The sequence below is a fragment of the Nocardia amikacinitolerans NBRC 108937 genome (assembly GCF_001612615.1).
GTDB lineage: Bacteria > Actinomycetota > Actinomycetes > Mycobacteriales > Mycobacteriaceae > Nocardia > Nocardia amikacinitolerans.
In genome coordinates this window covers 286,216-341,123 of sequence record NZ_BDAU01000011.1, presented here as the reverse complement: position 1 = coordinate 341,123, position 54,908 = coordinate 286,216, and the positions used below count along the sequence as shown (strand labels likewise).

Annotated in this window: 58 protein-coding genes and 4 pseudogenes (2 of these 62 only partly in view); 25 read left to right on the top strand and 37 right to left on the bottom strand. The window is 66.9% G+C overall.

Going from position 1 to position 54,908, the window contains the following annotated elements; genetic code table 11:
- The 5 genes from NAM01S_RS11830 to NAM01S_RS11810 form a co-directional block, all read left to right on the top strand.
- Positions 1-356: the end of an ABC transporter ATP-binding protein gene (locus NAM01S_RS11830; protein ID WP_067783989.1), read on the top strand. 454 nt of this gene lie to the left of the window's left edge; the window shows 356 of its 810 coding nt (coding positions 455-810); its start codon lies off the left edge, out of view; its stop codon occupies positions 354-356.
- A complete protein-coding gene (locus NAM01S_RS11825; protein WP_067783755.1) occupies positions 353-1,435 on the top strand; it encodes a FecCD family ABC transporter permease in 1,083 nt (360 codons plus the stop codon). The genes NAM01S_RS11830 and NAM01S_RS11825 overlap by 4 nt, the downstream gene beginning before the upstream one ends.
- A gap of 32 nt (positions 1,436-1,467) precedes the next feature.
- Positions 1,468-2,445 carry an ABC transporter substrate-binding protein gene (locus NAM01S_RS11820; protein ID WP_157107709.1) on the top strand — a complete coding sequence of 326 codons (978 nt, stop codon included), beginning with the start codon at positions 1,468-1,470 and terminating at the stop codon, positions 2,443-2,445.
- Entirely contained in the window at positions 2,442-3,032 is a 591-nt protein-coding gene (locus tag NAM01S_RS11815) for a GNAT family N-acetyltransferase (protein ID WP_067783749.1), read from the top strand. Before NAM01S_RS11820 ends, NAM01S_RS11815 begins: the two co-directional genes overlap by 4 nt.
- Before the next feature lie 601 nt (positions 3,033-3,633).
- Positions 3,634-4,719, top strand: a complete 1,086-nt coding sequence (locus tag NAM01S_RS11810) for a protein kinase family protein (protein ID WP_067783987.1) — start codon at positions 3,634-3,636, stop codon at positions 4,717-4,719.
- On the opposite strand, the gene NAM01S_RS11805 is transcribed toward NAM01S_RS11810, so the two are convergent.
- Complete coding sequence (locus NAM01S_RS11805) at positions 4,689-5,327, bottom strand: DUF3841 domain-containing protein (protein ID WP_174554796.1); 639 nt, start codon at positions 5,325-5,327, stop codon at positions 4,689-4,691. The two genes, NAM01S_RS11810 and NAM01S_RS11805, sit on opposite strands and share 31 nt — an antisense overlap.
- Positions 5,328-5,384: 57 nt before the next feature.
- On the opposite strand from NAM01S_RS11805, the pseudogene NAM01S_RS37275 reads away from it, so the two are divergent.
- Positions 5,385-5,555, top strand: a pseudogene (locus NAM01S_RS37275) (serine hydrolase); the annotation flags it as partial.
- 277 nt (positions 5,556-5,832) lie between these two features.
- On the opposite strand, the pseudogene NAM01S_RS33955 reads toward NAM01S_RS37275, so the two are convergent.
- Positions 5,833-6,180, bottom strand: a pseudogene (locus tag NAM01S_RS33955) (aldo/keto reductase); the annotation flags it as partial.
- A 79-nt stretch (positions 6,181-6,259) separates the two neighbouring features.
- Positions 6,260-6,727: a VOC family protein gene (locus NAM01S_RS11795; protein ID WP_067783745.1), complete on the bottom strand. Its 468-nt coding sequence runs from the start codon at positions 6,725-6,727 to the stop codon at positions 6,260-6,262.
- Positions 6,728-6,840: 113 nt separating this feature from the next.
- Between NAM01S_RS11795 and NAM01S_RS11790 the strand changes: the two genes are divergently transcribed.
- A complete protein-coding gene (locus tag NAM01S_RS11790) occupies positions 6,841-7,839 on the top strand; it encodes a helix-turn-helix transcriptional regulator (protein WP_067783742.1) in 999 nt (332 codons plus the stop codon).
- A gap of 305 nt (positions 7,840-8,144) precedes the next feature.
- On the opposite strand, the gene NAM01S_RS11785 is transcribed toward NAM01S_RS11790, so the two are convergent.
- Both NAM01S_RS11785 and NAM01S_RS11780 read right to left on the bottom strand, forming a co-directional pair.
- Positions 8,145-8,612: a hypothetical protein gene (locus NAM01S_RS11785; protein WP_067783739.1), complete on the bottom strand. Its 468-nt coding sequence runs from the start codon at positions 8,610-8,612 to the stop codon at positions 8,145-8,147.
- 334 nt (positions 8,613-8,946) lie between these two features.
- Entirely contained in the window at positions 8,947-9,303 is a 357-nt protein-coding gene (locus tag NAM01S_RS11780; RefSeq protein WP_067783736.1) for a MerR family transcriptional regulator, read from the bottom strand.
- Positions 9,304-10,079: 776 nt separating this feature from the next.
- On the opposite strand from NAM01S_RS11780, the gene NAM01S_RS11770 reads away from it, so the two are divergent.
- Positions 10,080-10,478, top strand: coding sequence for a DUF4870 domain-containing protein (locus NAM01S_RS11770; RefSeq protein ID WP_067783730.1), 399 nt, complete (start codon positions 10,080-10,082; stop codon positions 10,476-10,478).
- A gap of 181 nt (positions 10,479-10,659) precedes the next feature.
- Here the strand turns inward: NAM01S_RS11770 and NAM01S_RS11765 are convergent, their stop codons facing one another.
- The 8 genes from NAM01S_RS11765 to NAM01S_RS37545 all read right to left on the bottom strand — a co-directional run bounded on the left by NAM01S_RS11765 (position 10,660) and on the right by NAM01S_RS37545 (position 19,046).
- Positions 10,660-11,373 (bottom strand): cutinase family protein, encoded by a 714-nt coding sequence (locus NAM01S_RS11765; RefSeq protein ID WP_067783727.1) that lies wholly within the window; start codon positions 11,371-11,373, stop codon positions 10,660-10,662.
- A 77-nt stretch (positions 11,374-11,450) separates the two neighbouring features.
- Positions 11,451-12,338, bottom strand: coding sequence for an ethanolamine ammonia-lyase subunit EutC (gene eutC / locus NAM01S_RS11760; RefSeq protein WP_084482863.1), 888 nt, complete (start codon positions 12,336-12,338; stop codon positions 11,451-11,453).
- Entirely contained in the window at positions 12,335-13,747 is a 1,413-nt protein-coding gene (locus tag NAM01S_RS11755) for an ethanolamine ammonia-lyase subunit EutB (RefSeq protein ID WP_067783724.1), read from the bottom strand. Before NAM01S_RS11755 ends, eutC begins: the two co-directional genes overlap by 4 nt.
- Positions 13,748-13,781: 34 nt before the next feature.
- On the bottom strand, positions 13,782-15,209 hold the full coding sequence (eat, locus tag NAM01S_RS11750) for an ethanolamine permease (protein WP_067783720.1): 1,428 nt from the start codon (positions 15,207-15,209) through the stop codon (positions 13,782-13,784).
- A gap of 163 nt (positions 15,210-15,372) precedes the next feature.
- Positions 15,373-15,765: a DUF779 domain-containing protein gene (locus NAM01S_RS11745; RefSeq protein ID WP_067783717.1), complete on the bottom strand. Its 393-nt coding sequence runs from the start codon at positions 15,763-15,765 to the stop codon at positions 15,373-15,375.
- Positions 15,765-17,282, bottom strand: coding sequence for an aldehyde dehydrogenase (gene adh / locus NAM01S_RS11740; protein WP_067783714.1), 1,518 nt, complete (start codon positions 17,280-17,282; stop codon positions 15,765-15,767). The genes NAM01S_RS11745 and adh overlap by 1 nt, the downstream gene beginning before the upstream one ends.
- A gap of 88 nt (positions 17,283-17,370) precedes the next feature.
- Complete coding sequence (locus NAM01S_RS11735) at positions 17,371-18,582, bottom strand: transcriptional regulator (RefSeq protein ID WP_067783711.1); 1,212 nt, start codon at positions 18,580-18,582, stop codon at positions 17,371-17,373.
- Between the two features lie 161 nt (positions 18,583-18,743).
- Positions 18,744-19,046 carry a membrane dipeptidase gene (locus NAM01S_RS37545; RefSeq protein ID WP_505248910.1) on the bottom strand — a complete coding sequence of 101 codons (303 nt, stop codon included), beginning with the start codon at positions 19,044-19,046 and terminating at the stop codon, positions 18,744-18,746.
- Between the two features lie 481 nt (positions 19,047-19,527).
- Here NAM01S_RS37545 and NAM01S_RS11730 point away from each other — a divergent pair, with 481 nt between their 5' ends.
- Entirely contained in the window at positions 19,528-20,034 is a 507-nt protein-coding gene (locus NAM01S_RS11730; protein ID WP_067783708.1) for an allene oxide cyclase barrel-like domain-containing protein, read from the top strand.
- 39 nt (positions 20,035-20,073) lie between these two features.
- Here the strand turns inward: NAM01S_RS11730 and NAM01S_RS11725 are convergent.
- Positions 20,074-20,563, bottom strand: a pseudogene (locus NAM01S_RS11725) (TetR/AcrR family transcriptional regulator); the annotation flags it as partial.
- Between the two features lie 89 nt (positions 20,564-20,652).
- Between NAM01S_RS11725 and NAM01S_RS11720 the strand changes: the two are divergent.
- Complete coding sequence (locus tag NAM01S_RS11720) at positions 20,653-21,138, top strand: hypothetical protein (RefSeq protein WP_067783704.1); 486 nt, start codon at positions 20,653-20,655, stop codon at positions 21,136-21,138.
- 50 nt (positions 21,139-21,188) lie between these two features.
- On the opposite strand, the gene NAM01S_RS37265 is transcribed toward NAM01S_RS11720, so the two are convergent.
- From NAM01S_RS37265 to NAM01S_RS11710, 3 genes and pseudogenes are all read right to left on the bottom strand, one after another.
- A complete protein-coding gene (locus tag NAM01S_RS37265; protein WP_373862663.1) occupies positions 21,189-21,461 on the bottom strand; it encodes a sensor histidine kinase in 273 nt (90 codons plus the stop codon).
- A 257-nt stretch (positions 21,462-21,718) separates the two neighbouring features.
- A pseudogene (locus NAM01S_RS37260) lies at positions 21,719-21,931 on the bottom strand (histidine kinase dimerization/phospho-acceptor domain-containing protein); the annotation flags it as partial.
- A 528-nt stretch (positions 21,932-22,459) separates the two neighbouring features.
- Positions 22,460-23,026: a hypothetical protein gene (locus tag NAM01S_RS11710; RefSeq protein ID WP_157107706.1), complete on the bottom strand. Its 567-nt coding sequence runs from the start codon at positions 23,024-23,026 to the stop codon at positions 22,460-22,462.
- 340 nt (positions 23,027-23,366) lie between these two features.
- On the opposite strand from NAM01S_RS11710, the gene NAM01S_RS11705 reads away from it, so the two are divergent.
- The gene (locus NAM01S_RS11705; RefSeq protein WP_067783695.1) at positions 23,367-24,062 is read left to right on the top strand and encodes a TetR/AcrR family transcriptional regulator; all 696 of its coding nucleotides are present in this window, start codon (positions 23,367-23,369) and stop codon (positions 24,060-24,062) included.
- Positions 24,063-24,119: 57 nt separating this feature from the next.
- Here NAM01S_RS11705 and NAM01S_RS11700 read toward each other — a convergent pair whose 3' ends face one another.
- From NAM01S_RS11700 to NAM01S_RS34965, 8 genes are all read right to left on the bottom strand, one after another.
- Positions 24,120-24,539 carry a pyridoxamine 5'-phosphate oxidase family protein gene (locus NAM01S_RS11700; RefSeq protein WP_067783692.1) on the bottom strand — a complete coding sequence of 140 codons (420 nt, stop codon included), beginning with the start codon at positions 24,537-24,539 and terminating at the stop codon, positions 24,120-24,122.
- An 87-nt stretch (positions 24,540-24,626) separates the two neighbouring features.
- On the bottom strand, positions 24,627-24,836 hold the full coding sequence (locus NAM01S_RS11695; protein WP_067783689.1) for a TOBE domain-containing protein: 210 nt from the start codon (positions 24,834-24,836) through the stop codon (positions 24,627-24,629).
- Positions 24,837-24,969: 133 nt separating this feature from the next.
- The gene (locus NAM01S_RS11690) at positions 24,970-26,019 is read right to left on the bottom strand and encodes an ABC transporter ATP-binding protein (RefSeq protein ID WP_067783686.1); all 1,050 of its coding nucleotides are present in this window, start codon (positions 26,017-26,019) and stop codon (positions 24,970-24,972) included.
- A complete protein-coding gene (gene modB, locus NAM01S_RS11685; protein ID WP_169810838.1) occupies positions 26,016-26,828 on the bottom strand; it encodes a molybdate ABC transporter permease subunit in 813 nt (270 codons plus the stop codon). Before modB ends, NAM01S_RS11690 begins: the two co-directional genes overlap by 4 nt.
- Complete coding sequence (gene modA / locus NAM01S_RS11680) at positions 26,825-27,604, bottom strand: molybdate ABC transporter substrate-binding protein (protein ID WP_067783683.1); 780 nt, start codon at positions 27,602-27,604, stop codon at positions 26,825-26,827. Before modA ends, modB begins: the two co-directional genes overlap by 4 nt.
- A gap of 11 nt (positions 27,605-27,615) precedes the next feature.
- Positions 27,616-28,014 (bottom strand): TOBE domain-containing protein, encoded by a 399-nt coding sequence (locus NAM01S_RS11675; protein ID WP_067783981.1) that lies wholly within the window; start codon positions 28,012-28,014, stop codon positions 27,616-27,618.
- Positions 28,015-28,377: 363 nt separating this feature from the next.
- The gene (locus NAM01S_RS11670; protein ID WP_067783680.1) at positions 28,378-29,115 is read right to left on the bottom strand and encodes an AfsR/SARP family transcriptional regulator; all 738 of its coding nucleotides are present in this window, start codon (positions 29,113-29,115) and stop codon (positions 28,378-28,380) included.
- A gap of 117 nt (positions 29,116-29,232) precedes the next feature.
- Positions 29,233-29,463: a hypothetical protein gene (locus NAM01S_RS34965; protein ID WP_157107705.1), complete on the bottom strand. Its 231-nt coding sequence runs from the start codon at positions 29,461-29,463 to the stop codon at positions 29,233-29,235.
- A gap of 266 nt (positions 29,464-29,729) precedes the next feature.
- On the opposite strand from NAM01S_RS34965, the gene NAM01S_RS11665 reads away from it, so the two are divergent.
- The 5 genes from NAM01S_RS11665 to NAM01S_RS11645 are packed head-to-tail and all read left to right on the top strand — an operon-like array spanning position 29,730 to position 36,846.
- Positions 29,730-31,988 (top strand): coiled-coil domain-containing protein, encoded by a 2,259-nt coding sequence (locus NAM01S_RS11665; protein ID WP_067783677.1) that lies wholly within the window; start codon positions 29,730-29,732, stop codon positions 31,986-31,988.
- Positions 31,989-31,992: 4 nt separating this feature from the next.
- Positions 31,993-33,249: a hypothetical protein gene (locus NAM01S_RS11660; protein ID WP_253798760.1), complete on the top strand. Its 1,257-nt coding sequence runs from the start codon at positions 31,993-31,995 to the stop codon at positions 33,247-33,249.
- 41 nt (positions 33,250-33,290) lie between these two features.
- On the top strand, positions 33,291-33,812 hold the full coding sequence (locus NAM01S_RS11655) for a hypothetical protein (RefSeq protein ID WP_067783671.1): 522 nt from the start codon (positions 33,291-33,293) through the stop codon (positions 33,810-33,812).
- Between the two features lie 6 nt (positions 33,813-33,818).
- The gene (locus NAM01S_RS11650; RefSeq protein ID WP_157107704.1) at positions 33,819-35,165 is read left to right on the top strand and encodes a hypothetical protein; all 1,347 of its coding nucleotides are present in this window, start codon (positions 33,819-33,821) and stop codon (positions 35,163-35,165) included.
- The gene (locus tag NAM01S_RS11645) at positions 35,152-36,846 is read left to right on the top strand and encodes a phage tail tip lysozyme (protein ID WP_084482853.1); all 1,695 of its coding nucleotides are present in this window, start codon (positions 35,152-35,154) and stop codon (positions 36,844-36,846) included. Before NAM01S_RS11650 ends, NAM01S_RS11645 begins: the two co-directional genes overlap by 14 nt.
- 169 nt (positions 36,847-37,015) lie before the next feature.
- Here the strand turns inward: NAM01S_RS11645 and NAM01S_RS11640 are convergent, their stop codons facing one another.
- Genes NAM01S_RS11640 through NAM01S_RS11630 form a run of 3 tightly spaced genes read right to left on the bottom strand, consistent with a single transcriptional unit; the run spans position 37,016 to position 38,894 of the window.
- Positions 37,016-37,426 (bottom strand): arsenate reductase ArsC, encoded by a 411-nt coding sequence (locus tag NAM01S_RS11640; RefSeq protein ID WP_067783661.1) that lies wholly within the window; start codon positions 37,424-37,426, stop codon positions 37,016-37,018.
- Positions 37,423-38,520 carry an ACR3 family arsenite efflux transporter gene (gene arsB / locus NAM01S_RS11635; protein WP_067783658.1) on the bottom strand — a complete coding sequence of 366 codons (1,098 nt, stop codon included), beginning with the start codon at positions 38,518-38,520 and terminating at the stop codon, positions 37,423-37,425. Before arsB ends, NAM01S_RS11640 begins: the two co-directional genes overlap by 4 nt.
- Positions 38,517-38,894, bottom strand: coding sequence for an ArsR/SmtB family transcription factor (locus tag NAM01S_RS11630; RefSeq protein ID WP_067783656.1), 378 nt, complete (start codon positions 38,892-38,894; stop codon positions 38,517-38,519). The genes arsB and NAM01S_RS11630 overlap by 4 nt, the downstream gene beginning before the upstream one ends.
- A gap of 261 nt (positions 38,895-39,155) precedes the next feature.
- Between NAM01S_RS11630 and NAM01S_RS11625 the strand changes: the two genes are divergently transcribed.
- Positions 39,156-39,878, top strand: a complete 723-nt coding sequence (locus tag NAM01S_RS11625) for an alpha/beta fold hydrolase (RefSeq protein WP_067783653.1) — start codon at positions 39,156-39,158, stop codon at positions 39,876-39,878.
- 18 nt (positions 39,879-39,896) lie between these two features.
- Here NAM01S_RS11625 and NAM01S_RS11620 read toward each other — a convergent pair whose 3' ends face one another.
- Both NAM01S_RS11620 and NAM01S_RS11615 read right to left on the bottom strand, forming a co-directional pair.
- Positions 39,897-40,232, bottom strand: coding sequence for a YnfA family protein (locus NAM01S_RS11620; RefSeq protein ID WP_067783650.1), 336 nt, complete (start codon positions 40,230-40,232; stop codon positions 39,897-39,899).
- 61 nt (positions 40,233-40,293) lie between these two features.
- Positions 40,294-40,638 (bottom strand): hypothetical protein, encoded by a 345-nt coding sequence (locus NAM01S_RS11615; protein WP_067783647.1) that lies wholly within the window; start codon positions 40,636-40,638, stop codon positions 40,294-40,296.
- Positions 40,639-40,731: 93 nt separating this feature from the next.
- On the opposite strand from NAM01S_RS11615, the gene NAM01S_RS11610 reads away from it, so the two are divergent.
- Complete coding sequence (locus NAM01S_RS11610) at positions 40,732-41,067, top strand: ArsR/SmtB family transcription factor (RefSeq protein ID WP_067783644.1); 336 nt, start codon at positions 40,732-40,734, stop codon at positions 41,065-41,067.
- Positions 41,064-41,798 (top strand): cation efflux transmembrane domain-containing protein, encoded by a 735-nt coding sequence (locus NAM01S_RS11605; protein WP_067783979.1) that lies wholly within the window; start codon positions 41,064-41,066, stop codon positions 41,796-41,798. Before NAM01S_RS11610 ends, NAM01S_RS11605 begins: the two co-directional genes overlap by 4 nt.
- A 103-nt stretch (positions 41,799-41,901) precedes the next feature.
- Here NAM01S_RS11605 and NAM01S_RS11600 read toward each other — a convergent pair whose 3' ends face one another.
- The 4 genes from NAM01S_RS11600 to NAM01S_RS11585 are packed head-to-tail and all read right to left on the bottom strand — an operon-like array spanning position 41,902 to position 46,723.
- A complete protein-coding gene (locus tag NAM01S_RS11600; protein WP_218018385.1) occupies positions 41,902-42,405 on the bottom strand; it encodes a gluconokinase in 504 nt (167 codons plus the stop codon).
- Positions 42,406-42,440: 35 nt separating this feature from the next.
- The gene (locus tag NAM01S_RS11595) at positions 42,441-43,811 is read right to left on the bottom strand and encodes a glucose-6-phosphate dehydrogenase (RefSeq protein ID WP_067783636.1); all 1,371 of its coding nucleotides are present in this window, start codon (positions 43,809-43,811) and stop codon (positions 42,441-42,443) included.
- Positions 43,808-45,634, bottom strand: a complete 1,827-nt coding sequence (locus tag NAM01S_RS11590; RefSeq protein WP_067783633.1) for a glycoside hydrolase family 15 protein — start codon at positions 45,632-45,634, stop codon at positions 43,808-43,810. Before NAM01S_RS11590 ends, NAM01S_RS11595 begins: the two co-directional genes overlap by 4 nt.
- 36 nt (positions 45,635-45,670) lie before the next feature.
- Positions 45,671-46,723: an NAD(P)-dependent alcohol dehydrogenase gene (locus NAM01S_RS11585; protein ID WP_067783631.1), complete on the bottom strand. Its 1,053-nt coding sequence runs from the start codon at positions 46,721-46,723 to the stop codon at positions 45,671-45,673.
- A gap of 389 nt (positions 46,724-47,112) precedes the next feature.
- Between NAM01S_RS11585 and NAM01S_RS11580 the strand changes: the two genes are divergently transcribed.
- From NAM01S_RS11580 to NAM01S_RS11570, 3 genes are all read left to right on the top strand, one after another.
- A complete protein-coding gene (locus tag NAM01S_RS11580) occupies positions 47,113-47,577 on the top strand; it encodes a hypothetical protein (protein WP_067783628.1) in 465 nt (154 codons plus the stop codon).
- A 112-nt stretch (positions 47,578-47,689) separates the two neighbouring features.
- Complete coding sequence (locus NAM01S_RS11575; protein WP_067783625.1) at positions 47,690-48,331, top strand: hypothetical protein; 642 nt, start codon at positions 47,690-47,692, stop codon at positions 48,329-48,331.
- A 44-nt stretch (positions 48,332-48,375) separates the two neighbouring features.
- Complete coding sequence (locus NAM01S_RS11570; RefSeq protein WP_067783974.1) at positions 48,376-49,155, top strand: enoyl-CoA hydratase-related protein; 780 nt, start codon at positions 48,376-48,378, stop codon at positions 49,153-49,155.
- Here NAM01S_RS11570 and NAM01S_RS11565 read toward each other — a convergent pair whose 3' ends face one another.
- Entirely contained in the window at positions 49,156-49,545 is a 390-nt protein-coding gene (locus tag NAM01S_RS11565) for a nuclear transport factor 2 family protein (RefSeq protein ID WP_067783622.1), read from the bottom strand.
- A gap of 197 nt (positions 49,546-49,742) precedes the next feature.
- Between NAM01S_RS11565 and NAM01S_RS11560 the strand changes: the two genes are divergently transcribed.
- Positions 49,743-50,864, top strand: a complete 1,122-nt coding sequence (locus NAM01S_RS11560; protein WP_067783619.1) for a PucR family transcriptional regulator — start codon at positions 49,743-49,745, stop codon at positions 50,862-50,864.
- 206 nt (positions 50,865-51,070) lie between these two features.
- Positions 51,071-53,521, top strand: a complete 2,451-nt coding sequence (locus NAM01S_RS11555) for an FHA domain-containing protein (protein ID WP_067783616.1) — start codon at positions 51,071-51,073, stop codon at positions 53,519-53,521.
- A 6-nt stretch (positions 53,522-53,527) separates the two neighbouring features.
- Here NAM01S_RS11555 and NAM01S_RS11550 read toward each other — a convergent pair whose 3' ends face one another.
- A complete protein-coding gene (locus tag NAM01S_RS11550; protein WP_067783614.1) occupies positions 53,528-54,202 on the bottom strand; it encodes a TetR/AcrR family transcriptional regulator in 675 nt (224 codons plus the stop codon).
- 143 nt (positions 54,203-54,345) lie between these two features.
- Here NAM01S_RS11550 and NAM01S_RS11545 point away from each other — a divergent pair, with 143 nt between their 5' ends.
- On the top strand, positions 54,346-54,720 hold the full coding sequence (locus NAM01S_RS11545) for a nitroreductase family deazaflavin-dependent oxidoreductase (protein WP_067783610.1): 375 nt from the start codon (positions 54,346-54,348) through the stop codon (positions 54,718-54,720).
- Here NAM01S_RS11545 and NAM01S_RS11540 read toward each other — a convergent pair.
- Positions 54,710-54,908: the end of a vWA domain-containing protein gene (locus NAM01S_RS11540; protein WP_067783607.1), read on the bottom strand. It continues 1,010 nt past the right edge of the window; the window shows 199 of its 1,209 coding nt (coding positions 1,011-1,209); its start codon lies off the right edge, out of view — the gene reads right to left on this strand; its stop codon occupies positions 54,710-54,712. The two genes, NAM01S_RS11545 and NAM01S_RS11540, sit on opposite strands and share 11 nt — an antisense overlap.

Sequence of the window (54,908 nt, the reverse complement as noted above, 5' to 3'; positions counted from 1 at the left end):
TGGCACAACAGGCCGACCACCTGTTGCTCGACGAACCGACAAACCATCTCGACATCGGTTACCAGCACGAATTGCTCGGCCTCATCCGGGAACTGACAACCACGACCACCCTGGTGGTGTTGCACGATCTGAATCTGGCCGCCCGCTACTGCGACCGTTTGGTGCTGCTGAACCAAGGCCGGGTAGCCGCCTCGGGACCCGTCGAGGACGTGCTCACACCCGGCATCCTCGAACCCGTCTACGGGGTCTCAGTCCACATGTCGGCCGCCTTCGGCGCGCTTCAACTGCTGTTCGGCCCCCGCGACCCAGGAGCGCACGCCGAGATGCTCGATTCCGGAAAGGCGGCCGTGCGATGACCGCGACCGTGGCCAGCAGCGAAGACACCGACGATCTCGACCACGCTCGGCACCGCGCGACCACCGTGCTGTGGCTCGGCGGCCTCGGTGCGGCCCTTACTGTGACGCTGATCGTTGCCATCGGGCTCGGCCCGGTGTGGGTGCCGCCCGGCACCGTCGCACGCATCGTCGGCCACCACATCTTCGGGACGCCCGCGGTAGCGGACTGGACTCCGGCGCAGGACTCCATCGTCTGGCTGGTACGCGTGCCGCGGGTGCTGCTCGGCGCCATGGTCGGCGCTGCGCTGGCCGTCGCGGGCGCGGTGCTGCAAACGTTGGTGCGCAACGTGCTCGCCGACCCGCACATCCTCGGCGTCACCTCCGGCGCGTCGACGGGCGCCGCGGTGTCGCTGCTGTTCGGCGTCACCGCCGCCACCACGGCCGCGCTGGCGGCGAGTGCGTTCGCCGGTGCGCTGGCCGCGACGGTGCTGTTGTTCGCCATCGCCAGGATCAATGGGCAGATGACCTCCCTGCGGCTGCTGCTGGGCGGGGTCACGATCGGTTACCTGTTCTCCGCGGCCACCAGCTTCCTGATCTTCGCCTCCGACAACCAGGAGGGCGCCCGGACGGTGTTGTTCTGGCTGCTGGGTTCGCTCAGTTCGGCCGGTTGGTCGTCGGTGGCGACCACGGCGCTGGTCACCGCGGCCGCGGTCGGCGCCTTGCTGCTGCTCGCGGCGCGATTGGACGTGCTCGCCGCGGGTGACGACACCGCCCGCGCGCTTGGCCTGTCCCCGGTCCGGCTCCGAATGATCGCGTTGGGCGTTGTCGCGCTCGCCATCGGCGCGGTCGTCGCGGTGGCGGGCGCGATCGGCTTCGTCGGCCTGATCGTGCCGCATGTCGCGCGCCTGTGCGGTGGCGGGACGCATCGTCGGCTGATCCCGCTCTCGGCGGTGCTCGGCGCACTGTTCCTCGTCGTCGCCGACGTCGCGGCGCGCGTGGTTTTCGCGCCACGCGAGCTTCCGCTCGGGATCGTCACCGCGGTCGTCGGTGCGCCGCTGCTGCTGGTACTGATCCGCCGGTTTCGGCACTCACCCACCTGAAACTCACCTTGCAGGAAAGGAACCCCGATATCGTGTCCACAAGTTTCACCCGGGCCGCCCGGCTCGCGCCGTTACCCGCCGCGTTGCTCACCGCAGCGCTGCTGACCGGCTGCGGCAGCCCTGCTCCCGCCACCGTCGAAGCGTCGGAGGGCTTTCCGATGACGATCTCCAGCTGCGGCCGCGACGTCACCTTCACCGCCCCGCCTCGGCGGGTGGTGACGGTCGGCTCCGTCGCGGCTCCACTCATCGCGGCCGCGGGCGCCGCCGACCGCATCGTCACCCGCACCTTCGAAACCGCGCCGTTCCCCGGCCAATACGCCGACGCGCTCGAGAACATCGAAGTCACCGCTCCCACCGGTGAACTCGCACGCGAGGAGATCATCAACCGCACGCCCGACCTGGTGGTGAGTTACGAGGGCGCCGCGGTCACTCCCGACGACCTGGCGCGGGTGAACATTCCCCTGCTGGTGACCCGCGGCTACTGCCGCGACGCGGCGGGAAGCTATGACGACATCTTCGCCGACATCGAGCTGTACGGTCGGCTGTTCGGCACGTCCGCGGCCGCGAGCGCCGAGGTCACCGCTTTGAAACAGCGCGTAGCCGCGGTCGCCGACCGACACCCCGCCGACCAGACGACCCGACCCGCCGCGGCGCTGATCATCTCCCGCGACGGTGCCAAACTCAGCGCCTACGGCAGCACCAGCACCGTCGCAACCCAGATGCGTCTGCTCGGCCTGGACAACGTCTTCGGCGACGTCGCCAAACGCAGCTTCGACGCCAACACCGAGACACTCATTCAGCGCGACCCGGAGGTGATCATCCTGCTCACCCAAGGAACCCAGACCCCGGAATCGGCACGCAACGCCCTGCGCGAGCGCCCCGAACTGGCCGGGCTCCGCGCGATCCGCGACAACCGGATCATCGCCATCCCGTTCGGCTACACCGGCCCAGGGCCGGTCGCCGTCGAGGGCCTCGAAGTACTCGACCGCGAGCTCGGAGGACAACGATGAGCGCGCCCGCCGCCACCGGCTACCGACTGCGCGTGGCCGGACCCGACGATCTTCCCGGCGCCCGCAGCGTCATGCTGGACACCTTCTACGAAGTCTTCGGCATCGGTTACCTGCCCGAACACCACCATGACGTGATCGACCCGGAAACGACGTATCTGCGTCACCCGCTCAACCAGCTCTGGGTCGCCGAGCACGAGGGCCACATAGTCGCCACCACGGCGATCCGCGCCCAAGGCCCACGCCACCCACCGCACCCAGCCTGGCTGGCGGAAGAATTCCCCGACCGGAGCACCGCACAACTTTTCCGGGTCTACGTCCGCCCCGAACACCACCGCCGCGGCCTGGCAACCCGATTGGTCCGCGAGGCGATCGACCACGTCTCCGCCACACCGGCGTTCGACCGGCTGTACCTCCACACCGACGCGCGAACACCAGGCGCCCTGGACTTCTGGCTCACCTTCGGCCGAATCATCCACGACGCCCGCGGACCGCACACCGGATTCCAGACGGTGCACCTGGAGATCCCCCTTCCTCGCGCGTGGCCCAACCCACGCAAGAACAACGAGGGCGTGGTGGAACACAGCTGAACAACAGGCTGGGTTCGGTGGTCATCGTGCGAATGTCCGCTCCAGTCCATGGGGATCGGGTTCGGCGAGCACGTCGTGGACGCCGTTCGCGTTCTCGATCCCCTCGCGGATAGACCGGATCACGAGGTCGTCGATTCCGGCGTCGTCGCGGTTCCATTCAGCGAACGCGCTCGGTCGGATCGTGTCCTCGCGGCGAGGACGGCTGAGATGTCGCCGAGGGACAGGTTTGCGCCGGGGTCGGCGGCGCGGTGTTTGGCGAGTTCGCGGTCGCATTCGGTGATCGAGCGCTGGCCAGTTCGCGCTCTCCGGGGCGGCGACAAGCCGAATACCAGCGGCCTCGTAGCCTCAGGCGGACGCCGGGCGCCTCGTCTCTCGGTACGTGGAGTCGTCGCGTGAAGGTCGTGACATAGAGTGCGGTTCCGGGGGACAAGCCGGGAACGCCGTCGAGTGCGGCCCCAGACCGACCTCCTGCCCGCTCCGGAGGCCGCCGGCACGACCGCGTGGCCATGGCCGAATCGAGGTCGACGCCCGCATGAAGGCCGCGGCGAATTCCCTTGACGCAGTGACGTCCTCGTCATCTGACGCGGCGACGACCCGCGACATGTCGCGCCCGGCGCGCCTGCACGTCCACAGCGCCGTCTCCACCGTCCTGGCGCTGCACAGCGATCACGCGTTGCGCGAGCTCGTGAACGCGGCCGCACCGCTCGGCGCCGGTATCGGCGGGAAGTCGGCGCTGCTGCAGGTCGCCGGAACCCCGGTCTTCGTGAAACGAGTGCCCCTCACCGACCTGGAACGGCAGCCGCAGCACGTCCGGTCCACGGCGAACCTGTTCGACCTGCCGCAATTCCACCACTACGGCGTCGGGCTCATCGGCGGGGCAGGCTTCGGGGCCTGGCGCGAGCTCGCCGTGCACACAATGACGACGAACTGGGTGCTCGCCGCCGAACACGAGGGCTTCCCGCTGATGTACCACTGGCGGGTGCTGCCGGACACGACACCGCTGCCGCCCGAACTCGCCGACATCGACCGCGCCGTCGCCTACTGGGACAACCGACCCCAGATACGCCACCGGATCGAGGCCCTGCGGGACTCTTCGGCGAGTATCACGCTGTTCCTGGAGTACATCCCACAGACCCTGCACCAGTGGCTGAACAACCAGATCGAAGCGGGCGAGGAGGCCGCCAACCGGGCCTGCGCCATGGTGGAGCGCGAACTGACCACCGGCACCGCGTTCATGAACAGCCGTGGGCTGCTGCACCTCGACGCGCACTTCGAGAACATCCTCACCGACGGTCAACGCCTCTACTTCGGCGACTACGGCCTCGCGCTCTCCTCCGGATTCGACCTCTCACCGACCGAGGCCGCGTTCTTCGACCAGAACCAGAGCTACGACCGCGGCTACACCACCACCTACCTGGTCAACTGGTTGCTCGTCGCCCTGTACGGGCTCCGGCGGGAGGACCGGGAGGCGCGCGCCGCGTTGGTGCGTGCCTTCGCCGAAGGCAAGCCGCCCGAGGGCATCCCCGAGGGCGCCGCCGCGCTCCTCGCCCGGCACGCGCCGATCGCCGCGGCGATGTCCGTGTTCATGCGTTCGTTCCAACAGGCGAGCCGGAGCACTCCGTATCCGGACCAGGAGATCCGCCGCCTGCTGGGTGGTCAGACCTCTGTGCTCGTTCCGCCCGTGTGACATCCCCAGAAGCCGGTGGACTCGGCGGAATCCCGGTCGGCGACAGGGACGGGCGGCCATGCCCATGTAGGTGCCTCGATCTGCGATCGGTGGGGGACAAGCAGTGGATCGGCGGCGATGCGGGCGGCGGTTTCGGCGTCGGGTGGGTAGGGCTTCGCGCGTACCACCCACGCCCGGCGCAATTCGGGGATGGTCACCTGGAGTCTGTCTCGTTCCCACACCAGGGTGCCGGACCAATCCATGTGTTCGGGGCCGTCGTCGAAACCCATGGTGTAGCCGAGGTAGTCGTTCCACACGGCGTAGGAGGTCGGCATGGTCAGCGCTTCCGGGACACGGAGTTCGACCAGCCAGCGGCCGTGTGCCCACTCGTGGTCGCCGAGTAGCAGATTCGCGGTCGAGCGTACCGCGGACCGGCGCCACGCCCTGCCCGGCCAACACCAGATCGGTGGCGCGCCATGACATTCGATGCCGCGGCGCCGCATCTCGGCGGCCATGTAACGGAAGGCAGGGCGCCAATTCGGGGTGACCAGATCCCAATCAGCTCGGTAGACACCACGGGACTGGAGGGCGCTGATCACCTCCGGTGCCTGCAACGTCCACAATCGCATCGAGCCATCATCGGGTAGCCGATTGTTGCCGGGCAACTGGATTAGTGCTCCCCCCGGATCGCTTCGATCACGAAAACGTTCACCGCGATCGCTGTGATACAGCTGCGGGAACGCGGGCTGGTGGATCTCGACGCGCCAATCGGTGACTACCTGCGCGCCTATCGTCTGGTCCCCACCGACCCCGAATTCGGCTCGGTGACGGTTCGCCACTTGCTGGCCCACACCTCCGGCATCGGGGAGATCGCCTACCCGCTGCGGGTGCTCGGCCCGGATTTCGGCGGAGAGGGTCCCCCGGGCGCCCCGATCCCGCGGCTGAGCCAGTGCTACCGGCGTGGCCTGACTGTCGGCGCACGGCTTCGCCACCCTGGGCCAGCTCGTCACCGACGTCACCGGCGCCGCGCTGGCGGACTGTCTGCGCGCGCAGGTTCTGCTGCCGGCTGGTCAGCCAGCGGTGCGGTCGTTGCTGGCGCGGCGGCGCAGTCTTGGCTGCTGGAGGTGGGGCGGTTGCGCTCAGAGTCTCCTCGATATCGGTGCCAGGATCGGGGTGGTGGACCTGGTAGAGGTCGATGTGGTCGACGCCAAGACGCCGCAGGGACGCTTCGACGGCGGAGACGATCCAGCGGCGAGAATTGCCGCGCCGGTTGGGGTCTGGCCCCATCGGGCCGCTGAACTTGGTGGCCAGGACGACGTCGTCGCGGCGGCCGCGCAATGCCTTCCCGATGATCTGCTCGGATTCGCCATCGCCGCCGTATACGTCGGCGGTGTCGATGGTGTTGATCCCGTTGTCGAGCGCACGGTGGACGATGCGCACGCACTCGTCGTGGTCGGGGTTGCCGAAACGCCCGAACTTCATGGTGCCCAAGGTGTAAGGGCTGACGGCGGACCCCGTGGGTGCGACCGGAATCCGGTCGCACCCAGGGCAATGTGGAGGCTCAGGCCGGGGTGTACTCGGCCGCGACGTCGAGGATCCAGGTGATGCCGAAGCGATCGCGCAGCATCCCGAAGGCGGGCGCCCACTGCGCCGGGCCGAATTCCTCGATGACCGTCGCACCGTCCGCGAGGCGTTCCCACAGCGCGCCGACCTCGTCGGTGGTCTCGCCGCGGACCGAAAGGAAGAACGGCTCCTCGGTGTGGGTGGTGCCGTTCTCGCGGCGGGTCGTGGGAGCGACCGGTGTGGCGATCGCGTTCTCGCCGGGTACGTCGTAGGCCATGACCCGGAACCCGTTGTCCGCGACGACCTCCCCGAACACCACCTTGACGGTATCGGGCAACCCGGCGGGCATCCCGAAGTCGCCATAGGTGGCGACGGTGATCCGACCGCCGAACACCGACTGGTAGAACTCCAGGGCCGCACGGGCCTGTCCGTGGAAATTCAGGTGGGCGACAGCATTGACCGACATAATGATCCGAGTCCCTTCGGAGATGATTCGCGCCAGAGGATTCCGGCGACGAGAGCCACTCTGGCATCGGTAGCGGCCAGGGAATGTCCGCTTCTTGTGGCAGTCTGGCCGACATGCCGACCGCTTCTTCGACGGCGGCCTCCCGCCGCCTGCTCTCTCTGCTGTCGATGCTCCAGGTCCGCCGCGATTGGCCAGGAGTTCTCCTCGCCCGGCGCCTCGGTGTCAGCGAACGCACGGTGCGCCGCGACGTCGACCGCCTCCGCGAGCTCGGCTACCCCGTCCGGGCGATCAAGGGACCGGAGGGTGGTTACCGACTCGAGGCAGGCAACGAACTGCCACCCCTGCTGTTCGACGACGACCAGGCGGTCGCCCTCGCCGTGGCGTTGCGCGCCGCGGCCGGGACGGGTGCGGGCATCGAAGAGTCCGCAACGCGGGCCCTCGCTACCGTCCGTCAGCTCCTGCCGTCCCATCTGCGGCAGCGCGTCGACTCCCTCGAGCTCAGCGCCGTCGAATCCGCTGCGCGAGAGACCGATCCTCGAGCTGACACCCACGTGCTACTCGCCCTCAGCGCGGCCATCCGATCCGGCGAGGAGGTGCGGTTCGACTACGAGTCTCCAGCGCCGCAGGACGATGCCGCTCTCCGGCCACCGCGGCGGGTCCAGCCACACCACCTCGTCGTCCGCAACGGACGCTGGTACCTCATCGGCTGGAATCCCGAACGCGGGGACTGGCGGATCTACCGTGCCGACCGCATGACCCTACGTATCCCCAACGGACCGCGCTTCGCACCCCGGCCGGTGCCCGGCGGTGACGTCGCCGCCTTCCTCGCGGCTCGCTTCAAAGGCTCGGAAACCGTGAACGTCTGGCCGTGCCTCGGGGAGGTGATCCTGGATATCCCTGCCGCACAGGTGATCCCGTTCGCCAGCGACGGCATCGTCACCGAACTCACGCCCACCCGAACCAGACTGCTGGCCGGCTCCTGGTCCTGGGCGGCCCTCGCCGCGACATTGGCACGGTTCGACACCGAGATCGAGGTCATCGGCCCGCAGTCGTTGCGCGACGCGTTCGCAGACCTCGCCGGTCGCGCAGGCCGCGCCGCCGGAATCGACTGATTCCAGGTAGATCGAACAACAACCGACTCGGTCCGCCGTCCCATCTCTTCCGCAAGCGCGTGGCCGCAGGTCGGTGGGCTGAACGAGACCGTCGATCCATGAGCCGGGGCAGGTCGGTTCAGTGGGCTCCGCTGGGTGTGGTGCGGGTGCATTGCATGACGTCGATGTGGCCGCGGCGGGCGTGGTCGGCGTATCCGGTCAGGTATCGCGGAAGATGAATCGGTCGATACGCGGTTGGCCGTCTACCACTGTCGAAGGAAGGGGCCGCAGTCGGGTCGATAGAGTCATCGGCACGGGAAGGCTCGTCACGAACGTTCCGTCCTCCCCATGCCGTTGTCGCGGGCTTCGATTGCCTTGACCGTCTTGCCAAGGGCCTGTCGCAAGAGGGGCCTGCCGACGGTCCCGACGACGACTCCCAGGACCCGTCCCTTGAGGTTCTTGCCCTCGCGCACGATGACAACGTCCACATCGGTCGTCCCGTCCGGCTGGCGAGTGAAGGTATACGTGTGGCCCGAGTGGCCGCCCCAAACGTTCGAGTCGGTGGTCGTCAAAACGACACGATCGGGGTCTGACCAGTCGTAGTGCAGGCGCTCCCAGATGCCGTGCGAGCCCTCGGTGACGTCGGCCTGACTTCGCCCCTGGTCGTGCACCTCGAGATATTCGTCGGTGCTGTTGCCGAACAGCTGCGAGCGACCCGGCCCGAAATCGGTCAGCGCCGCCACGAACTGCTCCGGTGTCGACCTCGTCTTTTCCTTGAAATGGATGGTGGACATTGTTTGCTCCTTCGCTTCAGACGGTAAAGCTGATGTCGTCGGAGTCGCTGTGCCCGACCTCTGCGATCGTGAGGTCGTGTCCTTCGAGCATGCATAGGTCGATCCCCAATTATGCCGCGTGGACGTAACCCTCCGACGCGAGAAGCATTGAAACGATGCGGGTGAAGAGACATCAGGACTTTCGGCCGGGTCGCTCGAAGGTGTTCGGCAACAGCGCCGACGACGCCCCGAGGGTGACGGGCCTGACGCACCAAGTATCCGATCGCGCGTTGCTGGAGAGCGGGCCGATGCGGTCTGCGGCGCCGGCTACGACGAACGCAGCGACGAGCGGGTCTCAGTCGGGGTCGGCGCGTTGGTCGATGGTGCGCTGCAGGTCGGTGTTGAGGCGCTGGGCTTCGGCGAGTTGGTCTTCGAGGATGACGATGCGGCAGGCGGCCTCGAGGGGGTTGCCTGCATCGATGAGCTCGCGCACGCGAGCGGCCAAACGGAGCTGGTAGCGCGAGTAGCGGCGGTGCCCGCCCGCCGAACGCTGGGGTGTCAGTAGTTCGGCAGCGTCGAGGCCGCGCAAGAACGCGGGCGTGACACCGAGGATCGCCGCGGCCCGGCCCATGCTGTAGGCGGGGTAGTCGTCGTCATCGAGCCTCTCGGCCGCAGTGGAGGCGTCGGTGGGATTCGAGTTCGATTGCTGCACAATACCTCTGGGTCAACGCAGACGTGGGCCCCGGCGCGTTGCGCGCCGGGGCCCAGGATTGAGGAGGGACTTCAAATCAGTTCCATCGCTCGGCCGCTAGGGGCCGATGTCGAACACCGCACTCGAGACACCCCGAGCGCGGAAACTGCGGAAAAACTGTTCAGTGACCACCTCCTGCGGCGCCGGTCGGATCGTGCGATATTTCCGCCTCCCCTCCGGCGGTCCGCTACGAGCGCAGCGGATTGTCTCTCACCGGAGGGGAGGCCGTCTCTTGCTTCCGGGCAGTTCACCTGCCCGGCCTCTCGACTCTGTTCATCACCAACGTCAGTTACCCTAGACCGAACCTTGCAGAATGTCTACATCCGCTGGTGCAGATTTTCGCTATCCGGTGCAGGTGGCCAATTCGAGGCGGCAGTGCAGTTCGGGAGCATTCCGACTGGGGGTACGTCGACGTGCTCACCCTGCCTGAATTCGTCGACCGGTGATCGGGCTCCGACGAACTCGAGCAGCACGAGGACCACCGCGCAGTAGACGCTGGTGGCCAGCCCGGTGTGTGACGGCAGTGGCGTGCGGGGTGCGGCGGTGATGGTGAGCGGGCGGCCAGCGCGGTGGCCTGCCGCAGCGGTCTGCGGCAGTGTCGCGGCCATGCCCGCGTCGGGCCTTACTTATCAGCCTGGTCGCGGACGGCTCGTCGGGAGCCCAGCTCTGGCCCGCGACCTGGGGTTCGTGCTGAAAGTTGGGATCGGTAGGTGGCGTGCGCGGCGTCTACTTCCCCCATGACATCTTCTCAACCTCCCGCGAACCAACCGCAATCCGCCGGCTTGGACAAAAAGACCAGCGCGATCCTGTCGTACGCGCTGGGATGGCTCACCGGAATCATCTTCCTCTTTGTGGGAAAGAACGATCCCGATGTGAAATTCCATGCCTCGCAATCGATCGTCTTCTTCGGGGCGGTCTCGGTGGTCAATATTGTTCTGAGCATTGTCGGCTCGCTCCTCGGGATCCTGGGGATCATCTTCAGCCTCGCCGGCCTCGCAGTCGCGGTCTTCGCGGTCGTCGTCTGGATCATGGCCATGGTGCAGACGAACAACACCGGCGGTGTCCGCGCGGGGCTTCCCATTGTCGGAAAATTCACTGCCCGTTATGCCGATCAGTTGGCCAACTCGATCAAGTAGCGGCGTATTCGAAGTCCCCAGCTGGATTTCGCAATCGAGGATGCTGTCGGCAGCCCTGCCGGAGACCAGATGCGACAGCCCGAAGATCAACGGCCCGAGGTCATCTCGGGCCGTTGGCGTCCGCGCGGACGAGATACCCCGCGGTCGGACGCGTACCAGCCCGGGCCGCAGGAGGGGGCGACTATGTGCCGAGCTGCTCGCGGACGAATGCCGCCGCCTGGTCCCGGTAGTCGTTGACGAAGTATGCGAAATGCCCAGGACTCAACGCATTTCCGAACCCGGCGGCCGGATCGCCGCCCTGGCAGACGCGGTCGGCGGCAGCGCAGTAGGAGCGCACGCGGTCGGTGAAATCTCCGAGGGCGCCGACGGGCAGCGCGGCGACACCCGACAGGGCGGGATCGTAGTTGCCGCGGTTGAAGGGGTCGGCGCCGTTGAACAGCGGACTGCCGAACAGGGCGATTGCGTCGATCTGCGCGGCGGCCTGGTCTGTCAACGCGGTTCGCGTGCGAAGGGTGTTGCCGATGACGCGGGTGCCCTGTGAGTATCCGAGGAGGACGAGCTGCTGATTCGGGCATTCGGCTGCGGTCTCGTTCACCAGTGCCGTCAGGTTCTCGACGCCGCGCACGGGGCTGTCCGGGGCCATCGAAGCGGGATACTCGAGCTCGGTCACTGTGGTGCTGCGGCCGGATTCCTGGGCGATCCGCCCGGCCAGCGGGGTCAGCAGCAGACTGCCGATCTGCGGTTCGAGCGTGCCACGCACGGTGACGACACGGACCTCCGCGCAGCCCTTAGGCCCGGGGGAGGGCTCAGCGGACGCGATCGGGAGGACCGGCAGCGCCAGCGCCGCGGCGACGGTCGTGGTAGCGCACAGCAGGATTCGAGAACGTTCACGCATGCGCCCCAATGTATTGCGCCCAGGCCCGGTCATGCGGCGCAACTCGGCGCGGTCCTGCACATACAGCGCGGTAGTCCTCAGTTCTCCAGCGCCGGGGCGATGGTCGAGATGTCCGCGCCGAGGCTGTCGACACGGGACGTGTCTTTGAGGTCGACGCCGGATCGACCGAGCCTGCGGGCACCCGCGACCAGACCCGACACCACCCGGGCGGCGTCGGCGTAGGTGAGGCCGTCGGGCGGGTGGATATTGGAGACGCAGTTGCGTTCGGCGTCGGCGCGGCCGGGGCGGGGGAGGTGGGTGAGGTAGATGCCCAGGCTGTCGGCCACCGAGAGGCCGGGGCGTTCGCCGATGATCACCAGCACCGTCCGCACGCCCATGGCCGCTGCGATGTGGTCGCCGAGGGCGACGCGCGCCTGGGTGGCGATCACCGGCGGGGCGAGGCTGTAGCGGTCGCCGAGTTCGCAGGCCAGCGCGGTCAGCAGGCCGGCGCCGTGATCGGTGAGCGCGCGCGGGGACAGCCCATCGGCGAGCACGAAACCGATATCGGCGCCGCTGTTCTCGATACCGGACAGGTCGGCGGGCAGCCTGCCCAGATCGGGCCTGCGCAGATATTCCGAGCGATCGGCGGCGCGGCTGGTCACCGCGACCGGGTGGCCCAGTCCTATGCTCGCGATCTGTTCGGTGAAGACTTCGACTGCCAGCGGGACGTGCACCGCGTCCCTTGCGGCGGCGTGGGCCGCGCGCAGGGCGAGCACCTCGGTGGTCGGCAGGGCGTCGCCCGAGCGCCCCAGCCCGATCCTGGCCTGGGTGTTGCGCCGCAGCTCGCGCCAGAACTCCTGGGCCACCGCCGAGTCGGCGTTCGCGGTAGCGCGCCCATCCGCTGTCGGTTCGCCAACTGCGTGCCCGCTCGGTTCGGTGTTCGATCGCACGATGTGCAGAACTGGTTTCGTCGCAGCGGGTTTCATCGGTTCGCCGCCAAGGCTCGCAGCGGTGACGACAACGGTTCCACCTGGCGGATCCGGCCGTTGGCGTCCAGCATGCCCAGCCCGGACAGCCACGCCTCGAATTCCGGTGCGGGACGCAGGTTCAGCACCTGACGGGCATAGAGGGCGTCGTGGAAAGCCAGACTCTGATATCCGAGCATCACGTCGTCGGCGCCGGGCACCGCGATGACAAAGGCGCAGCCCGCCGCGCCGAGCAGGGTGAGCAGGGTGTCCATGTCGTCCTGGTCGGCCTCGGCGTGGTTGGTGTAGCAGACGTCGACGCCCATGGGCAGGCCGAGCAGCTTGCCGCAGAAGTGGTCTTCGAGCCCGGCGCGGATGATCTGCTTGCCGTCGTAGAGGTATTCGGGCCCGATGAACCCGACAACCGTATTGACAAGCAGCGGTTGCAGATCCCGGGCGACGGCGTAGGCGCGCGTCTCCAGGGTCTGCTGATCGACCGGCCGATCACCAACGCCCACATGGGCATTCGCGCTCAGCGCCGAGCCCTGGCCGGTCTCGAGGTACATCACGTTGTCGCCGACAGTACCGCGCCCGAGCGAGCGCCCCGCCTCGTTCCCCTCACGCAGCAGCGAGAGGTTCACGCCGAAGCCGGCATTCGCGCCCTCGGTGCCTGCGATCGACTGGAACACCAGGTCCACCGGCGCGCCCGCCTCGATCAGGCCGATGGTGGTGGTGACGTGGGAGAGCACGCACGACTGGGTCGGGATGTCGAAGCGCAGCCGGACCTCGTCGAGCAGGTGCAGCAGATCGGCGGTGGCCTGGGGTGAGTCGGTGGCCGGATTGATGCCGATCACCGCGTCACCGCAGCCGAGGAGCAGTCCATCGAGGGTGGCGGCCGCGATGCCGCGCGGATCGTCGGTGGGGTGGTTGGGTTGCAGCCGGGTGCTCAACCGGCCGGGCAGGCCGATGGTGGTGCGGAAACCCGCGGTCACCACGGTGGCCTTGGCGACCGCGATCAGATCCTGATTGCGCATGATCTTGCTGACCGCCGCCACCATCTCCGGCGTCAGCCCGGGTGACACCGCGGCCAGCGTCACCGCCGCGGTGTCGGTGGCGGCGACCGCGAGCAACCAGTCCCGCAGTCCGCCGACGGTGAGATGCGCGATCGGGGCGAACGCGGTCCGGTCGTGGCTGTCGATGATCAGCCGGGTGACCTCGTCGGTCTCGTACGGAACGACCACCTCGTTCAGGAAAGTGGTCAGCGGCACGTCGGCAAGGGCCCACTGCGCGGCCGCCCGTTCAGCGTCGGTCGCGGCGGCGCAGCCGGCCAGCTGATCGCCGCTGCGTTCGGGTGTGGCCTTGGCCAGCAGATCGACAAGGCCGTCGAACATGTAGGTCCTTGCGCCGACGGAACTGCGGTACACGGTCATCGGGTGCCGCCTCCTCTCACGGATCGGTGGTGCGTCATTCCAGCTCTTCCTCGGCCTTGGCCAGCGCCGCGAATTCCTCGTCCGGAGACTTGGCGACCAGGTGCTTGCGGCTGTAGAGGCCGAAGTAGGCCAGGAAGGCGCAGAAGACGCCGAGGGTGAACAGTGCCGCCTTCGGGTCGACCAGGAAGGTGGCCGCCACCGAAGCCGCCGCGATGACCAGCGCGAACGAGGTGGTGACGATGCCGCCCGGGGTCCGGTAGGGGCGGGGCATATGCGGCTCGCGGATTCGCAGCACGATGTGGCTGACCATCATCAGCACGTAGCTCAGCGCCGCGCCGAACACAGCCATGTTCAGCAGCATCGCGCCCTCGCCGGTGAGCGAGAGGGCGAAGCCGATGACGCCGGGCACGATCAGCGCCAGCATCGGCGCCTTGCGCGAGTTGGTCACCGACAGGCTGGTCGGCAGGTAGCCGGCCCGCGACAGCGCGAAGGTCTGGCGGGAGTAGGCGTAGACGATGGAGAAGAAGCTGGCCACCAGTCCGGCCAGGCCGATGTAGTTGACCACCTTGGCCGCCGAGCTGTCACCGAGCGCCTCCACCAGCGGGTTGCCCGAGGTCGATGCGCCTTGGGCGCCGAGCGCCCCGGTCACCAGGAACAGCACCACCGCGCCGGTGACCACCAGCAGCAGCATCGCGACGATGATGCCCTTGGGCACGTTCTTCTCGGGCTCGGTGGCCTCCTCGGCCGCCAGCGGCACACCCTCCACGGCCAGGAAGAACCAGATGGCGAACGGGATCGCGGCCCAGACCCCCATGTACCCGAACGGCAGGAACGACGACGCGCCGGTGGCCTCCGGATCAGGGGTCATATTCGTCAGATTCGCGACGTCGAACTCGCCAAGCGCCGCCACCGCGAAGATCACCAGACCGACCAGCGCGATCGCGGTGATCACGAACATCGCCTTGAGCGCCTCACCGGCCCCGCCGAGGTGGATACCGATGAACAGCACGTACACCGCCAAATACACCCACCAGCCGTCGGTGATCCCGAACAGGTTCAGCGACTCCACATAGGCGCCGATGAAGGTGGCGATGGCGGCCGGTGCGATCGCGTACTCGATGAGAACAGCTGTGCCAGTGGCGAATCCACCCCACGGCCCGAGCGCGCGCCTGGCGAAGGTGTAGCCGCCACCCGCGGCGGGCAGCGCCGAGGACAGCTCGGCCATGCCGAGCACCATGGCCAGATACATGGCGGCGATGACGATCGCGGCGATCAATAGACCGCCGAAACCGCCCTCGGCCAGGCCGAAGTTCCAGCCCGAGTAGTCACCGGAGATCACATAGCTCACGCCGAGACCCGCCAGCAGCACCCAGCCGGCCGAGCCGGAGCGCAGGGTGCGTTTGGCGAGATAGTCGTCGGCGGGGATGTCCGTGCCCGCGGCCGGAATCGCGTCGGTACTCACAGGTAAAGCTCCTCATCAACAAACAAGCACGCAGCGACGGCAACGGTGGTCGTCGAGGGTTGCAGAATGGTTGACGACTGTTACCGCCGTGGATCCTCCAGATCAGCGGCGCGTATCCAGCGCCGCTGACCTGCGAGAACGATGTGATAGCGCGTGTTTCACATCACAGTTGAACGGTGTCACCGGTAGGCGGCGGCTGGGACTCCAGCGCGGCCACCTCCGCGTCGGTGAGCAGGCGGGAACGGATCAGGAACCGCACGCCATCGGGGGCCTCGAGCGAGAAGCCGCTGCCCCGGCCGGGCACCACGTCGACGGTGAGATGCGTGTGCTTCCAGTATTCGAACTGGTCGGCACTCATCCAGAACGGGGTGTCGCCCGGCAGATATCCCAGCAGCACATCCGAGGCGCCCACGCGGAACTCGCCGCGCGGATAGCACATCGGCGAGCTGCCGTCGCAACAGCCGCCGGACTGGTGGAACATGACCGGGCCGTGCCGCCCGGCCAGGTCCCGCAGCAGCGTCGCCGCCTGCTCGGTGAGGTCGACGCGCTGCCCCATCAGAAGAAGCCGAGCTTGCGCGGCGAGTAGCTGACCAGCAGGTTCTTCGTCTGCTGGTAGTGCTCGAGCATCATCTTGTGGTTCTCCCTGCCGATGCCGGACTTCTTGTAGCCGCCGAAGGCCGCATGTGCCGGGTAGGCGTGGTAGCAGTTGGTCCACACCCGGCCCGCCTTGATGCCGCGGCCGAGGCGGTAGGCGGTGTTCATGTCCCGCGTCCACACGCCCGCGCCGAGCCCGTAGAGGGTGTCGTTGGCGATCTTCAGCGCCTCGTCGGTGGAGTCGAAGGTGGTCACCGCGACGACCGGGCCGAAGATCTCCTCCTGGAACACCCGCATGTCGTTGCTGCCCTTGAAGATCGTCGGCTCGATGTAGAAGCCGCCGGTCAGCCCGTCGACCGTGCGGGCCGCGCCGCCGGTGAGTACCTCGGCACCTTCCTTCTTGCCGATGTCGATGTAGGACAGGATCTTCTCGAACTGGTCGTTGCTGGCTTGCGCGCCGATCATGGTGGCCTCGTCGAGCGGGTTGCCGCTGACGATGGCCTTGGTGCGCTCGACGCAGCGGGCCATGAACTCGTCGTAGATGGAGGAGTGGATCAGCGCCCGCGACGGGCAGGTGCACACCTCGCCCTGGTTGAGCGCGAACATCACGAAGCCCTCGACGGCCTTGTCCAGGAATTCGTCGTCGGCGGCCATGACATCGGGCAGGAAGATGTTGGGACTCTTGCCACCCAACTCCAGCGTCACCGGAATGATGTTCTCGCTCGCGTACTGCATGATCAGCCTGCCAGTGGTGGTCTCACCGGTGAACGCGACCTTGGCCACCCGCGGGCTCGACGCCAGCGGCTTGCCCGCCTCCACACCGAAACCATTGACCACGTTCAGGACTCCGGGCGGCAGCAGATCCGCGATCAGCTCGACGACCTTCATGATCGAGGCGGGTGTCTGCTCGGCGGGCTTGAGCACCACGGCATTGCCGGCCGCGAGCGCGGGAGCCAGCTTCCAGGTGGCCATCAGGATGGGGAAGTTCCACGGGATGATCTGCGCGACGACCCCCAGCGGCTCGTGGAAGTGGTAGGCGATGGTGTCGGCGTCGACCTCGCTGATCCCGCCTTCCTGCGCCCGCAGCACGCCGGCGAAGTAGCGGAAGTGGTCCACCGCCAAAGGCAGGTCGGCGGCAAGGGTCTCGCGGACCGGCTTGCCGTTGTCCCAGGTCTCGGCGACGGCGAGGGCCTCGAGGTTGGCATCGATCCGGTCGGCGATCTTGTTCAGGATGTTGGCGCGCTCGGTGGGGGAGGTCGCACCCCAGGCGTCGGCGGCGCGGTGGGCGGCGTCGAGAGCCAACTCCACATCGGCGGCGGTGGAGCGGGAGATCTCGCAGAACGGCTGTCCGTCCACCGGCGAGGTGTTCTCGAAGTACCTGCCCTCGACGGGCGGGACCCACTTGCCGTCGATGAAGTTGTCGTACCGCTTGGCGTAGCTGACGATGCTGCCTTCGGTGCCCGGTTTGGCGTAGATCATGTGCGGAAGCTCCTCGCTGATTCCAGTGAAGCGTGACGGCCATCACTATCCGTCGCGAGGGTTGATGAAACGTTGAAGCCCGGACCGATCAGGCGCGAAGAGCGCTGTGCAGGCGGGCTGCGGCTACCGCGCGTCGCGCGTCGCGGGTGGGCAGCAGCGCCAGGGCGTGCTCGTGCACGGCGATGTCGTCGGGGGCGGCTTCGCCGTAGGTCATGGCGTGCTCGGCGTCGGGGCTGGCCAGCACGGCGCTGCGCATGGCGACCTCGAGATGGTCGCGCCATTCGTTGATGCCCGGCGTGTCCGAATCCGGCAGCAGCGGACCGTGATACAGCCGGACGGCGGTGTCGAGATCGCCCGCCTCCAGCGCGCGAAGGACGTCGACGGCGTCGCAGGACAGGGCGGTGGTGAAGCGGTAGACGCGGCTGGTGATCTCCCCGCCGGTGGCGCGGCGCAGGTACGACATCTCCGATTTGAGGGTGCTCGCGCCGACCGCGCGATCGCCGTAGACGGCGTAGTGCAGGCGTTCGTGGCTGTAGCCGTCGTCGTCGAGGGCGAGCAGGGTGAGGATCTCCAGCTGACGCGGCCGCAGCCGGATCGGCAGCCCGTCGCGGATCAGTTTGCCGCGGCCGAGACAGGTCAGCCGCATCCCGGCCGGTGCGGGCATGACCGCGTGCAGTTTGGACTCGATGGCGGTGGTCATCGTGCGCACCGTGGCCATGGCCAGTGGGTGCGAGCGTTTCCAGGTGGTGGACAGGTCGAGCACACCGAGCAGGGTGCCGTCGGCGGCGCGGATCGGCGCGCAGTAGCAGACCCAGCCGTGCAGGGCGGCGACCAGATGCTCGGCCGAGAACACGGTGTGCGGCTGATCGGTGCGCAGCGCCAGCGACAGCGCGTTGGTGCCCATGTGCGCCTCGTCCCAGCGGCCGCCGGGCGCGAAGTTCACCTGTTCGGCGCGCCTGCGCATGACCGGACCGCCGTAGGTCCACAGGATGGTGCCGGAGGCGTCGGTGACCGCGGCGATGTAGCCCGCGTCGTCGGCGATGCTGTGCAGCTGGTCCTCGAGCTCGGTCACCGGCCCGCGCAACGGCGACTCCGCCCACCGCGGCCCGATGTCGGTCTCGCTCTCCGGCGCGCAGACACGCCCCGGATCCACCGTCCGCAGCGACCGCAACCACGACTGCGCGACCTCGGTCCGTACCGCCGAACTCCGCTCCGGCGCCGCCCTGCCCGCAGGGACCCACTGCGCCCACTCCCGCTCCAGCGCGGCGCGGTGTGCCGAGAGCGTCAGCTGCGGTGCCATCTGCGGTTTCGCGTCTTTCTGTTCGATTGCACGACGAAGTTTGCACGATCATATGCCTGACTGCCACATGCTGAGCAGCAGTTCGCACGCTCCTCGCAGCCCACGACCGCCCGTAGCGCGTTGTAGCACCAGGGGCCACACGGCGGTGGATGCGGCGGCGTTCAGATGGGCGGAGGCAGGGTGTCGAGGACGCGCAAAACGTTGCCACCCAGAAGGCGGTGGATGGTGTCGGGGTCCAGGCCGCGCCGCAACAGGGCCTCGGTGAGCTGCGGCAGCTGGGCGAGGCTTTCCAATCCGCTCCGCGGACGGGGCGGATGAATCCGTCCCAGTCCGAGCCGAGCGCGACCGCGTCGGCGCCCCCGACGTCGATGACGTGGAGCAGGTGATCGACAACCGCGTCGAGATCGCCGCCGACGTAGGCCGTGGAGAAGATGATGCCGAGTGCGCCCTCTTCGTCGGGGCATAGCCACTGCGCCGACGATCACTCCGCGAGCGGTCAGCGCCGCTTGTTTACGGTGGCGCGCATTTCCCTGCTTTGGCCAACTCGATCAAGTAGCGGCGCACTCGAAGTCCCCAGCTGGATTTCGCAATCGACGATGCTGTCGGCAGCCCTGCCAGAGGCCAGATGCGACAGCCCGAAGATCAACGGCCCGAGGTCATCTCGGGCCGTTGGCGTCCGCGCGGCCGCCGGTCGATTGGTCGGAGCGTGCTGATCCAGTCGTCTTCGAGACGAATCGGATAAGGCGTGTCCGACTCGTTCGGGCTCTACCGTCCGCACGTGTCGTGGGTGATCGTGGGGATGTCTGACATTTCGCCGCGCTGTGTCGTCGTTCTCGTGAGGCAGTCGAGACCCGATGGCCTGGTGGCTGCCGAACCGCAACGCAAACCGGGACCTCACGTCACCGCTCGAGGCATATCGGAAGTCCCCGCAAGTGAGGAGAAGACATGTCGCACCCGAAATCTTCGGCCAGGAAGATGGTCACCGCTGCCATCGGAGCCCTGCTCGTCGGGGGTGGGCTCAGCGCCTGCGGCGCGGACAGCGGCGAAACGGCCGGGCTGAAGCAGCGGGTCGAGATCATCGAGGCGGCCGCCCTGACAGAGCAACTCGCGGTCACCGACCTCGACAAGCCCGGTGCGAGTCTCGGTGACATGACCGTCTACTCGGGCAGTATCCAGCAAGACGGTCGCGAGATCGGGAACGGGGGTGGGGCATGCCAGAACGTCCATATCGAGGGTGACGCGATCACCATGCAATGTGTGCTCACCGCGCAGTTCGAACGGGGATCGCTGACCATGCAGGCGGTGTGGGTCCAGGGCGCGAGCCCGCTCGATATGGCGATTACCGGTGGTACGGGCGAATACGGTGGCGCGACCGGCACCGCTCGGTTCTGGGAAATCGGGACACCGCAGGAGCGGATGCGCGCCGAGGTCGTTCTGTTCACGCAGGAGTGACCGGCCGGGGGGACGCGCGGGCTCGGCCGGGTATGGCCTTCAGGCGGGGGATGGCCGCGTAGGTCCCTGGCTCGACGCGCCGAGGAGCGCGTAGACCGCGGCTCGGATGCGGTCGGCGACGGCGTCGGCGGAGATGACGTCGAACTTGCCGTCGAGGTGCAGGAAGCGAGGCCGTGCACCAGTGCCCAGACGGCGTTGGCCATCGCATCCGGGTCGGCCGTGGGAAACGCCTGCCGCACAATCGTTTTGACGTATTCGTGGATCGCGGTGGTCGCTGCCACGCGTTCGGGACTTGTCGGATCGCAGGGCTCGGCGAATATCACCCGGAACAGGTGTCGGGGCGGGTGAGTGCGAACTGGAAGTAGGCGATGGCGATCGGGGCGAGATCCTTGGGCGCGGGATGCGCCGCGGCCAGGCGGGCTGCCAGGTCGCGGTAGCCCACCGCGGCGACGGCGGACAGCTGCGCATCGCGATCGGCGAAATGACGGTACGGCGCGGCGGTGGACACGCCCGCACGCCTGGCGTGCGCCGCGCAATGGGATCAATCAAACGTTACAGTGATTTGACTAACGCAACCACTGTTGTAACAACAACTTTCGGTGACCCGACAAACCGGGCATGACTCTCAATCGCAAGCAGCTGCAACAGTTTTCGGCTCGCGCCGGTGTCGTCGCTGCGGTAGCCGCCGCCGGGGTTGTCGGGCTCGCAGCCCCGTCCACCGCCATTCCGCACAACCCTGACTTTCCGTTCACGCCGACCCTGACGCGACTGATTCCGACCGACTGCTCCGCGATCATCGACGCGGCCGCCGTGCGGCAGGAGAAGCCCGGCACGTTCGGCGTGCGCGTGAAGGTCACCCAGACCGGGGAGAGCTGTGCGGACTGGAAGGTCGCCGTGCGCTTCAAGAACCTGGATACCGGGTACGCGGACGGGCAGCAGCACCCCGTGGTGAACGGTGTCGTCCAACATACGGTGGACGGCGTGATCGTCGGTTTCGGCACGGCGCCGGGCCTGGGCCGGGTGGAGGCGCGGATCGTCGCGCTGGACTCGAAAGACAGGGAGATGGAGCAGATCTCGGGTACGGCGACGTTCACCCTGAGCTGAGCGCGGGTGCCGGTGTCCAGTGATCGCTGGACACGGCACACTCGGCGGGCTCAGGGGCCACTACGCTTCGCAAGCCCGCGCTGGTGTCCAGGTAGCGATCCGGCGCGCTGTTCGCCGATGACGGGCAGTCGAAAGCCCACTGCCGCACCGCCTTCGGGATGGTTGTCGACATGGACCGCGCCGCCGTGGGCGGTGACGATGTCGTGGACGATGGCCAGGCCGAGGCCGGAACCGGGGGTGGATCGGGTGCGGTCGGCGCGATAGAAGCGGCCGAAGACGGCGTCGCGATCGGTCGCCGCGATACCGGGTCCGTGGTCGCGCACGGTGAGATCCGTTGCGCGCACGGTGATCTCGACGGGGGTGTCCGGCGGACTGAACCGAACTTCAGGGCGTTGTCGATGAGATTGTCGACGCAGCGGGCCAGTGCGCGCGGGCGGGCCATGACCGGTTCCGGGTTCTCGACGGCGACGGTGATGGAACGTCCGGTGCGGCGGCGGAATCGGTGCGCGCACTCGTCGGCCAACTCCGCCGGGATGAGGACTTCGGGGTCCTCGGTGGCGTACTGGTCGGTGGCCAGATCGACTAGTTCGCCGACCAGTTCGTCCAGCGCCTTCGCCTCCTGAACCAGGGTGGCCGGCACCTGCGCCTCGTCGTCGGGTGCCAGTCGGCCCCGTGCGCGCTGGAGCAGTTCCGTGCTGCCGCGCACCGAGGTGAGCGGGGTACGCAACTCGTGCCCGGCGTCCTCGGCCAAGCGCTGCTGCTGCGCGCGCGAGAAGCGCAGGGCCGCGAGCATGGTGTTGAAGCTGCGGGTCGGCGACCTCCACATCACCCAGTTCTGGCTTGCCAGTGACCAATTCGCGGTCCACCGTCCCGCACTCGATGTCGTGCCCCTCGACGGTGGGGCACCACGCCGGTGCACTCCGAGACGTCTGCGCGCCGCACGCGGTGAGCGCACCGCCCGCCACCAATGCCGCCGCGACGGCTGCCAGCACCCTTCTACGCATCCCTCGCACACCTTTCGCCAGCGTGCCTGCCGGCGAGGCACACCAGCAATCCTCGGCGGCCGACGTCAGACATTCGAGAGAGGAACGGCAAAGCGATGTAAGAATGCGCTGCCGGGGAGTGCACCGAAATCCACGAGCCGACATCCGCGGCGACAGCTATCGCCCACCACGGCGTCCCACCGCACAGGCCGCGAAGCCAGCACAGTTCGTAGATGAAACTCCAGCCGAAGACTTACTGGTCCCGGCCGAACGCGGCGACGCTCAAAGCTCGGGGCGGCGACCACCGCCCCGAGCGCGCCACGCGGGGATGCGGCCGTCTACTGCTTACCTTGGTCCGCCCCGTCAGGTAAGGCGCCGTCGTTTTGTCGGGTATGTCGGATGCCTCGCCATCCCAGTGGCAGTTGGACGCGACCCGCCCGAATGTCGCCGATGAGTTGCGCGTAGCCGTCACGGACCTCGCCGAGGTGGACCCACGCCGAGTGCCGAAGCTCCTCGCAGTCGGTGTGCAGCACCGTCCACCACGCCTCGGCGTAGGTCTTCGCGACATGGCTGATCACCTCACCGAAGGTGTGGGTGTGGCGGCGCGCGCACCGGCTGTGGCGGACATAGAACGCCGCCCAAGAGTTGATCTTGTCGATGACCTGCGCGATATCCGCGTGCAGGGCCGACTCGCTGACGTCGGGTGCGCGCCGCCGAGGATTCAGAGCCGTCGAAATGAGGGCGGCGTGCAGATCGCCCAGTTCCCTTGCCCACGCGACCAGCGGCAACGGTTCGGCGAGACGACCGCCGATCGCTGCCAAGAGCTGCTCCGGCGACAGCAGAGATCCCGCGTCTGTGGCCGGATCTTCCGCCGCCTCGACCATGCCCGCGTCCACGGGACTCACTTGTCCATCACGAACCGACGCTTCGGACAGGCGGACTTTCCCTGGGTTGCCTGCTCGGACACAGAGACCGAGGGGCGGTTGATGGTGACCACCCGGCGGCGACGGTTCAGGGCGCGGGGTGACCATGGGCTACGGCTGGTGACGACGGTGCAGTCGCCGCCTGGGTGGGGTACACGCATGGTTGGTTGCTCGAAGGTAGATCGATTATTGATGCGGCGAGTGCGCCGCTGTGACTCGGCGCATAATGCTAATGCTGACTGCGCACTCAGTCAACGCCGGGTCGGGCGTCACCAGGGCGCTGGAGTGTGCGGGAAAATCCGGACGAGGAGGGGTGGTATCGGTGGGCAAGCGTGCGGCGGAGCCGGGCAAGTCGGGTGCGATTCTCGATATCTTCACGCGCCAGGTTGCCGAGAAAGGCTACGACGGGACCAGCTTCAGCGGCGTCGCCAGTGAGTTGGGCATCTCGCAGGGCTTGATCGTGCACCATTACGGCACGAAAGCGCGCTTGCTGGACGCCCTGCACATCTCCTATATGCGGCAGCGGATCGATGAGGCAGAGCGCATCATGGCGGCGTTTTCTACACCGACCGAACGGCTTGCCGCACTGTTGCACGCGTCCATGCTGTACCAGGTGCACGATCGAAATCGCACTGTCGCATTCCAGCGCGAGGTCGCGCGGTTCGCGCAGCAGGATGAGAATTCCGAGGGACGCAAGCTGCGCAGGCACTACATCGGAATCCTGCACGGCCTGCTCGACGCGGGTATCGCCGCGGGCGAATTCCGGCCAGTCGAGATCAGTATCCGGAGCCTGCTCATCTTCGGCGCCGCGCAATGGGCGTGGACGTGGTTCGAACCGGAAGGGCGCAGCTCTGCCGAGCAGGTCGGTGCCGAAATGGTCGATCTCACGCTCGGCTCTCTGTTGGTCGACCGGACGTCGTTGCCGCGTCTCAGCGATCCCGACGGCCCGCTTGTCGCCGCGGTAATCGAGATCATCAGCGCGGCGGAAGGGACGCCGAACGAACTACCGGAGGCCTGACGCGCTCGGTAGGCGAGGGACGATTATCGAGACCGGTCCGCCGATCGATCGCTCGGGTCAGCGGCCGGTCCCGTGCGGAAGTCGATTGGTTCGTCCGAGCATGTACGGGGGAGCCAGGTTGAAGCGGCGGCAGTCGCCGCAGCGCCGCGACATGGCGGCGGCGGTGCCCGTGTGGTGCAGGACGGCCTGGGTCGGGACGACCTCGAGCGTGAAGTCGTCGTCCAGCGCGGCGTGACCGTCGATGATCAGTACGTGGCCGGTCGGCGTGGCCGGTGGCCAGAGCAGGGTCACCGCCGGGTTGGCGGTGATATTGCGGCAGGTGACCGGTCCGGGCGCGGGTATGCGGAATCGGTTGGTGTCCAGGACGGGGTGGTGGGGTGTGGTGTGCGGCCCCAGGTCGCCGATGCTGACGAGAAAGGCGAGGTCGTATCCGCCGATGACGTCGACCAGTTCTGGCGGGAGGTCCTGCGCGCTCATTCCCCAAGCGTAGGCGAATCCGAGGGCCTATCAAGCTGGTTTCGCCGTGAATGAGGTCTTGTCGCGGGACCATTCCCGAATGTGCGGTTATCCGACGCCGAGGGTGACCTCGGTCGACTTGATGAGGACCTTGACGTTGGTCCCTTCGGTCAGGCCGAGGTCTTCCGCGGCGTCGCGAGTGATCGAGGAGGTGATCTCGTCACCGCCGGTGAGGCGCACACGGACCACCGCCATCGCTTCGCCTCGGGTTACCGAGACCACTGTTCCGTCGAGTTGGTTTCGGGTGCTCAGTCGCATGGCGCCGACGATACGCCCGCGCTATGGGACCAGCCGGTAGCGTCGAGGCGGTTCGGCGAGTTCAGCGTCACCCGTACCGACGCCACCGTGGGAGCACACGTCCGCACCGACATCCGGGCGCGGGCTGTGCGGCTCACGCCGGGTACGACCGTGTTTCGGTGGCCTTGACCGCTGCCCAGAGTCGCTGGCCGGGATGCAGGCGTAGCTGGGCGACCGTGGCCGGTGTGATGTCGGCGAGGACCGGTGGTGTGCCGTCGAGCCGGACTCGTGTGGTGTGCGCGTGTTGTTCGATTCCGGTGATCGTGACCGGCCAGCTGTTGCGTGGGCTGCCCACCGGCTGGTCCGGATGCAGTCCGACCGCGTGGGGCGCGAACGCGACGTAGACCGGCCCGTCGGTGGGTTCCACGATGGTGAGGGTTCCGCCGCCGTCGAGCTCGACGCGAGTGCCGCGGGCGGTGCCGCGGTAGAGGTTCAGCCCCATCAAGTGGGCGACGTAGTCCGAGCGCGGCCGGGCCGCGACTTCCGCGGGTGCGCCCTGCTGCACGATCGCACCGTCTTCGAGGATGACCAGCCGATCGGCGAGCACCATGGCGTCGAGCGGGTCGTGGGTGACGAGGACGGTGTGGCCCGGGTAGTCGCGCAGATGGTGAGCCAGATCCGAACGCACGTGCAGCCTGGTGCTGGCGTCCAGGGCGGCCAACGGTTCGTCGAGCAGCAGCAGCTGCGGTTCGGTCACCAGCGCCCTGGCCAGCGCCACCCGCTGAGCCTGACCACCCGAGAGCGCGCGCGGCCGACGCTGTCCGATGTCGGTCAAACCGACACGGGCAAGCCATTTTTCGGCACGTTCCCGAGCGGGCGTGCGGCGCATGCCTCGGGCTCTGAGTCCGAAGGCGATGTTGTCCAGCGCCGAGAGGTGCGCGAACAGCAGATAGTCCTGGAAGACCACGCCGACCTCGCGGCGTTCGGCGGGCACGAACACCGACGGCGGTGCGTCCCAGGTGTGGTCGTCGAGCCGGATGTGCCCGCCGGTGAGCGCGATCAATCCCGCAAGTGCTCGCAGCGCGGTCGTCTTGCCCGCCCCGTTGGGTCCCAGCAGCGCGACGACCTCACCCGGTTCGACTCGTAATGGCAACTCGAGGTCGAAAGATCCTCTGCTGAACCGCAATTCCGCTGTCAACGTCATACTGCACCCCGAATCCAGCGTTCCCGCAATGCGACGAGTACGGCCACCGACACGAGCAGCAGCACCAGGCTGAGCACGATCGCGGCATCCGGATCGGACTCGAGCGCGAGGTAGACCGCCAGCGGCATCGTCGTCGTGCGGCCGGGAAAGTTCCCCGCGAAGGTGATCGTCGCGCCGAACTCGCCAAGTGCGCGCGCCCAGCACAACACCGCGCCCGCGACCACCCCCGGCAGCACCGAGGGCAGGGTGACGCGGCGGAACGTGTACCAGCCGGTGGCGCCGAGGGTGGCGGCCGCTTCCTCGTATCGTGTGTCGGCCGCGCGTAACGCACCCTCGACCGAGATCACCAGGAAGGGCATGGCAACGAACGCTTCGGCGACGATCACGCCCGCGGTGGTGAACGGCAAGGAGACGCCGGACCATTCGTAGAGGTAGCGGCCGATCAGCCCGCGCCGACCCAACACCAGCAGCAGCGCGACGCCGCCGACCACGGGCGGCAACACCAGCGGCACGGTGACCAGCGCGCGGATCAGACCGCGCCCCGGCAGTTCCGCGCGCGCGAGCAGCCACGCGAGCGGAATGCCGAACACGAGGCAGATCACCGTGGCCGCGGACGCGCACACCAACGAAAGCCGCAGTGCCTGACCGACTTCGGCGCTGAAGAGTCGGTTCGGCATGGTAGCCCACGGCGCACGGACCAGCAGCCCGATCAGCGGGACGACCAGGAACGCCAGCCCGCAGACGGCGGGCAGCACCAGCGCGAGCGGTCGTCGCCCGCGCGCCGACCGCCGCCGCGAGGGCGCGATCACGGGGTGTCGAATCCCGCCGAATCGAAGACCTGCTCGGCCTGGTCGGAGGTCACGAAGTCGACGAACGCCGCCGCGGCCGCCGCGTTCGGCGCGTGCGCAAGCGGGGCGACGGGGTAGTCGTTGACCGCCTTGGTCGACTCAGGGAAGTCGATGCCCTCGACCTTGTCTCCGGCCGCCTTGACGTCGGTGCGATACACCAGGGCCGCGTCGACCTCACCGAGGGTGACCTTCGTCAGTACCGCCTTCACGTCCTGCTCGCGAGTATCGGGTTGCGGGGTGATCCCCGCGGCCTCGAACACCGTCTTGGCCGCGGCGCCGCACGGCACCTGCTCGGCGCACAGCGCGAGCTTGGGCTCGGTCTTGCCGAAATCGGCCAATCCGGTGATCTTTCCCGGGTTGCCCTTCGGGACCGCGATCTCGAGCCGGTTGCGCACGAAGGTGACCGGTTCGACGGTGACCTCGCCCTTGTCGCGGACCTGCTGCATGTTCTTGGGCGCCGCCGAGGCGAAGACGTCGGCCGGAGCGCCCTGGTTGATCTGTTCGGCCAGTGCGGAACTCGCGCCGAAACTGTAGACAACCTCGACGCCGGGGTGCGCGGCCTCGAACCGCTTACCGAGTTCGGTGAACGTCTCGGTCAACGACGCCGCGGCGAACACCGTCACCGTTCCCGAAATCTGCTGGCTTCCAGCGGGTTCGGACTTGTCGTCGGAACCGCATGCTGCGACGCTCATCGCGGCCAGCACGGCCACCGCCCCGACAGCCGATCTGCGAATCATCCTCATCCTCATCAACTTTCCGGTATCTCCACCACGACATGCGTGGACTTCACCGATGCGACAGCGACGCTGCCGACTTCCAACCCGAGTTCGTCCACCGACTCCCTGCTCAGCAGCGACACCAGCCGAAACGGTCCGGCCTGCATCTCCACCTGCGCCATCACGGTGTCCTTCACCACCCGGGTCACGATTCCGCGCATGCGGTTGCGGGCCGACGCGGCGACGGTCACGCCAGGCGCGGGCGCCTCGGCGCTGGTCTGCAGGAACTGGGCCAGTTCGCGACCGCTGACGCCCTTGCGGCCGTTGTCCAGTTGAATCGCCTGAAGCCGGCCCTGATCGATCCAGCGGCGCACGGTGTCATCGCTGACACCCGCGAGCGCGGCCACTTCACTGATCCGTAGATTCGACACAACCGACATCCTATCTCCGCATCTGCGGATAGAATAGTCATCTCGATCCGCGCCGCTGCTCGATTTCTCGTTGTCAGGTAGTTGCGGACCCGCCGTCCGTCTCACCATGGCAACGGAATCAACTCGACCAAGCCGCCGCGCCCCACCTGGGGGCCGACCAACGGCAGCGCCTGACAGTCGACCAGGTTCGCCAGGTGCGGGGTGTGTACGCGCCCGACGTCTGCACACACCGCCGGGCAGCTGACGGACCGGGAGTATCCGGGTCTCGCCGCCCGCCGAACCGGGTCAGTCGACGATCCGGCCCCACCATCGGGGTCGCGAAGTGCGCTCGGCCAATGTGCGATTCCCGGTGCCGACTCGATCTCAACGGTATGGCGCTATAACCGATCTCAGCTGGCGGCCTGGCGCAATGCCCAGGCTCTCGTCCAATAGATCCCGGTACACATCGTATTGGCGCACAGCCTCGGATACGTTGCCCTCATCGAGATGAGCTTCGATCAGGGCACATTGCGTCGTTTCGCGGAGCGGCTCGAGGGCGACGGCGATAAGGCCTGCCTCGATCGCCGGCTCATAGAGTCCCAGCGCCGTCAACCGTTTACAGAGTGCCTCGAGGCCATGCAGCCGCAATTGCCGTAGCCGCTCACGCTCGAGCAGGACCCAGTCGTCATCCCATCCAGGCAACAGTTCTTGGGACAGCGTCTCCGCGGTCACTTTCGGAGCCTCCAGCGCCTGCGGATCGGCGATGAGCTGTCGAGTTGCACCGGTGAGTTCGACTACGTCGATCTGTACGTTGTCCCCGATTCTGAGATAGGGCCCATCCGAAACGACGAGAGACGGCTCCAGTTTCCGAAGCCGCCACAGCACCGTACGCAAGTTTGCGGCTGCCCGGCTTTCGACACTGTTCATCCACAGCGTGTAGGCCACGGTTGATCGGCGTAGCTGACGATTGTGCAGTGCAAGGAACGCCAGAAGCCTTTGCGCGGCAACGGCGAGCGGGATGGCTACGCTGCCACAACGCAACTCGAGCCCACCGAGCAGGCCGAGCCGCGCCGGTGGCGTATCCGGTGGTTGCGCACGCGCATAGGTTTCGTATGAGGTCATCAGAACCTCAGTCGATATCAGCGTCGTTCCGCATGCTTTGGCGGCAGGCACCCCTACTTGATTTGACACCCGATTCGACATTTTGACAAGACGGTCCCACCGATACGAGAGGCGAAGTCACTGAGCTAGTTTGGCTTCGGCCAGTCGGATCACCCATTGCCGAATGACTTCTAGTATGTCATCAACACCCATAGCGTACTCACAGTCTGCAACCCTGGTTTCAACTGAACTCCATCCGAGGAAACGTGCGATCACCCTGACGTCGCCGTTCTCGCAATGACACCAAACGCGGATCAGCATGATGCCTGACAGATCAGGGGAAACCCCAAGTTCGTCCGCATTGCCCATGTGAGGACTTTGGTCGGTACGAATCACCTGTCCGTCACGCAGGCGTCACAACCAGAATCAGGGCTGGGCTATTACTTCTGAGTGACGTAGCAGCAGACAGCACTTCGACGCGAACGAGGACGGGCGCGAGACGTCGGTAGGCCAGTGTTGTCCCAAGGGCGGAGCTGAGGGTGTTCCCGTGCGGGCGCGCACATCGAAGCGCAGCTCAATGTGGGTCCCTCAACGCCATCGGCTTCGAATGACCTACAACCCGGCGGGAGATCGCCATGACCATCACGACCGATGGACAACCGAATCAGGAGGCGTTGTCCACGCCTTTCGCAGGCGTCCCAACCGAGCAAGAGGCCACGGAGGGCGTCGCCCGGCAAACCCCCGATCTGGAATCACCCTTCGCATCGCTGCTCGCCGAAGCCCCTGACTCGGAGAGCGAGGAGATCGCCGAGTTCCTCGAATCGCTCGAAGACGAGGACTTCGCCGACGCATTGGAGCAGCTGATCGACGAGGCCGCATTGCAACACCTCGCCGAACAGGGGGCCTGGTCCGGAGAGCTCAGCGAGGCCGAGTCCTTCGCAGCGCTCGAGAGTTGGATCGAGCCGCTGGCGGAGACATCCGAGCGAGCGATCGACACGTTCGCCGAGGCGCTCGAGGCTGCGCATCCTGAGTCGCTGAGCACCGCCGAATTGGATCAACTGCTCGAGCGACTCGGTGAGACGCCCACACTCGAGCAGGAAAGCTTCGACCAGTTCCTCGGCGGGATCATCAGGAAGGTCAAAAAGTTCGCACGAAAGGCCGTCAGAGCCGCGGGAAAACTCGCAGGCAAGGCGATCAAAGCCGTTGGCAAACTCATCCCGATCGGACCCCTGCTGAAGCGGCTCGCGAAACTTGTCCGGCCTTTGCTGAAGCGGGTTCTCCGCACAGCGATTGGGCGGTTACCCATGTCGGTTCGTCCGCTCGCCAAAACACTCGCGGCACGGCTCGGACTCGGTGAGGCAGAGCAGCAGGCCGATGGCGCCACGACACTTGCCGAAGATTTCGACGTCGAGGTCGCCGCACTGCTGTTCGCGCCCGAGGCGTTCGAGGAGGAGCTGGAAGCGGTCTCGGAGGGGGAGGAGGAGGAAGAAGCTCGCGACGCAATCGGTGAACTCGACGCTGGTCGTGCCCGGCTCGCCCAGCAGCTCGCCGAGTTGCCTGCCGACGCGACACCCACAGCCGAGATTCAGCAGTTCATCCCCCTCGTACTCGCCGTGCGGCCGCTGATCAAGCTCGGCATCTCGATCATCGGTCGTGACAAGGTGGTCCGGTTCCTCGCAGCTCGGGTTGCCGGGCTCATCAAGGGTCTGGTGGGGGCCCAAGGCGCGCGGCTGCTATCTCCTCCACTGGTCGATGCCGGGCTCCGAATATTCGGCTTCGAAGGGCCCGAGGGTCAGGAGAGTCTGTCCGGTGAGGCCCTTGCCTCCACCGTCGAGGGGACAGTCTTCCGGACACTGGACATGTTGCCTCCCGAGGCACTCGAGGACGAGTTGCAGGTCGACGCCGCGGTGCAGACGGCTTTCGCCGAGGCAGCCGCCGCGTATTTACCTGACCAGCTGCTCCGTGAGGATCTGGCGGAGCGAGAAACCGCCGGTGAAGGCGGTGTCTGGGTGCTGTTGCCGCGCGCCACCCGCCCGCGATATCGCTTCCGGAAGTTCACCCGCGTGTACGCGGTACCGCTCACTCGTCAGATGGCGCGACGAGTCCCCTGGTGGGATGGTGGATCGCTGGAGGATCACCTGCTCGACCGCGGCGTCGAACGGTGGCCGGTGCAGACGGAGATCGACCTCTACGAGGCCCTGCCTGGTACCCAGATCGGGCACTTCACCCAAGACGAAACACTGCCGACAGGCGAACGTCCGAGCAGCGACGAATTCCAGCCGCTGACACCCGACATCGCAGGTCAACTCCTGCGCGAACCGGCTCTTGGAAAGAGCCTGCCCGCCCGGGTAGCTCCTCTTGGTAGACCGCGACCGACCGCCGGAAGCCGGTACTTCAGGATCCGTTCGACGGGGCTGCCTCGTTCGCGTGGGCAACGGATGCGGCGACGCCGCGTGCTGGTCCAACTCAGCCTGCTGCGGCGACAGCTGACGGTCACCTTGCGCCTCAGTGAACGACAAGCACAACAGCTGTTGACGCGTCTTCAGCCCGCGGCTCGCGGTGCACGACGTGATCTGCCCACCGTGTTATCGGCCCTTCGAAAACGCTTCGTTCCGCGGCTTTCCGGAATACTGGTGCATAGACTGATGCGGCGCGGCTTGATGCGGGACGCGGCCGCCGCGGGACAAGCTGCCGACCGCATCGGCGCTTCCGTCACCACCGCACTTTCTCAGTTCCTCACTGAGGGGACCGCCCAACTCGCGGCCGCGGTGCAGGATCCGGCAAACGGCCTCTCGATCAGCGTGACCTTCTCCGGAGTTACCAAGGACGCTCTGCAGGGCAGCTTGCCGCCAGGGAAAGTCACCGTCATACCCGGTTGGCGTAGCCGTGATTGACCTGGTGAAGCTCGAGCGTACGACGCTCGAGAGCGAGATTCGTCATTGGAGGTGCGCCGCCGAGGCGCTGGCCGACCTCGATATGGTCGCGGCACCGTCTGCCTGGGTGGCGCTCGAGTCCTACCTCGGCCTTCGCCTGCGCGACAGTCTCCGGAACGTGGCCCTCGCCTGCGCGGCGCTAGCCACCCAAACCAGAGTCGCGCTGTCGCTCGCGACGGACGAAGACGGGCTTGCCGCCGTCCGGCGCGCCGTCGGGACATTGCGGCGCCGCTACGTTCAGGCCGAAACCGTGATCGATTTCTATGCCGACGCCATCAACACGCGGACCAATCCGCGAATCGGTGCCTTGCTGCGCGGGCTCGACGCCCTCGCGGTGGACAGCATGGACCGCGTGCTCGGTCAGTTGGGTATCGGCGTTCCCCCGGTTCTCTGCTATCTCGACAAGGGCCTCGGCGCGTCGATTCTGCGTGCCAACGTCCGTTTGTGGGACGCGTCACTATCCCCTGTCGCGGCAATCAAGATCACCCATCACAACCTGCGTCAGCCGACGTCGCTCGTTCACGAGACGGGCCATCAGGTGGCCCATCTGATCGGCTGGGTACCGGAACTCGGCGACGCGATGTACGCGAAGCTGCGTCCGGCCAGTGAGTTGATGGCCGAAACGTGGCGGGGATGGGCGAGCGAGGTGGCAGCCGATGTGTACGCCTTCGCGCTGCTCGGCTACGCACCGCTGCCTGCGCTGGCCAATGTGGTCGACGGACCGACGCGGGCTGTGTTTCGGATGCCGTTCGGCGATCCGCACCCTTTCGGCTGGATTCGAGTTCAGCTCGGAGTTGCCTTGTGCCGCAGCTGGTTCGGATCGGGACCGTGGGACGACCTCGGAAGGGTTTGGGCCGCACGGCATCCGCTGGAGGACGCGCCGGTGGAGGCGGCGGCCGTTGCCCGCGGCACGATGTCTCACCTCCCGGAACTCGTCGATGTTTGCACTCGAATACCTATGCGCGCCTTCGGCGGTCGTTCACTATCCGCCCTGGTCGATCCGCGTCGAGTGGCGCCCGCCGACCTGCATCGACTGGCTCAGCGGAGCGGGCGCTCGCTGCACAGCTCCAGCTATTTGCAGCGCCTGGAGGCCATGCGGATTCTGGCGTGGACCGTGCTGCGCGATCAGTCGATGTCTCCGACCGCGCTGGCCGGGACGTCGCCGACCGATATCCAGGATTGGCTGCGCCGGGTCGGTGGCCCGCAGGGCATGGCGGCGTGACGGCGCGAAGTTGCCAGGGGAATCGCGAGAGGACAACGGACATGAACACAGACTCGAGCAACGGACAGGACTATCTCATCCAGCAATTGACCGACGCGTTGAAGGCGCAAACGAAGGCGCTCTTGACCATCGGCAGTGCGCAGCCTCCGATGACGCGGGATCAGGCGAGAGTCGAGCTTCGTTTTCGTGCCCTGCTCAATGCTCTAGGTGGCTTCGAACGCCGCCCCCAGCTCGCGGATGTCGCGCTGATGCCGCCACCAACCCTCATCGTCGCTTCCAACAATACGTTCTATCTTCTGGTCAGGGAGGAAAGCGTGCCAGAAAACGCACATTCGGTACTGGTGACGTATCGCGAGGACAAGGAGGTAAAAGAAAAGCGTCACCCATTGGCAAATCGTTCAAATGGGCAGTTCATCGTGCCGAACGTCGGTGATGTGATCAACGTGCAGATCGACGACATCGATCAGAAACCGCTCCGCTTCGGAATACCATTTCGTAAATCCCAGTACGTGGTGACCACTGAACCTGCCAGATACGAGTCCGACAACACCCCTCAGGAGTGATCCGACATGTTTCGCCTACTCGCTCAGTTGAGTGTGAATCCAAGTTTGGCGTTTCCTCCTCCTGCCGGGCCCGCCGACGCAGAGTATGTCTTCGGCATCCATCCGCTACAACTAAGTCGCTGGCTAGAGGAGATATGGGGGAGCGGTGGCCTTGCGGCGTGGGGGTTACCGCCGCCGCTCGCGCCGCTCGGTACCGCGGATGTCGATCGCAGATTGCAGCTGCCGCAAGCTCTCCTCGACGATCTGCGCTCCGGAATCGGTCCGGGCCCCGGTGCTGTGCCACCTGGTCCTGTGCCACCCGACTTCGTCTTGTCGGCAGCCGACCAACTCGGCTCCACGTTTCCGTGGCCGTGGGACCACCTGATCTACGCCTACTTGATCGAAAGTACGCGGATTGTCGACATTCTGGGCGAGGTCGTACGTCGCTATCTCGTGGGAGAGAGTCTGGACGCGCCCTCGGTCCAAACCCTGGTTTGGCTTCGGAACACCGAAGAGCTCTTCTTCCGGGATCCGCCGCTGTTCCAGATCGGTGGCTTGACCAGCTCGCTGCGACCTGATGCGAGAGTCAACCGCCGCAACGCGTACTGGCGGATGTTCGGATTCGATCTGCCTTTCCCGCTCGCCGGGAAATCCGAAGCTCAGCCATGGAAAATCGACGTGGGAACCGGCACCAATACGCGATTTCTCGAGCTGTGGAACGAGCTGCTTCGGCAGGTATGGCTCGGTATCGAAAACGACAAAAACGCAGTCGGTGCGAACCCGACCGACCCCGCCTACGTTGCCTATCTTTGCCAAACATTGGGCGAGCTACTCCGTCAGCGCCGACGCGGTGGGATGTTGGCCCGCGAAGAGTTCGCTTATGTCTGCATGCTCAGCTGGTTCCACCTCACAGTGGAGTCCGATACCTCGGTTGTTGCCGATCTCAAAGCCACTGCGGGCGTGGGGGGCAACCCCGCTGACCGGCTTTCATCGATCGGCGCACATGTCGGGATCGCCCCGACCCGCAGTGCGCGTGAACTGTTCGAGCTCTCGGATCTGCTGTCGCCGTTGATCTGGTTCATCGAACTGGACGTGTTCAGCACGCCGGCCAACGCCAGCGTGCTCTTCAATTCGTTCGGGCTCCCCAATCCGCCGTTTCCGACTGCGATGACCCGGGTCATCGATCTGTGGCAGTCCGCGACCGGAGAACGCGTCAAGGATCTCGCCGTTACTACTCGTACTGCTCGCGGTAGAGCCGCGCAGCCGACCCGGCTCCCAACGGGCGCAGCGTTCGCCGGGCTCCCTGGCCAGATCGCCGCTACGCGCGACGGTGTTCCCGCATGGCGCCGAGCAGGTGAGTATGAGCACAGTTGATCAGCAGTCGCCGGTACCGGAAGCCATCGAACCTCCTGTCTGGAGCGCACCGGCATGGCCGCTGCGAGCGGATATCTTGGCCCCCGAAACAACTCTGGTAGGCGAGGTAGACCGCTCCGGAGGTTCCGAAGAGTTTTCCAACACCGCCGCGCACTACGCCTCCGCTGAGGATTTCGGTGATGACCTGGCCGAGTTCGCTGAGTACAAACATCCCCACGAGAATGAGGAAGAACTCTCCGAGTGGGAATCGCCCTACGACGAAGAGGAATTCGAACCAGAGACGGCGAGTGTCAATATCGCGCACTTCGAGGACCAGCCGAAACACGACGTGCGACATGAGGACCTGGCCGACGAGCTGTTCGAGGCGGAGGAGTTTGCGCGCCACGCCGTCTTCGAAGCGGCGATCCCTGCCGAGACCGCCGGCCGCACCGCACGAGCGAACGACACCGACTTCGAAATACCCCGGAATCGCCCGCTTGTTCGAACCTCGCAGGAGCTTCGAAGCGCATGGCACGACTATGCATGTGCCAAGGAGCGTATGGTGCCGCTGCGGTTGTTCGGGCGCTGGGACACCCTGGTCAATCCCGCAACAATCGAGGCGTGGCGAGCACTGGAGCAGGCTCTCGTCGCGACGGGCTACAACGTCCACCGCGCATGGGTTTACAACTGCCGCAACATTGCTGGGCAGACGACACGGTCTCTCCACGCGTACGGGCTGGCCATCGATATAGACCCCACAGCTCCAAGCTGCAACGTGAACCGAGCGACACCTGACAAGCGGCTGGTCCGCTTCTCGGCGGAGAGGACCAAAGAAGGGCGTTGCCGGGATGTTGCCGAAGGGCGGGCCGACACCAGTTTCACACCCGATCAAGTCGCTGCGGTGGAAGCGATTCGTACTGTCGATGATCATCAAGTTTTCGCATGGGGAGGCCGGTGGCGAACCATCAAGGACACAATGCATTTCCAGATCAACGTCACGCCCGAGGAGTTGGCTCGCGGCCTTCGCTCGGTGCCGACGAGTCCCCCCGAGCGCGTCGCGCAGCCCCGCTCGATGCCTCGTGGACCGGTGGAGCCCGATGCACCCGAGGCCCGCATAGTGCGTGTAATGATGTTGCTGGTGAACGACTACGGCTACCCGGTCAACGCCGCGGCGGGCATCGTGGGCAACCTGATCGCTGAATCCGGCCTACAACCGAATCGGATCGAGGGCAGTTCCCCGAGCGCGCCCATGCGGGCTATGAACTTCGCGGGTCAGCTCACCGACTTCACACCGGAGCAGGTGCAGAACCGCGACTTCGCGGCCAAGCGTGGCCCCCGGCGGCCCGGTGTCGGGATCGCGCAGTGGACCAGCCCGAATCGGCGCGATGGGTTGTTCCGACATATGTTCCGGGGACGACAGCTCGGCGCCGCGATCCTCTTCGATCTCGATGCGCAGGTGGACTATCTGGACACTGAGCTGCGTGGGTCGTATCCGTCCGTGTACCGCGCCCTCAGGATGCCCGGCGTCACCGTCGACGCCGCATCCGACGACGTTGTCTATCGATTCGAAATACCCGGCGTGATCCTGCAGGACCGGCGCCGGCTACCGAAAACCGAGCCACGGGTGCAGCAGGTCTTCGCGAAGCGTCGAGCCCTGGCGAAGCACGCGTTGGCGGTCTACCGTGCGTCGCAGCTGGCGTGACACGGTAGACGGAGCAACGTCCACGAATCATGACCGATCAGTGCCACCGGGACGAGGTGCCCAGACCAGCACAAGTCGCCGCCGGGCCAGGAACTCGTCACTGAGAGCCGCTCTGTCCACCCACCATCACAATTTCAGCGGTGGGTGCGTGCCATCGGGCCGAAGCGGTCTACCGCAGACCGGGTACCAGTTCGGCGACGAGTTCTTGGACGCGCCTGCGGATTTCGTCCCGAATGGGGCGGACGGCGTCGAGGTCTTGTCCGGCGGGGTCGTCGAGTTTCCAGTCGCGGTAGTCGATACCGGGGAAGTAGGGGCAGGCGTCGCCGCAGCCCATGGTGACGACCACGGTGGAGGTTTCGACGGTGTCGGGGGTGAGGATCTTCGGGTGCTGGTCGGAGATGTCGATGCCCACCTCGGCCATGGCTTCGACAGCGACGGGGTTGACGGTGTCGGCGGGAGCGCTTCCGGCGGAGCGGACTTCGATGGCGTCACCGGCGAGGTGGGCGAGGAATCCGGCGGCCATCTGGGAACGTCCGGCGTTGTGGACGCAGACGAACAGCACGCTGGGTTCGGCGGTCATGATGCGACGGTCGCTTTCAGGTCGTGGTGATGGGTGCGGAACCGGTCGCGCAGCGCCAGGGAGACATACACCAGGCCGACGAGGACGGGTACTTCGACGAGGGGGCCGACGACTCCGGCCAGCGCCTGCCCGGACGCGGCGCCGTAGGTGGCGATGGCGACGGCGATGGCCAGTTCGAAGTTGTTGCCCGCGGCGGTGAACGCCAGCGTGGTGGTGCGGGCGTAGCCGAGGCCGAGGCCGGCGCCGAGGAGGTAACCACCGCCCCACATGATCGCGAAGTAGGCCAGCAGCGGAATCGCGATCCGCACGACATCCCACGGCTGGGAGGTGATCTGGCGCCCCTGCAAAGCGAACAGGATGACGATCGTGAACAGCAGTCCGTAGAGCGCCCACGGCCCGATCCGCGGCAGCAGCGTGGACTCGTGCCACTCCCGGCCCTTGGCCCGTTCGCCGAAGCGCCGGGTCAGATAGCCCGCGAGCAGCGGGATCCCGAGGAAGATCAGCACCGACTTCGCGATCTGCCACGGTGAGGTGTCGATGGTTGTCTGCTCCAGGCCCAGCCAGCCGGGCAGCACTGACAAGTAGAACCAGCCGAGCACGGCGAACATGAGCACCTGGAACAGCGAGTTCAGTGCCACCAGCACCGCGGCGGCTTCGCGGTCGCCGCGGGCCAGGTCGTTCCAGATGACGACCATCGCGATGCAGCGCGCCAATCCGACGATGATCAACCCGGTCCGATACTCAGGCAGGTCCGGCAGCAGCAGCCATGCCAGCGCGAACATCAACGCCGGACCGAGCACCCAGTTCAGTACCAGCGATCCGATCAGCAGCTTCCGGTCGCCGGTCACAGCGTCGAGGCGGTCGTAGCGGACCTTCGCCAGAACCGGGTACATCATGATCAGCAACCCGACCGCGATCGGCAGCGAGATGCCGTCGATCTCCACCGCGCTCAACGCGTCCCCCAAACCGGGGACGACGCGTCCCAGCAGCAGCCCGCCGGCCATCGCTGCGCCGATCCATACCGGCAGGAACCTATCCAGCGTGGACAGCTTCGCTACCACCGCATGATCTTGCGCTGCGGCCTCGGCGCTCACGCGTTCGCCTCAGCGGCGGCGCCGCTTTCGACCAGCAGCACCTCCGACAAGCGTTGCAGCGCTTCGGGAATCACCCGGTAGTACACCCAGGAAGCGCGGCGCTCACTGGCCAGCAGCCCCGCCTCGCGCAGCACCTTCAGGTGATGCGAGATCGTCGGCTGGGTCAGATCGATGCCTTCGGACAGCTCGCACACACACGCTTCCTGCCCGGCGCGCGAAGCAATCGCACTCAGCAGCCGTAGCCGCATCGGATCCGACAGCGCTTTGAACACCGCCGCCAACTCGGCGGCGGTCTGCGCGGTCAGCGGTTCACGCACGATCGGCGCGGCCGTACACGACTGCACCGGAACGATCGGCAACTGCGACTTCGACATGAATCTATATTGACCGATATCGATGCAGGATGGCAAACGAACAGCGGGCGAACACCGCGGATACTCCAGCAACGATTCCGCGCGACGGGTTCACCTGGCGGTGTAGCCGCGGAACCGCAAAGGCTTGTCCTGATCGGAGGCATTTACGGCCCGCGGAGAGGGGCGCCGTCGGCGTCGGCGGCCGAAACTGAATGCCGCACAGCAACACCTCGCACGGCCGAGATCTGCCGATTCAGAACCTGATCCACAAGGAGTCGTTCCATGGGCAACGAAAACATCAGTCCCACCGTCGTCCTCGTCCACGGCGCCTTCGCCGACTCGTCGAGCTGGAACGGCGTCGTCGAAAGGCTGCGCGCCGCAGGAATATCGGTGATCGCGGCGGCCAACCCATTGCGCGGCCTCGACAGCGACGCGGCGTACATCGCCTCCGTCCTCGACTCGATCGAAGGCGACTGTGTACTGGTCGGCCATTCTTACGGTGGCAGCGTCATCACCGTGGCCGCCGCGGGTAAGCCGAACGTCACCGCGCTGGTCTACATCGCGGCCTTCATTCCCGACATCGGCGAGAGCGCCCTGGAACTCACCGACAAGTTCCCCGGCTCCACTCTCGGCCCGACCACCCGTCCGGCTACCTACCCCCTGCCCGACGGTTCGACCGGCACCGAGCTCTACATTCGCCAGGACGCTTTCCATACCCAGTTCGCCGCGGATACACCAGCCGCGACCGGCGAGCTGATGGGCATCACCCAGCGTCCCGTCGCGCTCGCCGCCCTGCAGGAAGGCCCGTCGGCCACCGCTTGGCGCGACTTGCCGACCTACGCGTTGCTCACGACCGAGGACAAGAACATCCCGATCGAGGCGCAGCGGAACATGGCCGAACGGGCGAACGCGACCACGGTCGAGGTCACCGCCTCACATGCCGTCGCGGTCTCGCGTCCGGCGGACGTGGCCGAACTCGTCATGCGGGCCGCGGCTCGGCACTGAACCCCGCGTATCCCGGGGTCAGGCGACGCGAGGCGCGTACATGATGACGGCGACGCCGAGCAGGCAGATGGCGGCGCCGATCACGTCCCACCGGTCGGGGCGGAACCCGTCCAGCGCCATGCCCCACAGCAGGGAGCCCGCGACGAACACCCCGCCGTACGCGGCGAGGATGCGCCCGAAGTTGGCGTCGGGTTGCAAGGTGGCGACGAAGCCGTAGATGCCCAAGGCGATGACACCCGCGCCGATCCAGGCCCACCCGCGGTGCTCGCGTACGCCCTGCCAGACCAGCCAGGCGCCGCCGATCTCGGCGACGGCGGCGAAGGCGAACAGCAGTATCGAGCGCAGCACGGTCATGGGCCGAGCCTAAGTGCCTGAATTCAGGCGGCCGCGGCGAGTTCGCTGGTCCGCAGCGTGGTCACCGGGGGCCGCCGATCGCGGTGTCCGCGCGGGCGGCGAAGGCGTCGAGCACGTCGACGTAGGTGTCGGGAACGCCGACGCCCATCACGAGACCGGCTTCGGTGGTGGCGAAGTCGAAGTTGAAGAACGAGCAGCAACTGGACTCCCGCGCCGCCAGGTCGCGGGCGACCGGCTCGGCGGCCGGATCCAGCACGAGTTCGAGCCGGCCCGGGCCCGTCCGGCGGGCGGTGCGCGCGGATTCGGCGAAGAGCCGGTCGAACTCGGCGATCCGGGTCGGCTGTTCCGCGGTGGGCAGGGTGCAAGCGTCCGGCACCCAGCCCTCGTTTTCAGGAGAGACCGTCATGTTTCGACGGTAAGCCTGTACCCGAGTACAGGAGGCAACCCCGAACAACGATCCAATATTTTCTGAATACAGATTCTAATGTACTGTTGACGTATGGAGATTCTGCCGGTGCTGCACACCGACGCGCTCGCCCGGTTCGGCCACGCACTGTCGGATCCGACCCGCACCCAGATCCTGCTGAACCTGCGCCACCAGCCGGGATATCCGTCGGAGCTGGCCGAGCGGATCGGTGTCACCCGCCAGATCTTGTCCAACCATCTCGCGTGTCTGCGCGGGTGCGGGTTGGTGGTCGCGGTCCCGGAGGGCCGCCGCAGCCGCTACGAACTCGCCGACGCCCGCATCGCGGCCGCGCTCGACGACCTGCTCGGCCTTGTGCTGGCGGTCGACCCGGCTTGCTGCCCGGACTCCGACACCGAAGGCTGCTGCTGATGGCCTCGCTCGGAATGCCCTCGCTACCGTCCGCGGTCTCAGTGGGGCCGAGCCAGGACCGTAAGGCGGTGCTGGCGCGGCGGATTCGGTGGTTCGTCGCCGCGACGATCTCCTACAACGTGATCGAGGCGGTCATCGCGCTCACCGAGGGCGCTCGGGTGTCCTCGACCGCACTGATCGGGTTCGGCCTCGATTCGGTGATCGAGGTGTCCTCGGCCGCGGCGGTGGCCTGGCAGTTCGCCGGCCGCGACCCGGAGCGACGAGAGAAGATCGCGCTGCGAATCATCGCGTTCTCCTTTTTCGCCCTCGCCGCCTACGTCACCGTCGAGTCGGTCCGCGGTCTGCTCGGTATCGGCGACGCGCGGCACTCGCCGATCGGCATCACGCTGGCCGCGGTCAGCCTGGTCGTCATGCCGGTGCTGTCGTGGGCGCAGCGCCGCGCCGGGCGCGAACTCGGATCCGCCTCCGCGGTAGCCGATTCCAAGCAAACCCTGCTGTGCACCTACCTTTCGGCGGTCCTGCTGATCGGTCTGCTGCTCAACAGCCTCTTCGGCTGGGCATGGGCCGACCCGGTCGCCGCGCTCGTCATCGCCGCGATCGCGGTGAAAGAAGGCCGCAACGCGTGGCGAGGCGACACCTGCTGTCCCACACCGACCGCGCTGCTCGGTACCACCGCGACGGACGAGCACGCCTGCGACTGCTGCGACGACTCCGGCGAGAAGGACCGCTGAGGTCCCGGCCTCGCCGAGTATCCGCAGACCTGCCCGGCATTGGCGCGACCGCACAGCGACTACGGAGTACGTGTCCGCCGAAAGTCGCCGTCAGGACTTGGAGTTATCCGGCTCCCGATGCGCCAGCGGCTTTTCGGAAAAGCACGACCGCCGCCTCGGCGATGTCCTCGGGCGCTCGATCGGCCGAGAGGACGGCGCCCTGTTCGCTGGGTTGCAATGGTTCGAGCGCGTCCAGTTGGGAATCGAGCAGCGACAGGGGCATGTAGTGATCCCCGCGCTTCGTCATCCGCTCGATCAGTTGTTCGCGGTCGGCGGTCAGGAGCAGGAAGAACACCGGCGGGGCTGAGGCGTGGAGTATGTCGCGGTAGCGCCGTTTGAGCGCCGAGCAGGCGACCACGCCGCCGGTGCCCGCGGTGTATCGGTCGCGCAGCCACCGGCCGACATCGGTGAGCCAGGGTTCGCGATCGGCGTCGTCCAGCGGGGCGCCCGAGGACATTTTGGCGATGTTGGCAGGCGGGTGGAAATCGTCCGCGTCGGCGAAGGGGATGCCGAGTCTGCTCGCCAGAAGGCGAGCGATCGTCGTCTTCCCGGTTCCGGAAACACCCATGACGACGACGCACTGCGGGGGATGGTCCGACGGATTCATAGGCGGTGGGCGCGGGGCGGGACGACCGAGCCCGCCGGGTAGTGGTCGAGAGGCACGAGGTCGCGGGACCAGGCGGAGATGATCGGAGTGACAACCCGCCACGCCTGTTCGGCTTCGTCGCCGCGGATGGACAGGGCCGCGTTTCCGATCAGAACGTCCAGCAGGAGCCGTCCGTAGGCGGGAAGTTCCGGTGGTTGAATCGGTGCCGTCATGCTGAGCGGGACCAGAGTCCCCGCGGTGGGCCCTACGACCGTCAGGGCGAGGGTGAGGCTTTCGGGGTCGAGCGTGAAGCGCAGGATGTTCGGCGCGGTCGACCCATCGTGGCCGAAGGGCAAGTGGGGGACGGGACGAAAGTGGACCGCGACCTCCTTGCGGTCGGCGCCGAGGGCTTTGCCGGTGCGCAGCACGAAGGACGTTCCCGACCATCGCCAATTGTCAAGTGCCAGTTCGATTTCGGCGAAAGTCTCGGTGCACCGTTGCGGGTCGACACCGGGCTCGTCGACATAGGACGGGACACTGCGATCGCCGATCGTGCCCGCGCTGTAGCGGGCCCGCCGGGTGCGGTGCGGTATGTCGTCGTCGGTGAGGGGCCGTATCGACCGCAGCACGTCGAGCTTGCGGTCGCGCAGATCCCGTTCGGACACCGAGATCGGCGGCTCCATGGCCACCAGGCACAGCAATTGCAGGAGATGGTTCTGCACCATGTCCTCGAGCGCCCCGACATTGTCGTAGTACCCGGCCCTGCCCTCGACCGTGAGCGTCTCGTCCCAGGTGATCTCGACCTTGGCGATATGCGCACTGTTCCACAGGGATTCGAGGACGCGATTGGCCAGCCTGCTGCCGAGCAGGTTCTGCACGGTCGTCATGGCGAGAAAGTGGTCCACCCGGAAGACTGCCTGTTCCGGTACCAGATCCGCCAGCAGTTGATTGAGGGTCTCGGCGCTGGCGAGGTCGACGCCGAACGGTTTCTCGAGCACGATCCGGCTGCCGTCGGGCAGGTGCGCGTCGTGCAGCGTTCGGATCGCCATGGGGAACAACGCCGGAGCCAGCGCCAGATAGACAGCCACCGGACCCGCACCGGCGATCGCCTCGGCCACCTCGAGCGGATTCTGGATGTCGGCTCGCCGGTATCGTGCGGCGGCGGTGATCGCTCGTCTGCTCACGCCTTCCGTATTCGCTGCATGCTGGTCGAGTTGGTCGGCGACCCATGCCCGGAACTGCTTGTCGTCCCAATCTTTCAGATCCGCGCAGACGAGCTCGAAACGCGTATCGAGTTCGCCGGCCCCGTGCAATGCGGCCAGGCCCGGCAGGAGATAGCGTCCGGTCAGATCGCCTGTGCCGCCGAAGATGACGAGTCGTTGGATCATCGTCGGTCCGCCTTCGCGCGTGCGAGGTTCACACCACTGGCGATGACGCCGATGTGGCTGAACGCCTGAGGGAAGTTGCCCATGAACGCACCGGTGGAGGGATCGATCTGTTCGGAGAACAGGCCCAGTGTGCTTGCGCGATCGCACAGTGAGTCGTAGAGCTGCTCGGCTTCCTCGATGCGGCCTTGCATGGTCAGGTTGTCGACCAGCCAAAAACTGCACAGGACGAAGGCGCCCTCGTCACCCGGCAGGCCGTCGGGTGATTCGTCGTGCAGATAGCGGTACAGCAAACCGTTTCCGGCGCCGAGGCGATCGGCCACGGCCGCGGTTGTCGCCACCATGCGCGGGTGACCGGCGGGGACGACATGCCGTAGGGGCAGCGCCAGCAGGCTGGCATCCACGGCGCCACCGCCGTCGAGATGTGCGCTGAGTGTCTGCGCGCGTTCGTCCCACGCGCGTTTCAGGATGGATTCGCGGATGTGCGCGGCGGTCGCGCGCCACGTGCCGACCGGCCCTGGCAGACGGAAGCGTTCGCCGATCGAGGCGGCTCGATCCAGCGCGACCTCGCACAGTGCGGCACTGTAGGTGAACGCACGGCCTCGGCTGCGCACTTCCCAGATGCCTTGATCCGGTTCCTCCCATGATCGACCGGCCGCATCCGCCAAGCGAGCCAGGCTCGGCCACAGGTCTGGCTGAATCTCCCCGCCGGAGCGCAGCCACTGGTCGGCGCAGTCGAGAATCTCGCCGTAGAGGTCGTGCTGGCGTTGGTCGGCGGCCCCGTTACCCCAGCGGACGGGAGCCGAGCGCCGGTAGCCTTCCAGATCGGCGGCCTCGGTCTCGTCGGGCACGGGGTCGCCGTCGATGTCGTACATGATGCGAAGTCCGTCGCTGCGTTCGAACGCGTCGAGAACCCATCCGAGGAACGCGTCGGCCTCACCGTGAAAGCCGATGCGCCGCAAGGCATATACGGCGTAGGACGCGTCGCGAATCCAGACATAGCGGTAGTCCCAGTTGCGGACGCCGCCGATCGGCGCGGGGAGCGAGGAGGTGGGTGCGGCGACGACGGAGCCGTTGACCCAGTGGTCGCACAGTTTGAGGGTGATCGCGGCGCGCCGGACCAGAGGTTCTCGCGGACCGTCGTAGCTGCAGCCCGTCAACCAGAATCGCCAGGCGCTCGCGGTGTCGTGCAGCATCGACGAGGCGTCGAACCGATGGTGTCGATGGAACCGTCCCCAGGACAGCACCAGGTCCAGCCGTTCTCCCTGTTCCAGGTCGTAGGTGCTGTGCAGGCCGGTCAGCGGCCGGTTGCCGCGCAGATGCAGGCGCAGGCCCGGTTGCGATTTCGCGCGGATCTCGAGACCGCTGAACACCGGCCTGACCTCGCCACCGCCGCGCGGTGCGACATCCACGTTCACCCGGACGTGTCCGTCGACGACGATCGCGGAGCGAACGAGTTCGGCGCGGTTGGCCGGAGCGTCGTCGCGCAGGTCGGCGCCGGAGCGCACAGCCATCGCATCGGACAGCCGGACGACGCCGGTGGCACAGCGCATCTCGGTTTCCAGGACGCCGGTGTCGGGTTGATACCGCTGACGGCCTTCGAGCACGTTCGCCGGGGCGACGGTGAACGTTCCGCCACGCGCGTGATCGAGCAGTCCGCAGAACAGTGGCTCCGCGTCGAACCTGGGAATGCACAGCCAAGGAATAGTGCCGTCCACGCCGGCGAGAGCGGCCGTCGCGCCGTCTCCGATCAGTCCGTAGTCCTCGAGCGGGAGGTACCCGTCTCGGCGGCGAATCGGCCTGAATGGTGGATCGGGATCGTGCATCTCAGCTCTTCCCCAGAAGAAGGTCAAGTGGCCTGCTCAGCCGAAACGAATCAGCACCTTCACGACGTCGTCGAGTTTCTTGTCCGACACCTCGAACGCCTGCTCCATGTCGTCGAAAGCGAATTCGTGTGTCGTCATCGGCGTCGGATCGACCTGGCCGGACTCCAGGATGCGCAGCAGACGCTCCATACGGAGCCGCCCGCCCGGACACAGTCCGGTCGCGATCGTCTTGTCCGCCATGCCGACTCCCCATTCCACCCGGGGGATTCGGACGAATTCTCCGTCGCCGAAATATCCGACGTTGGAGATCGTTCCGCCCGGCTTGGTGATCTTCACCGCGGTCTGGAACGTGACGTCGGCGCCGAGCGCTTCGATCGCGGTGTCGACGCCCTCACCGCCGGTCAGTTCGAGCACCCGCTCGACGACGTCCTCGCTCGTGAAATCGATGATCTCGCCGGCACCGTACCTGCGCGCCAACGCTTGACGCGCCGGTACCGACTCCACGCCGATGATCAGACCGGCGCCCCGCAATTTCGCTCCCGCCGTCGACATCAAGCCGACCGGCCCCTGAGCCAGGACCGCCACGGTGCCGCCGATCGGGATGTTGCCCTTCTCCGCGCCCATGAATCCGGTCGACAGCATGTCGGAGCAGTACACCGCCCACTCGTCCGGAATACCGTCCGGGATGACGGCGAGATTGGCGTCGGCATCGTTGACGTGAAAGTACTCGGCGAAGACGCCATCCTTGGAGTTCGCGAATTTGAAGCCGCCGAGCGGTCCACCCGATTGCGAGGGGAACCCGTTCTGCGCGGCCGCATCGCCCCAATCCGGGGTGATCGCACCGGCAAGGACGCGGTCGTTCGGACGAATGTGCCGCACCTCGCTGCCGACCGCGTGCACGACGCCAACGGCCTCGTGACCCAAGGTCAGGTTCTCGCGTGGACCGATACCGCCCTGGACGGTATGCGAGTCGGAGGTGCAAATGAGGGCCGTTGTGGTCCGCACGACGGCGTCGAATGGGCCGGGCTCCGGAACGGGTTTCTCGGTGAACCCCACCGACCCGATCTCCTTCATGACGAACGCCTTCATCGTCCTGCCTCTCCCTGACGTTCGAGGTCGTAGAAACGGGCATGTCGACGGCGAATCTCGGCAAATTTAGCAGCTTTGCACGCGGCCACCAACGATTGTTACCACCACGGGATCTCCACGAGAAATCTCCGGAATGCGCCACGAGTTGCCCGCTTGCCCGGCACAATTCCGATGAACTGCCTCGCACCCGGTCGAACGGCTCGGCTTTCAATCCCGCGATCCACTTGTCTCGAGCGCGCCGAGTCCCAGGCCGGGTACACGATGTCGACGAAGTCGTGTCACAGAATCCGAGTTGTCAGAGATGTCCAACGCTCGAGCATCCAATGCTGAACGGTGTTCCCCTGGGCTCCCGATCGGGAGACCTAACGACTCGACCAGAAGGAGATGACATGATCGCCAATCGGAGTCGAATTACCCGCTCCGTTCTCGTCGCCGGGACAGTGGCCGCGAGCATCGTCCTCACCGGCTGCGGTGACAACGGCGACGACGCCGCGCAGGACACAACCACCCCCATGACCACACTGCCCATGACGACGACACAGCCGACCACCACCCCGGCGACCTCGCCTACGAATGGCGCCGAGATCAGCTCCGAAGCCAGTCAGCAACTGTGCGACATGATCGAGCCCGAACTCGACAACTGGCGCGACCAGGGTTCGACGATCGCCAAGACCACCTTCAACGGAACCGTGCAGAACTGGGCGGCCCGCAACGAGCTGACCGACGACGTCGTCCAGGACAAGACGATCGTCGACACGGTCACCACGCAGACCTGCCCCGACGTCCGTCAGCAGGCACTGGAGGTGCTGGAAGTCCCGGACCTCGCCTCCGCCCTGGTGGGCTTCGGCGGCTAGAACGCGCGGGTCCGGTCACGCGGCGGCTGCGGACCCGCCCGCGGCGTTCGTGCGTATCGCGGTGCACAAGGGGTAGGCGGTCAATGCACCTACCTCGACGAATGGAGGCGTCATGAGGGACACCCATGCCAATGTGCCCGCCGATCGCGGGCGCCCGCTCCGGATTCCGCGTAGCCGGGGCGCCGTCGGCGGGCTCGCGGTACTCCTGCTGGGCGTCTGGGGTGCGCTCATCCCGTTCCTCGGGCCGTACTTCGATTTCGCCTTCACTCCGGACGAGCCGTGGGTGTGGACCGCGGCGCGTGGGTGGCTCGAAGTACTGCCCGGCGCCGCCGCGGTCATCGGCGGACTGCTCATGTTGGTGAGCCGCAACCGTCTGGTGGCGAGCTTCGGCGCGTGGCTGGGAGTGGCGGCCGGGTTCTGGTTCGTCATCGGGCCGCTACTGGCTGACCCGCTGGGAATCGGGAACGTCGGTGATCCGGTCGCCACGTCCGACTGGAAGCGCGCGGCGCTGCAACTGACCTACTTCTACGGTCTCGGCGCGCTGATCCTGTTCTTCGCCGCGACCTCGCTCGGCCGGTTGTCGGTGCGGAGCCCACGCGATATCGCTTTCGCGCGACGCGAGGTCGATGCCAGAGCCGCCGAAGCGGACAGGCAGCGCCGCGCGGCCGACACGGCAGGACCCGACGCACCCACTTCGTGGAACAATCCCGCGACGGGACCGCGTCCGAACGACCCTGGGCCGCACCGCGGCTGAAACAAGACTCGTGCCGGTCCCTCATGGAGCTCTACGGTGGAGATATGACCGCCTTGGAGTATCGGCACGTGCTGGTCGCGCGGGACGGCGACACGGTGCGCATCACCATGAACCGGCCGGACCGACGCAACGCGCTGTCGGGTGAGCACCTGGCCGAACTGCTCGCCTCGTTCCGAGCCGCGGGCGAAACCGACGCCACCGGGATCGTGCTCGGGGCACAGGGCCCGGTGTTCTCCGCCGGACACGATTTCGCCGATGTCGCCGCCCGCGACCTGCTCGGCGTGCGGGAACTGCTCACGCTGTGCACCGAACTCATGTCGACCATCCAGTCGGTGCCGCAAGTAGTGATCGCCCGGGTGCACGGTCTGGCCACGGCCGCGGGCTGCCAGCTGGTGGCCTCCTGCGATCTGGCCGTCGCCGCCGAATCGGCCGGTTTCGCGCTGCCCGGCGGCAAGGGCGGCTGGTTCTGCCACACGCCCGCGGTGCCGGTGGCTCGCTCGGTCGGCCGCAAACGGCTGATGGAACTGGCCCTCACCGGCGACCCGATCGACGCCCGCACCGCCGAACGGTGGGGCCTGATCAACCGCGCGGTGCCGGACGCCGAGCTGGACACGGCCGTGGACGAGCTGCTCGCCCGCGCGACCCGGGGCAGCCGGGCCAGCAAGGCCCTCGGCAAACGCACCCTCTACGCCCAACTCGACCGCCCCGAAGCGGACGCCTACGCGCTCGCCCTCGAAGTCATGGCCGCCGCCGCCCAAGTACCCGGCGCCCGCGAAGGGATGGCCGCCTTCCTGGCGAAGCGCCCACCCGTGTGGCCCGATTAGTCAGCTGGGCTGCGGCGTGAGCGCGGCCTGCATGGCGACCCCGTCGACGTAGGAGTGCTTCTCCTTGACGGCACCGTCCTCGACGAGGACATAGTCCGCGAGGTCGACGCACACGCGATTGCCGGCGGCCGAGGTTCCGGTCAGCTGCCATTGGACCACCCAGAAATCGTCTCCGACGCGCAAGGAGATCAGCTGGAAGGTCAGGTCGGGAACCAGGGCGAAGGTTCCCGCCGCGGCCTCGCGGATGGCGGCGCGGCCTCGGGCGGGTTCCTGGCCCGAGTGCAGGTGGAATACCGAGTCGGCGGTGTGGAGTTCGATGATTCGGTCCGGGTCGCGGTCCGCCCAGCACGCGTGGTAGCGCTCGAACAATTCGCGCGTGGCAGTGGTCATGGGGGCCAACTCCGATCGCAGTAGCAGTCGTTTTCGTCGATGTGACCTGAGAGGTGTTCTGCGCGAGTCACTCTGGACGCTGTGGCCACTCAGGGACTTCAGTGTCGCGGGGAGCCGTCCGTCGTGGCGACGGGCGCGCGCCTCCTCTTCGAACGTCTCCGTTGTGCGCAGACACAACGGGCGCTAGGTTGACCGCAGTGACCCAGAACACGCACGCCGAGCGCCCGCGCCTCCTTCGCGAGCTGCGCGCGGATCTCGCCGCGATCGCCGAAAAGGTCACCGCCAGAATCGAAAACGACGACGGGGACTACGGCGACGCCGCACTCGATCATCACGAATTGTCCGTCCTCGTTGCCGACAGCCTCGCGGCGCTGCTGGATGCCCTTGGCGGAGGGCCGTATTCGCTGGAACCCGCTCGCGGAGCCGGTCGCCTCAAGGCCGAACGTGGCATCCCGCTGGACAGTTTGCTGCACGCCTTCCGCCTCGCGGGCTTGGCGTTCTGGGACATCATCGTCGAACGCGCCGATCACGACGACCGTCCCGCGCTACCTCAGCTGTCCACGCTGATGTGGGCCACCGTCGACGAGTATTCCGTCGCGGCGGCCGACGCCTACCGGCGTGTAGTGGTCGCGGGGACCGAACAACCCGATCAACGGTTGCTGCGGGCGCTGCTGGATCCGAGCTTCCCGCCGACGCAGCGTGCGGACTTGGGCAGCAGGATGCGCCTGCCCCCCGGAGCCACGTTCGTCGTCGTGGTCGGCGACATGCGCCTGGCCGCGACCGGGGTCACCACCGTGCGCACCCGTCTCGCCGAGGACCGAGTCACCCTTGCCGCCGCGGTCTCGCCTGCCACGCTGCACCGCGCGCTGGACACCGTGCGAACGCGAGCCGGTGCGAGCAAGCCGTTCACCGACCTCGTGGCCACGCCCACCGCACTCGACCAAGCACGTCTCGCCTTCCGATGCCTGAGCGAGGCGGACACCGGAGTCCACACCTATGCCTCGTCCCCGGCGCGTGCGCTGATCGCGGCGAATCCCGGACTCGCCGCGGACGTTCTCTCGGACGCCCTCGCCGCGTTCGACCGACTCCATCCCGACGACGCCGATGCTCTCGTGCGGACCGCCCTGGCCTGGTACGAACTCGGCGGCTCCACGTCGGCGGTCGGGGAGCGGCTGCACCTGCACCGCAATACAGTCCTGCATCGCCTCAAGCGAATCGAGCGACTCACCGGCACGGACTTCGCGGTTCCTGCCGATACGGCGTTGCTGTATCTGGCACTGCAAACACGGCTGCTTCAGGCGCCCGGCGACAAATCGTGATCAGACTTCAACATCTCCGCACAGACCGTGGAATTGGATAACATTCGGTGTCCATTCCGCGCATCCGGTTTCGTATCGAGATCGAATCGCGTACTCACACCGTGATTTTCTCCTTTTATTGTGGCCGGTGACGTGCGGCGGCTTCGAATCGGACAGCGGTGGCCGACAATCGCGGGCGCGGTGCGCCACGGTCGTATACTCCCGTTATGGCGGATGAACCGTCCTCCACGGAATTCCCCGAGGCGCCGGTTCTGGTGGTGCAGACGAGGGAACGCGTCTATCGGCTACGCGCCGGTGGCCAATACAACGTCGGTCGCGATCCCGCAGCCGACATCGTGGTGACCGATCCCCGAGTATCCGCGGTGCACGCGGTTCTGGAACGCGGATCGAACGGGTGGGAAATCGAGGACGCAGGCAGCCGCAACGGTATCTATTTCGACGGTAAACGCGTCGAGCGCATGGTGATCGACCGAGACGAGACGTTCCAGCTCGGCCACGCCAGGGACGGCGAGCAGTTGACCTGCTCGGTGGAAGCGCCACCCGGCCACGAGACCGATGGCGGCCCCGGCGGAGACACGATGATCGTCCCCGATCCCGGCTACCAGCTCGACGACGAAGCGACGGTCACCAAGTTCGTGACGGGCGAGCGGGCGATCGCGCGACCCTTGGCTCCGTCCGCCGACCCCAGCTCGGTCGTAAAGATCACCTCGAGCCCGCTGCGGATCGGCCGCGCCGCCGACAACGACATCGTCGTGTCCGACCTCATGGTCTCCCGCCATCACGCCGAGTTGCGGACGATCGGCGACGGCAAGTACCGGATCGTCGACCTCGGCAGCCACAACGGCACCTACGTCAACGGTTCCCGGGTCGACGCCGCCGACCTCTCCGAATCCGATCTGATCAGCATGGGGCACACCACGGCCCGCCTGGTCGGCGACGAACTGCGCGAGTACGTCGACACCGGTGACGTCTCGGTCTCGGTGCAGAACCTCATCGTGCGCACAGGTGAGGGCAAAGTAATTCTCGACGGGGTGAGCTTCCCCATCCCGCATCGCTCGCTCGTCGGCGTCATCGGACCCAGCGGAGCGGGCAAGTCGACGCTCCTCGGCGCGGTCACCGGGTTGCGACCGGCCACAGAAGGCACGGTGCGCTACGACGGACGCGACCTGTACACCAACTACGACGAGCTCCGGCACCGGATCGGCCTGGTCCCACAGGAAGACATCCTGCACAACCAACTGCAGACCCGGCGCGCCCTGCTCTACGCGGCCGAACTGCGCTTCCCCGGCGACACCCGCCGCGAGGAGCGCGAGCAGCGGGTCGACGAGGTCCTCGAGGAACTCGGCTTGGCGCGGCACGCCGACACCCGCATCGATCGGCTCTCGGGAGGACAGCGCAAACGGGTGAACGTGGCGCTGGAATTGCTGACCAAGCCGTCGCTGCTGTTCCTCGACGAACCGACCTCCGGCCTCGACCCCGGCCTGGACAAGACGGTCATGGAGATGCTGTCCGAGCTGGCGCACGATGGGCGGACCGTCATCGTGGTGACGCACAGCGTGGCGAATCTCGATGCCTGCGACCGCCTGCTCGTCCTGGTGCCCGGCGGTCGGCTGGCGTACTACGGTCCGCCCGCGGACGGGTTGCGGCACTTCGGGCAGCGCAGCTGGGCCGAGGTGTTCCAGGCGTTCGAACGCGAGGCCGAGCGCGACTGGGCGGGCGAGTTCCGTGATTCGCCGTATTTCCAGCAGTACGTGGCGGTCGGACTGACCGACGAGGTCGGCCCGCCGGAGGTGCGCCGACCGGAGCCGCCGCCCGCGCCGCAGTCCAAGCTCAGCCAGCTCAGCACGTTGTGCCGTCGGTATCTGGCCGTCATCGCCTCGGACCGAAGCTATCTGGCGCTTCTCGGTGTGATGCCCGTGCTGCTCGGCGGCTTGATCGCCGCGGTGCCGCCGGGCCAGGGTTTCGCCGGGGCGCCGGGAACCAACACGGACGCACCGACCAAGCTCATGATCCTGATGTTCGCCGCGTGCTTCGTCGGCACCGGCAACTCGATTCGCGAGATCGTCAAGGAGCAGACGATCTACGGCAGAGAACGGGCGGCAGGCTTGTCGGCCGGCGTCTACCTGATGTCGAAGATGCTGGTGCTCGGGGTGATCACCACCATCCAGGCGGTGGTGTTGGTCTCGATCGGCACCATCGGCGTGGACATGCCGCCCAAGGGGCTGTTCACCTCGGTCTTGGTGGAGCTGATTCTGGCGATGGCGCTGCTCGGTATCACCTCGCTTGCATTGGGCTTGCTCGTGTCGGTTTCGGTCAACACCTCCGAGAAGACATTGCCGCTGCTGATCGTGCTGTCGATGGCGCAACTGGTGCTCACCGGCGGGCTGGTGCGACTGCCCGGCACACCCGTCCTGGAGCAACTGTCCTACATTTCGCCGTCGCGGTGGGGATACGCCGCGGGAGCCTCCACCCTCGACCTCGACACCCTCTCGCCGCACGAGGGCGCGGTCGATCCGCTGTGGAAACACAGCATCGGAACGTGGCTTGTCGACATGGGAGTCGTCGCCGCCCTCGGGATCGTCTTCCTCACGCTGGCTTGGTATCGCCTGTACCAGATGCGCCCACGGCGCCGCGGCGCGCGTCCCGCGCGGATCTGACGACTATCACGCTCTCGAAGGCGCCGATGCGTGCGTTCCGCGGCGCGCTTCGAGCGCGTCCAGTATCAGCTCCAGCCCGAAGCCGAACTCGCCCGTGTGGTCGTAGCCGGGTTGCAGGGCGTGGTCGACGATCATTTCCGTCAGGTAGGGCAACTCCTGGGTCGGCAGGTGGTCGAGAAGGTTGCCCGCGACTTCCGCCATATCGGCCGGAGTCCGCACCGGCAGGTTCGCCTCCTGGAGGACGTACCCGCTGACATAGCTGTCGATGAGCGAGACGGCGTGCGCGGCCATCGGCAGCGAGAACCCCGCCTCCCGCAGGACTCCGAGAACCGCGTTGTGATGGCGCAACGTCGCCGGTCCCGGATTTCGGCGCGAATCGATGAGCCCGAGAGCCCAGCTGTGTCGTGACAAGACCGTGCGCGCGGAGTACGAACGCGCCCGGATCGCCTCGCGCCACTCGGCGCACTCGATGTCGGGTAGCTCGATCGCCGCGAACACCGCGTCGACGACGCCGTCGAGGAGCGCGTCCTTGTTCGGTACGTGGTTGTAGAGCGACATCGCCTCCACGCCCAGTTCCCTGGCTACCCGTCGCATCGAAATGGCCTCCGCCCCACCGCGATCGGCGACCCGGATCGCGGCGTCGAGAACGCGATCTCTGGTGAGGGGTTGGCGTGTGGGCATGACGTCTCCAGGGTGCGAAGGTGTTGACAAGCTTACAGGTGTAAGTCAGCCTTACAGGTGTAAGTTTCCCGGGTTGCAGCAGCCGCCGATCTCGGCGGGACGACCTGGATATGCCCTCACGTGGCGAGAGAAGGAGATCACCGATGCCGATGCCGAGGTGGTGGGTGCACATCAACAAGCGGGTGTTCAATCCTCCCGCGATCGCCGGAGGGAAGCGTCCCGTCCTGATTCACGTCGGCCGAGTCTCCGGCACGACCTACCGCACGCCGCTCGACGCGCATCCCGTCGACGGCGGCTACCTGTTCGTTCCGGTGTACGGATCGGGCTCGGACTGGGTGCGCAATATTTTGGCGGCGGGCAGCGCGCGGCTCCGGGTCGACGGCACGGAGATCGATCTCGCCGCCCCGCGTTTGGTGGGGGTCGAGGAGGCGTACCAAGTCTGGCCCGATTCGGTGGCGCGTCCACCGAAGCTGTTGCGCATCACCGAGTTCCTGCGCATGGACTTGGTCACGGCCTGACCGGACCCACCGACGACGCCAGAGCTCGCACGAATGCCTCGATACCTTCCAGCGTGTGCGCGGGCATCATGATGTCGCAGAACGGCAGGGCCGCCGCCATCGCACCGGTGGTCGGCTCGAATCGAGGATCGCCCGCGCGAGGATTGAGCCAGATGACCCGCCATGCACGGCGTCGGATACGGGCCATC

Excerpts from the sequence above, each read along its gene's own strand:
- NAM01S_RS11765 (WP_067783727.1), bottom strand. The coding sequence starts at position 11,373 with ATGCGTGAACGTTCTCGAATCCTGCTGTGCGCTACCACGACCGTCGCC.
- NAM01S_RS11590 (WP_067783633.1), bottom strand. The coding sequence starts at position 45,634 with ATGCACGATCCCGATCCACCATTCAGGCCGATTCGCCGCCGAGACGGG.
- NAM01S_RS11610 (WP_067783644.1), top strand. The coding sequence starts at position 40,732 with ATGGAGATTCTGCCGGTGCTGCACACCGACGCGCTCGCCCGGTTCGGC.
- NAM01S_RS11735 (WP_067783711.1), bottom strand. The coding sequence starts at position 18,582 with ATGGCACCGCAGCTGACGCTCTCGGCACACCGCGCCGCGCTGGAGCGG.
- NAM01S_RS11695 (WP_067783689.1), bottom strand. The coding sequence starts at position 24,836 with ATGCGACTGAGCACCCGAAACCAACTCGACGGAACAGTGGTCTCGGTA.
- NAM01S_RS11655 (WP_067783671.1), top strand. The coding sequence starts at position 33,291 with ATGAACACAGACTCGAGCAACGGACAGGACTATCTCATCCAGCAATTG.
- NAM01S_RS34965 (WP_157107705.1), bottom strand. The coding sequence starts at position 29,463 with ATGGGCAATGCGGACGAACTTGGGGTTTCCCCTGATCTGTCAGGCATC.
- NAM01S_RS11575 (WP_067783625.1), top strand. The coding sequence starts at position 47,690 with ATGAGGGACACCCATGCCAATGTGCCCGCCGATCGCGGGCGCCCGCTC.
- NAM01S_RS11770 (WP_067783730.1), top strand. The coding sequence starts at position 10,080 with ATGACATCTTCTCAACCTCCCGCGAACCAACCGCAATCCGCCGGCTTG.
- NAM01S_RS11580 (WP_067783628.1), top strand. The coding sequence starts at position 47,113 with ATGATCGCCAATCGGAGTCGAATTACCCGCTCCGTTCTCGTCGCCGGG.
- NAM01S_RS11555 (WP_067783616.1), top strand. The coding sequence starts at position 51,071 with ATGGCGGATGAACCGTCCTCCACGGAATTCCCCGAGGCGCCGGTTCTG.
- NAM01S_RS11670 (WP_067783680.1), bottom strand. The coding sequence starts at position 29,115 with ATGACCTCATACGAAACCTATGCGCGTGCGCAACCACCGGATACGCCA.
- adh (WP_067783714.1), bottom strand. The coding sequence starts at position 17,282 with ATGATCTACGCCAAACCGGGCACCGAAGGCAGCATCGTCAGCTACGCC.
- NAM01S_RS11815 (WP_067783749.1), top strand. The coding sequence starts at position 2,442 with ATGAGCGCGCCCGCCGCCACCGGCTACCGACTGCGCGTGGCCGGACCC.
- NAM01S_RS11625 (WP_067783653.1), top strand. The coding sequence starts at position 39,156 with ATGGGCAACGAAAACATCAGTCCCACCGTCGTCCTCGTCCACGGCGCC.
- NAM01S_RS11595 (WP_067783636.1), bottom strand. The coding sequence starts at position 43,811 with ATGATCCAACGACTCGTCATCTTCGGCGGCACAGGCGATCTGACCGGA.
- NAM01S_RS11640 (WP_067783661.1), bottom strand. The coding sequence starts at position 37,426 with ATGACCGCCGAACCCAGCGTGCTGTTCGTCTGCGTCCACAACGCCGGA.
- NAM01S_RS11600 (WP_218018385.1), bottom strand. The coding sequence starts at position 42,405 with ATGGGTGTTTCCGGAACCGGGAAGACGACGATCGCTCGCCTTCTGGCG.
- NAM01S_RS11650 (WP_157107704.1), top strand. The coding sequence starts at position 33,819 with ATGTTTCGCCTACTCGCTCAGTTGAGTGTGAATCCAAGTTTGGCGTTT.
- NAM01S_RS11565 (WP_067783622.1), bottom strand. The coding sequence starts at position 49,545 with ATGACCACTGCCACGCGCGAATTGTTCGAGCGCTACCACGCGTGCTGG.
- NAM01S_RS11615 (WP_067783647.1), bottom strand. The coding sequence starts at position 40,638 with ATGACGGTCTCTCCTGAAAACGAGGGCTGGGTGCCGGACGCTTGCACC.
- NAM01S_RS11785 (WP_067783739.1), bottom strand. The coding sequence starts at position 8,612 with ATGTCCACCATCCATTTCAAGGAAAAGACGAGGTCGACACCGGAGCAG.
- NAM01S_RS11585 (WP_067783631.1), bottom strand. The coding sequence starts at position 46,723 with ATGAAGGCGTTCGTCATGAAGGAGATCGGGTCGGTGGGGTTCACCGAG.
- NAM01S_RS11570 (WP_067783974.1), top strand. The coding sequence starts at position 48,376 with ATGACCGCCTTGGAGTATCGGCACGTGCTGGTCGCGCGGGACGGCGAC.
- NAM01S_RS11795 (WP_067783745.1), bottom strand. The coding sequence starts at position 6,727 with ATGTCGGTCAATGCTGTCGCCCACCTGAATTTCCACGGACAGGCCCGT.
- NAM01S_RS11690 (WP_067783686.1), bottom strand. The coding sequence starts at position 26,019 with ATGACGTTGACAGCGGAATTGCGGTTCAGCAGAGGATCTTTCGACCTC.
- NAM01S_RS11620 (WP_067783650.1), bottom strand. The coding sequence starts at position 40,232 with ATGACCGTGCTGCGCTCGATACTGCTGTTCGCCTTCGCCGCCGTCGCC.
- NAM01S_RS11730 (WP_067783708.1), top strand. The coding sequence starts at position 19,528 with ATGTCGCACCCGAAATCTTCGGCCAGGAAGATGGTCACCGCTGCCATC.
- NAM01S_RS11825 (WP_067783755.1), top strand. The coding sequence starts at position 353 with ATGACCGCGACCGTGGCCAGCAGCGAAGACACCGACGATCTCGACCAC.
- NAM01S_RS11645 (WP_084482853.1), top strand. The coding sequence starts at position 35,152 with ATGAGCACAGTTGATCAGCAGTCGCCGGTACCGGAAGCCATCGAACCT.
- NAM01S_RS11700 (WP_067783692.1), bottom strand. The coding sequence starts at position 24,539 with ATGAGCGCGCAGGACCTCCCGCCAGAACTGGTCGACGTCATCGGCGGA.
- NAM01S_RS37545 (WP_505248910.1), bottom strand. The coding sequence starts at position 19,046 with ATGCCCCGACGAAGAGGGCGCACTCGGCATCATCTTCTCCACGGCCTA.
- NAM01S_RS11550 (WP_067783614.1), bottom strand. The coding sequence starts at position 54,202 with ATGCCCACACGCCAACCCCTCACCAGAGATCGCGTTCTCGACGCCGCG.
- NAM01S_RS11720 (WP_067783704.1), top strand. The coding sequence starts at position 20,653 with ATGACTCTCAATCGCAAGCAGCTGCAACAGTTTTCGGCTCGCGCCGGT.
- NAM01S_RS11745 (WP_067783717.1), bottom strand. The coding sequence starts at position 15,765 with ATGGGGCAGCGCGTCGACCTCACCGAGCAGGCGGCGACGCTGCTGCGG.
- NAM01S_RS11810 (WP_067783987.1), top strand. The coding sequence starts at position 3,634 with ATGTCGCGCCCGGCGCGCCTGCACGTCCACAGCGCCGTCTCCACCGTC.
- NAM01S_RS11545 (WP_067783610.1), top strand. The coding sequence starts at position 54,346 with ATGCCGATGCCGAGGTGGTGGGTGCACATCAACAAGCGGGTGTTCAAT.
- NAM01S_RS11630 (WP_067783656.1), bottom strand. The coding sequence starts at position 38,894 with ATGTCGAAGTCGCAGTTGCCGATCGTTCCGGTGCAGTCGTGTACGGCC.
- modA (WP_067783683.1), bottom strand. The coding sequence starts at position 27,604 with ATGATTCGCAGATCGGCTGTCGGGGCGGTGGCCGTGCTGGCCGCGATG.
- NAM01S_RS11805 (WP_174554796.1), bottom strand. The coding sequence starts at position 5,327 with ATGCGATTGTGGACGTTGCAGGCACCGGAGGTGATCAGCGCCCTCCAG.
- NAM01S_RS11790 (WP_067783742.1), top strand. The coding sequence starts at position 6,841 with ATGCCGACCGCTTCTTCGACGGCGGCCTCCCGCCGCCTGCTCTCTCTG.
- eutC (WP_084482863.1), bottom strand. The coding sequence starts at position 12,338 with ATGAAACCCGCTGCGACGAAACCAGTTCTGCACATCGTGCGATCGAAC.
- NAM01S_RS11665 (WP_067783677.1), top strand. The coding sequence starts at position 29,730 with ATGACCATCACGACCGATGGACAACCGAATCAGGAGGCGTTGTCCACG.
- NAM01S_RS11755 (WP_067783724.1), bottom strand. The coding sequence starts at position 13,747 with ATGACCGTGTACCGCAGTTCCGTCGGCGCAAGGACCTACATGTTCGAC.